Source organism: Acidiluteibacter sp. (assembly GCF_055129545.1).
This window is the reverse complement of sequence record NZ_JBSRUB010000024.1, coordinates 1-57,671: the sequence shown is the minus strand read 5'-3', so window position 1 is coordinate 57,671 and position 57,671 is coordinate 1. Positions and strand designations below refer to the sequence as shown.

The following is a 57,671-nucleotide window of genomic DNA, read 5'->3' as shown; positions in this document are numbered from 1 at the left end:
AGTGTATACGAACATTGCTTAATCAAATAGTTAATTGATTAATGAGTCAATCAGTGAATCTTTGTTTTTCGAGGACTTTTGTTAAGGGAAGATGCTAGAAGTCGGAAGCAAGAGGCTAGAAGTTAGATGCTATGTATTTATAAAAGTAGCTTAGTATTTCTAATGTGCATTTAGATTGCTATTCCTTTGTGATCTTTGTGGTTAGATATTTAATGAAAGATGTTAGAAGTTAGAAGCAAGAGGCTAGATGCTATGTATTTATAAAAGTAGCTTAGTATTTCTAATGTACATTTAGATTGCTATTCCTTTGTGACCTTTGTGGAATCTTTGCGTGATTTGTGGTTAGATATTTAAAGGGAGATGCTAGAAGTTAGAATCAAGAGGTTAGATGCTATGTATTTATAAAAGTAGCTTAGTATTTCTAATGTGCATTTAGATTGCTATTCCTTTGTGATCTTTGTGGAATCTTTGCGTGTTTGTGGTTAGATATTTAATGGAAGATGCTAGAAGTTAGAAGCAAGGGGCTAGATGCTATGTATTTATAAAATTAACTTTGTGTTCCTCACTTTTGGCTTTCAGTCCATGAGTACTCTTCTTCCGCTTCAAAAATCTGTTTCACGGCCTTGTCATACGCTTCAATGGTATTTGCTTTTTTAATCATTTTTACTACCTTTTTAGGATTGTAAAATGTTTCGGCGAAGTATTCCCAATAATGCAGCATTTTTAAAGTGATGTGCTTGGCACCTGATAATGTTTGCTCAAATTCAGAGAATAGGGTGTCGTGAAATTTGCTGAAGGTTTCAATTCGATTATCGGGATAAACTAACGTATCACTTTTAATCATATTGGGTAAAAATGGATCAGCAATTAATCCTCTTCCGATCATCCAATTGTTGATGGAAGGAAAGCGTTCTTTCATGGCTCGGTAGCTTTCAACAGTAGTAATGTCACCATTGTAGTAAATGGTGTGGTTGGCCTGATCCAAACAACGCTGAAATCCGTCTAAATCCACTCCGCCTTTATACAGTTGCTTACCAATACGTGCATGAATCGCCACATTTTTAATGGGGTATTTATCTAAAATAGGCAATACATCTAGAATCTCTCGATTGTGTTCGTATCCCATTCGCATCTTCATGGAAACGATGATGTCCGTTTCATTGTGCACTCTTTCTAGAATTCCGTCAATTCGGTTCGCATCGCTAATTAATCCTGATCCCATGCAGCGATTGATCACCATCGGATAGGGACAGCCTAAATTCCAATTAAGCTCTTTGTATCCCAACGATTGAACGTATTTAGCAACGAAAATAAATTCATCGGCATCATTGGTCATAATCTGTGGAATAACGGTCAGGGTGTCGTTATTTTTAGGAAGAATGTCACGTTCATAAGCTGGTTTAATTTCCATTTTCCCGTTTAATCGGATATAGGGCGAAAAAAAGATATCAATGCCCCCAAAGTATTTTTGAAAAGCATTTCGAAAACGAAAATCAGTAAAACCTTGTAAAGGCGACGATAGGAGGGTTGGAATCATTGTGGTCCAAAATTAGGAAAAGCGACTGATTTGGTGGCACAGAAATAGGATCAACATTACTTTTCTAAATAGTCCAATGTATTAACCATTTCAAATTTGGGACTTCTTTTTATAAACTCTCTTAACATCGCAGTGTGCGCTGAACCCATCAAGATTAAAACTCGATCGTTTTTAGTCATTTTTATCCGATTCAAATTCGAATAGATTTTCATGTTCCTCAAATAGAATTGAGCTGCTTGTTCTGCACCTTGGAAACCACTATCAATTCCCACATACAATAGCTTGTCAGCATTGGTGTTGAGAGAATAATCTAACATAATTGGATCGTTGGTTAATCTTAGTTTTTCAATCAATGACAATTCATCAAAACGGTTATCTAAAGCAGCAATTTCTGGATAGTTTTTAAATGGTTCATTTGTTATTTCTAAGTAGGTCTCCCGATCTATCGAGTTTTCCAATTCAGGGCTATTTTCGATAAAATCTCCTAAGCTATAGTTGTATCCTAAGTGAAAGTCGATTCCATAAATCGTGTCTAAACCGTTCAATCTAGCCACATCAAATCCAACCATGCTCAGCTCACCAAATGTTGTGTTTAAGTGACTAGGATTGGACTTGAATGAGCGGTACAATTTATTCATCGTATCGTTGAGTTCAGGTAAATACTCTAGACAGATGATTGTTGGTTTGAAATGAGCAATCAGCTTTGATATTTCTTTAACTTCTAATTGTTTACTGGAATCATTTTCGTCAAAATTTACTGAATTAGCATCACTGGTGCTTCCAAAATGAAAACTTCCAAAATTCAGTACTTGTATTTTGTTGGTCGATAGTGAGTTATTTTCAGAAATAGGATTTTGAGGTAACTCAGACTTAGAATCGTTACAACCGATACTGGCAATGACTAAGAAGTAAAGTATTTTTTTCATTGAAATAGGCAAGGGATTACTTTTAGTTAAAATAAAAATACTCCTCGAAACGACTGTTTTCAAGGAGTATTAAAATTATGATTTTTCACTTGATGTAATTCTATTTTATCAAGGACAACTGATGATCTTTTTGTTGGTCAAATTCCCTTCTTTATCAACCACTGTTAGAATGTATGTTCCACTTTTCAAATCAGAAATCTTTATCTGAGAACGATTGAGTGTAGCTTGCTGTAGGATCAACTTTCCGGTCAGATCAGTAATGCGAATTTCTTGAGTACTGGCATTTTCAAAATCAATCGTAAAACTTCCTTTTGAAGGATTAGGGAATACTGTTAGGACATTTGAGTTATCATTATTTTCTGGTACAGATGAAATAACCGCGCAAGCCGTTAAAGAATCAGGATAGACACCTTGAATGGACGATTGAAAACAAGACAATGTAAAATCAGGCATATCCGTCATTGCGCCTGGAGATCGTTCGATTAGTCCATAAGTACTGCCAATTCCTTCAATGATGTAAATGTTGTAAGGGTTATTCGTTTTCCATCTTTTATGATAAGCATTTCCAACCATGACTGAATCGATTGACTGAACCACATCATTAGTAAATAAATATTCTTGAGTGTAACCTTGTAAGGTGTCTCCTAAATTTAGGTTGAAGTCATACAATAAATGTTCTAAAGTATCATTTGCAGGAATAAAGTACACTTTTTTGAGTGGAACGTCTTGTCTGATAGCTCCTTTATATCCTGCAATCGCATAGCCGCAAAGACCTATATTGACTGATTCAACAAATGAGATTTGTAATTGATGATAAGTAGTCCCATTGATAATTGTATCTCCAGCAAGAGTAATTGAGAAATTATTTTCTGTATTACCACCGTTAATACAGTTCGCTACCACATTATAGTTCCAAGTCGCATTACTTTCTGGAAAAGGAAAGTAGCCGCCTATTTGTGCAAAAGCAGCAGTGGTGATCAATGAAAGACAAAAAAGTAGACTTTTTTTCATAGGAGTTGGTTTAAGGTTTAAATATTTAGTTTCAATGCTCAAATACAATTGAGAAAACTAAAGATAATAAAAGTTGTTGGATTAGAGGGTATTGTAACGGGAAGTATTTTAAAATCACAAACTTCTTAGCACAATACTAAAGGGGTTTATTTTTCTAATTTGTGTTAATTCAATATCAAAAAAATCCCAAACTGTGAAAACAATTTGGGATTCTATTCTATTGTGACCTCGGAAGGATTCAAACCTTCAACCTCCACAGCCGTAATGTGGTGCACTATTCAGTTATGCTACGAGGCCATTTTCGAAATGCAAAACTACAAAAAATATTAAACCCAAACTATAATCTTTGATTTTAATCAATGATAAAAAATAGGTCTACCTATACCGGAAACTGACTTCGATTTAATTTTGGATTTAACTGCACTGCCGTATCAAAGCTATTCTTTGCTTTTTCAAGCTCTCCAATTTCAAAATAGTTCATTCCTAAATTCATGTAAAACTGATGATTATTTGGCGATCTATCGATGCTTTCCTTCAGAATACGAATGCTTTCTTCGAATTGTTTATTTAATGATAATGCAGTAGTGAGGTTAGTAATTACATCTACATTGTTTGGTTTTAGGGCATACGCCTGTTTTAAATTCTCAATCGCTTTCGGCAAATTATTTAATTGCTGTCCATAGGTATTGCCAAGTTTAAAATAGATGGTTGATGGATCATTTGAACGAGAAACATATTGTTCGTACCACCTTACACGTTCGGCTGGATCAGCAACTTTTTCAATCACAAATTGAATGTTTTGATGTGCATTTGCATGAGATGGATTGATGGCTAGAATGTCATAGTAATAGTTCAGTGCTTGGGTGGGATTTTTGTACAACTCATATTGAGTATTCCCCATCAATAATTTTGGATCGATGTAGTTGGGATAAATCGCTATCGCTTGCTTTAAATGCGAAATAGATTGCATCAGCAATTGTTGCTTTTCGGCAGGATTGGCGGTTGCTTGCGCCTTTTCGAGCAATAGTCCTCCTGCCATTGTCTGACTTTTAGCTCCATTCACACTTGTTTGTGCATCTGTAGTAGACAAGGTTAAATTGCTCGCCCATGCCTTGTTTCTGCTGATTGTTTTTCCTGAATATCCTAGAATGAGAACTAATAATAAACCCCAACCAACTGATGTGTTTTTCAACCATTTTTTACTGTCGAATAGAAGAAAGTAACTTGCTATCATACAAAACCCCAAAGAGGAAACATAAACGAATCGTTCATTCATAAATACACCAATGGAGAAAAAAAGATTGGATGAAATACTCAAACTCAATCCAAATAGGATAACTCCAAAAGCGTAAATGTTTCTTTTAATCAAACCATAAATAGAGAATGCAATTAATCCTGTGTAAACAATTAAGCTCCAAATTACTATTGGATTTGTGAGGCCTAGGATGGGAATGTGCTTCGGGTAATAATCATAAGTTAAAGGGTGCGGAAAAAACAGCAATGCGATGTATTTCCACAAGGTGTATATCACTGTGGCATATTTATCAGACAGAGATGCTTCTAAAAATGGATCATTCATCAAGTTGTCAGCTACTGAGTCGATGGTCATACTGCCAATAATTTGACCTCTGATAAAGTACCAAATCCCAGCTGTTACTAATAACCCAGCAGAAGTGATGGCGATTGCTTTCCATTGGTCTTTTCGAAAGAAATAAATGGTAATTGGGATGATGGCTAAAAAGGTAATGGCCGTTTCTTTGCTCAAAAGCGCTAAAAAATAACAACCGATTGCCCATACAAAATGACTAATTTTTTGATGGTCGATGTATTTCAAAAAGAAAAATAAACTTGCCAAGACACCAATAAATGATAGGATTTCATCGCTGCCTTTAATGTTGGCCACTACTTCGGTGTGGATAGGATGAGCAATGAACAATAGGGTAATGACAGCAGCAAATATTTTTTGAGATTCGATGGGAATTCGTTCTTTGAAAAGCAACATCAACACCTTAAATAAAAGCAGTGCATTGGCAAGGTAAAATAAAACGGTAAACAGGTGAAAAGCCTTTGGATTCATTCCAAAAAACTGTTGAATTACTGCAAAAACAGCAATGGAAAAAGGACGGTATCGACCACCAGAAACTAAATTCTTTTGTTGCCCATAAAAACCAACCATAGATTCTGTGGTAAAAATGTCGGAAATGCCCGATATCCCTTGTTTTACAAAACTATTTTCGGTGATTACGATGGAGTCATCCAATACGAAATCGTGACTTAAGGTATTGCCATACAAAATAAAAGTAAAGACAACGAAAATGCCGTAGTAGAATGGTTTGGAAAGTTGATCTAATTTCATTGAATCAAAGAAACAAAAAAACAATTGGATGAGAAACCACAGATTGAAAAAACTAAAAAGAGTGATTCCAATCTAGGTTGTTTACCGTATTTTTCAATGAAATATTCAGATTACGTCTTTGAAACCCCTTTGAATTTTTTATTTTCGACAGATGAAACGATTATTCCCAATTTTATTATTCCTACTTCCGGTAGTTGTTAGCAGCAACAATGAAAGTGTGCGCGATAGTATTCGACAATTGATGCGTAAATCAACAACTGACTTCCAACTTATTGATCAGCAGGTCGCGTTGTCTAAAGCCTTTATTGATGTCAATGTTGACTCTACTAGTCGATACATCAATTTGGCGTATGAGAATGCAAAGGAAATTGGATACAAAAAAGGAATTGTAGAAGCCCTCAATATTAAAGGAAATGTATTGCAGCGAAAAGGCAAATTGGATGAATCCATGGAGATGTATGAGGCCGCAAAGAAAATCGCCTTAAAGGAAAAGAACGATACCTTATTGGCTAAAATTATAAATAATATAGGTATTATATACAATAGTAAAGGTCAGTTTGACAAAGCTTTGGTCGTTTATTTTGAGTCGCTTGATTATGAAAAGCGATTGAATAATCAACGAGGTATTGCAGAGGCATATAACAATATAGGAGTGGTGCATTACTATTTGTCTGACATGGAGAATACCTTATTGTATTTGAAAAAATCTTCTGAGATTTCAAAGGAAATCGACGATTTGGACATTCTAAAAAAGGGGTTGATTAATATTGGTGCAATTCATCTTTACAGAGAAGAATATGAAGAAGCCCTAACTTATTATTTTGAAGCACTAGAAATTAGTGAAAAATTGGGGAATCATGCTGAAATAAATACTTGTTGGCACAATATTGCAGGTGTTTATTCTGCACAACATAGGTATCAAGAAGCAGAAGTTTACTATCGCAAAGCACTGGTTTTTAACAAGAAGTTTGATAATATGAATGGGTTGGCTTTAGAATACAATAACTTGGGAAGTTTGTATTTAAAGCAGAATCGATTTAAAGAAGCTAAAGAAAATTATGAATTAGCCTTAGCAATTTGTAATTCCTCTGGCTTCCGAAAATTAAAGGAAGATGTATTGGAAGGGCTTTCTAATATGTATGCTAAACAGAATAATTATGCGAAAGCCTTCGAGTATTCTCAATTGTATTTGAATCTGAAAGATAGTATCTTAAATGAAGATAATGCGAAGAATATTGCAGAGCTAAGAACTAAATATGAAACTGTCGAAAAAGAGAAATTATTGGCAGAAGAAAGAGAAACCACTGCAATTTTAAAGTCTGAGAATGCTGAAGCAGAATTAAAGACTGCCAACCGCAACAAATGGATTATAGTGTTGGGGCTTATTATAATCGCAGCGAGTATGGTGTTTTTGGCTGTTGTTCAGTCTAATAAGCGAAAATCTCAAGCGGAGAAAGATGCTGCAATCATTGAAGAAAGAGATCAGGGTGTAGATGCTGTAATTCAAGCCCAAGAGGAAGAACGTAAGCGAATTTCTAAAGAATTGCACGATGGAATTGGGCAACAATTGAGTGGATTGAAAATGGCTTTTCAGCGATTGGAAGGGAAGTTGAACGAAGAAATTCCACATCGAAAAGATGAGATTAAGCGATTGGTTTCCATCATTAGTGATTCAGCGGATGAAGTGCGAACCATTTCCCACCAAATGATGCCGCGCGCATTGACAGAAGAAGGATTAATTCCTGCCGTAGGTGATTTATTAGCAAAAAGTTTAGAACCAATAGATGTCCAATTTGAGTATGAACATTATGGAATAAATGAGCGTCTAGAAGAGCGAATAGAGTTGAGCTTGTACCGAATTCTTCAGGAATTAATCAATAATATTATCAAGCATTCAGAAGCCAAACATGTAAGTGTTCAATTGTTTAAAAATGGAGATAAGATTATTTTAATGGTAGAAGATAATGGTAAAGGATTTTCTGCCAATGCAAAAAGAGATGGACATGGCCTATTGAATATAAAAAGTAGGCTGAACACATTGAATGGAGAAGTTGATTATTCACCAAGTCCGGGAAGCGGAACTGTTGCTACTATTAGAATTCCTTTGTCGAAATAGTTAACTTTAGGACAATGAAAAAAAATATTTTAATCTTCTGTCTCTGTTCTATTTCGGTTTTTAGTCAGTCCAATCATACAGCTAATTTAGACAGTGTTTTATTTTCCATAAAGGATTTGCCGGACAGTATTCAGGTGGATAGCATGGTGAAAATATCACGGCAAATAGTAAGGGAAAACGGAAATGGGGAAGGTTTGCAATATGCTATTTGGGCACTCGATAAAGCGAAGTCAAACAATTATTTAGATTTAGTACCTAAAGCACGGTTTTATATTGCCAATAATTATGAGCATAAGAATTTATTAGACAGCACAGTAAGGCATTATAAACTAGCACTAAAGGAGATAAAAAATACCGAACATGAAGATTGGTATGGTTATATCTACAACAATTTGATTGTCGCCCTTCAAAAACGAGGAAAGTATGATGAGGCATTAGCATTTGCTATTGAAGGATTAGAATTAGCTAAAGTATATAAGGATACTTATAACATCGCTAAAAGCTATTCAGATATCGGCTACATTCATGATCGCTTAAATAATTTTCGAGAATCGATCAAATGGCAAAAAAAGGCTATTGATTTGATGCAAAGTATAAACGATCAGACCAAAAAGAGTTTTGCCATTTCACGTGTCGGAATTGCTTATGATGATTTGGGTATTTATGATTCAGCGCACTATTACAATCAATTGGCTTTGAGTTTCTTCATTGAACAAAATTCTATAAAGGATATAGGGATGGTGAAATCCAATATTGGAAACACCTATTTGAAACAGAAGGATTGGAAAAACGCACTTGTTTATTTAAAAGAAGCGTATTTATTGAATCAAGAGACAGGTGATAATTTAGCATTAAGTATCACGGCGATTAATTTAGGGAAAGCAAATGAAAAAGTAGGGGATATTGAGCAGGCCAAAAAGTATTATGCTGAAGGAATTCGTTTGTCTAAAGCATTGGATGATTTAAAGTTTCAAATTGAAGGAAATTATTCATTTTATGAATTGTTTGAATCTCAAAATCAATACGATTCAGCATTGGTTTATTTCAAACGTTACAAAATGCTAGAAGACAGTTTGTATACTTTAAAAAAAGCGGAGCAAATTGCTGAATTAGGAACGCAATATGAAACAAAAGAGAAAGAACAACAAATAGCGTTACAGCAATTGACTTTAAAACGACAAGAAGCAGAGATACAGTCCAATCGTTGGTTGAATTTCTTATTGATTGTGATAATTTTAATGGTGTTGGTAATTTCAGTTGGAACCTATTTCCGATACAAAGGCAAGAAGAATGCAGAGCTTCAAAAGTTGTTGATCCAAGAGCAGGAGAGAGGTTTGGAAGCCGTAATTTTTGCTCAAGAAGAAGAACGAAAACGAATTTCTAAGGATCTACATGATGGCATAGGTCAGCAACTAAGTGGGCTTAAAATGGCTTTTCAGCGAATAGAAAAGGAACTAAGTATAGAATCTCCAGGGCACAAGCAGGAATTGAATCGACTTACAGAAATCCTAAGTGAATCGGCTGATGAAGTGCGTTCATTGTCGCACCAAATGATGCCAAGAGCGCTTACTGAGCTTGGAATCATTGCCGCATTAGAAGATTTATTTTCCAAGAGCTTAGGTTTAACTGGGATTCAGTATGAATTTGAACATTTTGAAATTACTGGTAGGTTGGAAGAGCGCGTAGAAGTTGCTATTTATCGCATTGTTCAGGAATTGATCAATAACATTATAAAACATTCTAATGCCAAAATGGTGCAGATTCAATTATTCAAGAATGCCGGAAAGATTATACTAATTGTTGAAGACAATGGAACCGGATTTTCAAAAGACTCAGCTACTTCAGGGCATGGATTATTGAACATCAAAAGTAGACTGAATACCATTCATGGGGAAGTAGATTATTCCCCAAGCCCAGGTAGCGGAACTGTTGCTACCATTCGGATTCCCTTAGCTTAAACCCTCATTATTTTTAATTCTTAGAAAATCTACGTGAAAAGTCGTAGTGAAAATCAGTTGATTCCTCTATTTAGTTCAACCTAGAAAGTGGGGTACTTCGTGTAGAATAAAATTTAATCTCATGAAGAAAGCAGAACTTAAAGAAATGGAAGTGCTAACCAATAGAGAAACAGAGGTTTTGAGGCACATTGCGAACGGACATTCCAATACTCAAATTGGACGGTTATTAGAAATTAGTCACCGAACGGTAGATTCTCATCGAACTAATATTCGGAACAAACTGGGCGTTCACAACTTGGCTCAAATGATTAAGTATGCTTTGAAGGAAGGAATTGTAGATTAATACAATCGTTTCTAACTTTTAATGAAACCACTAAATCAGATGAAAAATTATTTATTTTTAATAGTCATTCTTGTTTATCCATTGTTGGCTAATAGCCAAAATATCAATGAACAGTATGATAAATGGCAAGTGACAGATGATGCCATCAACATCACTGGAATTGACTTGTCTCCGGATGGGAAGGAAGTCGCATTAGTAGGTGGGAAAATGAATGCCGTTTTTATTTATGATTATAACGCTAGATCCATTCTAAGAAAAATTTCAATGGATCGGGATTATTCTGGATATACCGTTCAATATTCTGCAAAAGGAAATTACCTGTTGCTTCAGGAACGGGTGGCAGAATACTATTCCACCAAGACCTCTCGAAAGGGAGGGTATGCTGTAATCGATTTAAAAACAGATAAGGTCATTCATCAATACAAGATGATTAATGATTTAAAGATTTCATTTGATGAGCAATACCTGATATTGTTGGACAATGGAAATTTAGAAGTAATTGATCTTGTAAATGGAAAATCCATTCGAAAATTTAAACCGGAAGGTGCTACAAATGCGATGGCGATTAGTCCTGATGGAAAAGACTTTGCAATTGTTCAAAAACCGACTAAGGCAGACATTAAAATGTTGGTGGACCGAAAAGTCAATAAAAAAACTATAAAGTCAGCTGCAAAGTATAAGTTTTTGATTTCAATATATGATGCAAAAACGCAAGAACTAAAAAGTGTCGTTCCTGAATTTTACGACAACATAAGCATGTTGAAATACACGCCTGATGGTAAAAAGTTATTGAGTTTCAATATTGCTCAAAACTCATATGTAAACGTAGCATTGCCACAATCAAATTACCAACCTATCCGAGAATCTTATTTAGGAAGAAGCACCATGCAGCCAGACTTTATGTACAGTCCTAATGGAGATTATTTTGGGATTTCAACCGTTGAACGTTTTCCGGCTATCAATATTTACAATGTAGAAAGTGGATCTATTTCAGATCAATACGATACTCAGAATAAGGTTTGGAAGAATGCTAAAAATAACATTTATGCTGGAAGTAACGCAAGTTTTATTTTTACTCCAGATGATGAATATGTATTGATTGCTTATGGTAATTCACTGATAAAGTGGAAATACAATAAATACACACCTGATTATTAATCGCAAAAAAATAAAACATGAAAAATCATTTAAAGATTGTTTTAAGTCTACTGTTTGTGGTGTTGATGAGTACTTCATATGCTCAGAAAAAGCCATTCTATAATGAACAAAATCAAGTAATAGAAGCTGCAACTAAAGCGCTAGATAATGCGATGCAAGCAGGAGATTTTAAAGAATGGTCGGACAATTATGGAATGAAAGGAAGCTATACTTTCAACATTACCATTGGAGGAACTAAGGGGGAGGTTTATACGATTCATGCTTTGGAAAGAACTGGTGAAGTAAAACAACAGAATGCACTTAAAGATTACGTAAAGTCCATGCGGTTTCCTTTTAAAATGCCCAAGGATCGCAGTTATCAATTTCAATACGAATTCAAATTTTAAACAATTCAACTATACACTAAAAATCACATTATGAAAAAGCAATTATTAGCCATTACAGGTTTCGCTTTCTTGAGTTTAGGTTTATTTGCTCAAGAAGATATGAATGAAGCTTGGTCAGTAAAATACGATCATCAAACCGAACGAGTGGGAACTGGATTGGAAGGAGATGGAGAGGTGAGTTACATCGCAACTGACAAAGAAATAACCGTCTTTAAAACTTCAAATGGAGAAGTAGTTTGGTCCAATAAATTCAAAGAAATAACTCCAAACTTGCGAAAAATTGATGAATTGATTCCATTTTGGGAATCAGATGCGATGTTTTTGTTCGACAAAAAAATAGGAAAAGATAAATTGGCAGTGATCAATTTAACCAATGGAAAAGTACTTTGGGAAAGTGAAAAATACCAAGGTTTAACTGATGGTACAATTAGTTATTTGGCTGAAAAGAAAGGCTTTTTGTTATCGTTAACAGACGGATTGGTTTTCGTAGATGCACAAACTGGTGAAGAGAAGTGGGAGACCAAGCAGTTTATTGGAGCTATTGGTCAATATTTATATGAAGATGGGGACATCGTTGTTCTAAATGTAGCACCTTCACATTTGCTGTCATTGTTTAAAGCTTTTAGAAATCAGATGGCTAGAATTGATTTGAGCAATGGTAACATAAAGTGGAATACAAAATACAGTGGAATCGCAGAAAGTAAAGTAATCACTAAAGAGAGAATTTATGATTTGAATAGAAAAGGAGATAAATTATTCTTAGAATTGAATGGACTTCAAGTGTTTGACTTTAATACTGGTGCTACCTTATGGACGGCTACATATGATGCAACCCCTGATGTAAAAAGACCTGGAACTGTTTCTTCTCGAGGTAGTATATCTGGATTTACTAAGATCGGAGTCTATGAAACGACAGCAAAACCTGTAAGAGTTGGAAATGATGTTTATATCGTAGAAACGACAAGGAAAAGAGATCAAAAGATTAAAAAATACGATGCCAATACCGGAAAACTGATTTGGGAGAGTGCTGAAATAAAAGGGGCTAAGTGTATTCCGAACTTATTTGTAAAGGATGATAAAGTAGTGATTCAAATTGGTGGGGTAGTAGAATATCAAGGCAGATATATGAATGTATCTAAGGATGTAAACTCTGGCACTACTACTTGGACATATACGGATAAAGTGTATTATGAAAATGTAAAACCAAATGGATTGCAAGCTTTTAATACAAGTGATGGGACTCTAGCTTGGGATACAGAGCGATTTAAGAAAGGGATTACCAATTCATTTTCTGAAGGTGAAAATATTTACGTAAGTAGCGGAAAAGCATTGTACTCAATAAAGAGTGCTGACGGCTCAGTAAACTATGAAGTGGATGTAAAAAATGGTGGAGTAGGGAATGCGACTCAAATCAGAAAGCACAATGATAAAATTATCGTAATCGGTGAAAAAGGTGTTTCTGCGTTCAGTCAAGCTGATGGTTCGTTTAAATATGGTAACAAATACAAGCGATCTGAGCCAATGAAGCAAATTGATAATATTTTATTAATGGTAACAGCAAGCAATGATTTCGCTGCTTTTAATTTAGATGATTGCACTTATGTGAAATACAATGCGAAGAAGGATTCTCAGCAAACATTAAGTATGGACGGAAATTTCGTTTGGGCTTATGAGAAGAAAGTAGTCACTAAGTTGAAGACGCGCTAGATTTAGACTTTTTAGGGGCGAGGTAGTTGGGGACACCTCGTCCTTTTTTATAAATACTTGTGTGATCCATCACATGTTGGCATTCGCTTAGAATGACCACAAACACAATCGTGAAAACCGATTCCATCTAAAATTCGTTGGCGATATTTCTCTATTCTTTCCAATCTGGTTTTGGATTGTTTAGCAGCGGAAAAGTATAAATGATATCCCCGTTGTCGCCCCGGAGTTAGCGCATTAAATGCTTTTTTGAATTCAGGACTTTTTTTCATTTCACCGATTAATTCATCAGTTAAATTCAAGTTCTTACTTTTCTTCATTTCAACTTTTATTCCTGCCTTTTCTATTTCAATGGCTTCAAAAATATAAGCTTTCAAGGTATCATGAATGGATTCTATTTCCTTTACATTGGTAAATTTTGCCATTCGAACAGTTTGAGAATTCTCCCCTGGGGATTCCAATAGCTGAGCGGAATCATTCAGTAAAACTCCTTTAAAGAAACTAAGGGTGCAATAGTCTTTAAATCCACCAATCATTACAATGTTTGAATTTTCGAATGTATAACACGGATTTTTCCATTTTAATTCTTCTGTTAAGCCGCACTCTAAAAGGATGCTTCTCAAGCGTTTAAATTCAGTTGACCACTGTTTTACATTGGCGATTAAATCATCAATTTTAGGATTCATATTACTCATCTTTATCCAAATAGTAATTCACTATTCGTTGGGTTTCTTGGTCTTCGGTAAGCTCCAATAGTGCTCTATTGACATCATAAACAAGTGTACTATTCGGTGGAAAAGCAAATCCATATCCTTGTTTATAATACTCAGCTTTTGCAAGGTATAAATTTTGACTATTATTTTTTTTAAGGTAATGCAATAATTGCGGACGATCGTAAACCACGGCATCTACCTCTTTGTTGTTTAGTAAGGTAAATGCTTCATTTAAATCAAGAGCTCTAGTAATTTTAGATTTATATTCTTTTAAAAAGACCTCGGAAGGAGAATTGACAATAGTGGATACTTTTCTTCTTGATAATTGTTCAATATTAGTAACAGAAGTTGTTCCCAAGGATGAAATCGTTAATGTACTCGCAATTCCTGCCACCATTGAAGTGGCAAAGATAATGGAGATAATCATCCAGCTTCCAGCAATAATTCTTCCTTTTAAAGTGATGGGAGCTTTGTCGCCATAACCAGTGGTGCTCATGGTTACAATTGCCAACCACATTCCAGTGCCAATGCCATTAAGCGCATCATTTGGAAATTGATCCGGTGATTTTTTACGCTCTGCCAGCCACAATAAGGTGCCCACAAATGCGAGAATAACTAGGAAAATTCCAACGGCTCCTAATAGTTTAAAACTAAAAATGGGCTTTATTCTTTTCCATAAACTCATCTGTTCGGACCGAGAAACGATAGCCAAACTTGAATTGTAAAAAGGTTGTGAAAATCGCATGTGTTCCAATCGCTTAGAGGTAATGCTTATGGGGCCAACTACTAGATCTATTTCATTGTTATTTAAAGCATGCAACGCATTTTCTACCGTTGCGAACTCTTTGTAGCTGTATTTCCAGTCTTTTTTGAGGGCAATGTCTTGCCAAATTTCTATCGCTAACCCTTTAGGATCGCCATTCTTTATTAATACAAATGGCGCACTACCTGCTATTCCAACAACCAGCTTGGAATTCGCAGCGTCAATGCTTTTGGTTTGCGCATTTAAGTGGTTGATGTGTAGGAGTGTAATTGTAAAAAGGAAAACGACAGACAAATATTTTCTCAACATAAATCTAAATTTTGTAGAAGGCTAAAAAGTAAGAAAGATAATTAGCTTACACAAATAGAGTCGAAGGATTAGTGATTTTGTCAATCAAAAGTTAGCTTCAATAAATGTCATCAAGGATATAAGGTTAATCTCTCTGCTCGATGCAGGGTAATAAATCCTCCTGGTGGGTTTATTGCTACCTCAAACACAACATTCTTTGATGCATAGTCGATCTCAACTATTTTTCCACCCAATTTCCCACTATTGTTTGTACTAAAACCTGGGGAGAATAAAATGTTATTTTTAATTGGTAAGTAATCAACATCAGAAACATATAGAGCAAAAGTTTCATCACCTCTACTTTTTCCATAGCTCCAAATTTGTTTCACTGTTAGGTTGGATTCATCAATCTCATATTCTACTGCACGGCTATAGTGAGCGGTTCCTTCATAGTTCCGATTGTCACCGTTGTCAAATACTAATAAATTACCATTTGGCATCAACTTAGGGGCATGCTGATACCACGGCCATTCGAAATCTGGATGATTTTGATTTCCATACAATATGTTAGTGTCTAGAATTGGCGTACCACTGGCGTCTAAAGGCGTTAATAAATACTGTTTTAGGTTAGATTCATTTCTGCTGCTGTCCCAACCTTTGTGATTAGCTAATATCCACAACGGCTTATTTTGAGCATCCAATTTTACAACACCTTGTGTTCTGCCGGAAACTATTATAGTTTGATCAGTAGGATCTTCAACTACCCCATTTCCATGAAACCAGTCGACTTCATTAGCAGTATTATTTATTGGAGTGAGTGTACTTCTATTTTCATCCAACGAATTTTTTAAATCCCATACGTTTGAAATATTCCCTGAGCTTCTATTTACTTCAACTACGAAGTCTTCGACACAAAATTTACCGTTTGAATGTTGACTATCCGTTTTTGAAGTGGTGACTAAAAAATTACCATCTTTCTTTTCTTGCACATTGTGGTGAAACTCAAAATTAGCAAGTCCCCATGTATTTGTCACTTTGCCTAATGGAGAGACTTCATAAATGGAATGTGTACCCAAATCTCCAAAATAATAGTTTCCATTTTGAAGTCGCTCAATTCCATTTGCATAATTTAAAGTGGTTAATTGAGCATGTTCAGTAAAATCCAAGTACCACCTAATGTTACCGTAATGATCCATAATGAAAGGTTTATGTGGATTATCACTACCCCAATAACTCACTAAAGTGAAACCTGGTTCCATATTATTTAACTCGGCTTTTCGGATTATAATTTCAGGCATTCCATCAATCAATGGTTCTGTTTGAATGGTTTTAATTTGCTGATGAACGAGATCACCTGATGTATTGTAGTAATTGATATAAACAGTGTTTAAAAAATCAGGGTATAATCCTAAAATAGGAGTCTGATGCACTTGCTCGTAGTTATTGAAAGACTTAGTGAAGTTAGGTTCACCATCTGTTTTAGATTTAACGACTAACTCCACTTTGCATTGTTGGTCGGTTTGGTAATAATTGATAGCGCTCAAAGGGGCATTTCCATATGGATTTAATATCAAAGTATCAGTATGACTCACTGGTTGAATAGAAATGTCTTTAAATTCATCAACATCTTTCTTACACCCAAAAAATAGAGTAGAGATGGTCAAAATCAGGATTAAACGTTTTTTTGAATTCATGAGGAACAGTCGGTTGGGAATGGGTTTATAATTTAAGTTGGCTGATCTGTTAACTGAATTGCAATTTAAGTAAAAAGTTAGAATGGAGTAATTGGGATTTTGTTAAAGTCACTTAGGGTTTTACAACCCTTCGGCAAAAACTTCCCAAAAACACCCCTCATTCCCCCAAAAGGTCTTCACTATAAAATTCATTATTCCAGATAAGACCTTAACTTCGTGTAAAATTTATTTTAAAAAATAATAGACAATGGAAAAACGCTTTTCAATCGCCATACATGGAGGTGCAGGAACCCTTTTAAAAGGTCAGATGACTCCCGAAAAAGAAGCTGCTTACAAAGCTGTTTTATCAACGGCATTGAATTGTGGTTATGATTTGTTAGAAAATGGTGGAACCTCGCTTGAGGCTGTTGAATTGGCAGTTAAAGTGATGGAAGATTCACCACTTTTTAATGCAGGAAAAGGAAGTGTTTTTACCCACGAAGGAACGCATGAAATGGATGCGTCTATCATGGAAGGGAAAGAATTGAAAGCCGGTTCAGTGTCGTTGATTACCGGAATAAAGAATCCAATAGCATTGGCGAAAGACGTCATGGAAAAAAGCCAACATGTATTTTTGGCTGGAGAAGGAGCCATGCAATTTGCGAAAGAACAGAATTATAATTTAGAGTCACCGAGTTATTTCTACGACGAATTGCGCTACCAGCAATGGCATCAAATTAAAAATACCGAAGATTTTCAATTGGACCACAGTGTTAAAAAGGAAAGTAAGTTTGGTACTGTAGGCGCTGTAGCTTGCGATATTCATGGAAATTTGGCGGCTGCAACTTCCACAGGCGGAATGACCAATAAAAAATGGGGCAGAGTAGGAGATAGCCCAATGATTGGCGCCGGAACGTATGCCAATAATAAAACCTGTGCAATAAGTTGCACTGGAAGTGGAGAGTTTTTTATTCGAGCAGTGGTCGCTTATGATGTCTCTTGCCTGATGGAATACAAAGGAATGAGTTTAGAGGAAGCTGCGTCAGAAGTAATTCATAAAAAAGTGCTTGAAATTGGTGGCGATGGTGGTTTAATTGCAGTGGATGCAATGGGTAATATCGCCATGCCTTTCAATACTGAAGGGATGTACCGTGGAAAACGCACTTCTACAAGTGAAGCAGTTATCCAGATTTATAAAGACTAAGTGACTCATCGAACTCCTCCGTTCATGCGGTGCAGTTCGATGAGTGTTGTCCTTTTTAAGGCTAATTCTGACTACTAAATAGTATTAGACCGATTCTTTGCGAGCATGAATTGGGGAGATTTGCAATTTGCGTTTCTTCACCACAAACTGATCCCCACCCACTAAAATGTGTGTTACTAAATTGTTTAGCGTCATTGGAGAGTTTGGCGCCAATGATTTCTCATTGTTGTGCCTTAATTTTCTCGGATTAAAAAGGATAATCATTCCAGAACCAATCACTTCGCATTGATTGCTTTCTTTGATCACCAATCCAGTATCTTCTGCTAATCCAACACCCACTAATTTTGGAAATTTTGCAACAGCTTCTGCCAATCTTCCAAAGCGCCCTCGACGAATAAAATGTGAATCAATGATGAGGTTAGGTTGAAAACTCATTCCCTGACCCATATTTACGGCCCCTTTTACAAAGGCCTCTGTACTGCTACCACCAGTGATCATTTCATGGCTCATGCACATAGCTCCTGCACTGGTTCCTGCTATCACAAAGTGCTCATTTTGATAACGACTCAAAATAATGTCGTGAATTTCCGTCTTGCCAATGTATTTTACAATTTTAGATTGATCTCCACCTGAAAACATAATGCAATCTGCTTTCTTCATCAAATCGATGTACTCGCTTTTCTCAGCATCTTTTCGATTTCGGATGTCCATTACCTCAAGGTTTGTACAACCTAGTTTTTGAAAAGCAATCAGGTATGTTTCCATAACTTCATCAGGAATACTTGAAGCAGTAGGTACAATTACGATCAATTTATCGGTTCCACCAGCTTCTTTCACCACACGAGCAAGAATGCCATCTTCAATATACTCCAAGGTATATTTTTCATTCTTATCTAATCCTTTGTCTTCGTTCCCCCCGATTGGAATTAATGTTCCCTTTACCTTCATTTCGACATAAATTTAGGGTGCAAAAATACGACAATAGTTAAAAAATATATTATAACTTTAACGAATTCATTCTTATTATTAAATATCAATCCTTTATGAAAATTATAGAAATAAATGCCATGCGAGGTCCTAATTATTGGTCGGTTCGCCGCCATAAATTAATTGTAATGGTGTTGGATTTGGAAGAAATGGAAGAATATCCTTCCAACAAAATTGAAGGTTTTAATAAGCGATTGCAAGACATGTTTCCGAGTATGTACAGTCATCGATGCTCGGTAGGAACTGCAGGAGGATTTTTTGAACGCGTGGAGGAAGGAACTTGGATGGGGCACATTATCGAGCACATCGCATTAGAGATTCAAACGTTAGCAGGAATGGATACTGGTTTTGGGCGAACCAGAGATTATGGAGAAAAAGGCGTTTATAATGTGGTCTTTTCCTACCTAGAGGAGAATGTAGGCCGATTTGCGGCAAAATCTGCAGTCGCTATTTGTGAAGCGCTAATAGAAGGAAAAGAATATGATTTAGAAGCAGACATTCAAGAAATGCGAGAATTGCGGGAAGCCGAGCGATTAGGGCCAAGCACAGGTTCTATTGTGGAAGAAGCTGAAAGTAGAGGTATTCCTTGGATAAGATTGAATAAATATTCGCTTTGTCAGTTGGGTTATGGCGCCAATCAGAAAAGAATTCAGGCCACTGTAACCTCAGAAACAAGCAGTATTGGTGTAGAGTTAGCTTGCGACAAAGAAGACACCAAAGAATTACTAGAGCAAGCGGAAGTGGCGGTGCCTAAAGGAGACATTATCAGCCGTGAAAGTAGTGTTCAAGAAGCGTGTAATTACGTTGGGTTTCCGTTGGTGGTTAAACCAATCAATGGCAACCATGGAAGAGGCATTACGGTGAATGTCAACAATTATGAAGACGCTCTAGTGGCTTTTCGTGAAGCCAAAGAAGTATCAGCTAAAGTGATTATCGAGCGATACATTACTGGAGACGATTACCGATTGTTGGTGGTGAACCATGTATTTGTTGCGGTAGCTAAGCGAACGGCAGCTCATGTGATCGGAGATGGGGTTTCCACCATTGCAGAGTTGGTAAACAAAACAAATGAAGATCCTAGACGTGGTTTTGGGCATGAAAATATATTGACTAAAATAACAATCAATAGTTTGACAGAGAGTATTTTGTCAGCTATTGGATACACAGTAGACACAATCCCAAAAAAGGATGAGGTGGTGACTTTAAAAGACACAGCCAATCTAAGTACAGGTGGAACGGCAGAAGATGTGACAGACATTGTGCATCCGGCAAATGTTTCAATGGCCGAGCGGATTTCAAAAATTATCGACCTCGATATTTGTGGAATTGATATCATGACGACTAACATCAGTATTCCTTTGGATGAGACCGGAGGAGCAGTTTTAGAAGTAAATGCAGGACCTGGCTTTAGAATGCACTTAGCGCCAACTAAAGGGTTGCCTCGAAATGTGGCTGCGCCGGTGGTTGATAAATTATTTCCAAATCAAGGCGACACCGGACGAATTCCGATTGTTGCCATTACAGGAACCAATGGGAAAACAACGACTTCTCGATTGATTGCACACATGGCAAAAATGAGAGGGTTTAGAGTGGGATATACCACCAGTGATGGCGTTTACATTCAGAATAGAATGTTGATGAAAGGAGATTGCACCGGGCCAAGTAGTGCAGAATTTGTATTGAAAGATCCGACGGTCAACTTTGCGGTGTTGGAATGTGCTAGAGGCGGATTATTGAGAGCAGGATTGGGGTTTAAAAACTGTGATGTGGCTATTGTGACCAATGTCGATGCAGACCATTTAGGATTGAAAGGAATTCACACCATTGAGCAATTGGCAAAAGTGAAAGGCGTATTGCCAGAGACCGTTTTGCCAGATGGATATGCTATCTTAAATGCCGATGACGACTTGGTGTATGACATGCGAAAAACGATTAAAAGCAACCTCGCATTGTTTTCTATGAACGAAGAAAATCCTAGAATCAAGGCGTTACAAAAGTTGGGTGGAATCACTGCGATCTACGAAAACGGATTCATTACCATTTGCCGAGGCACATGGAAAATGCGGATTATGGAAGCCAAAGAGATTCCATTGACCTATGATGGAAAGGCGACCTTTATGATTCAGAATATTTTGCCAGCAGTGCTCGCGGCAAATGTGAGAGGAATCAGTATTGAAGACATGAAAGCGGCACTGACGACTTTTATACCTTCGGCCACTCAAACTCCAGGTAGGTTGAACTTCTTTAAGTTTAAAAATTTCACTGTATTGTTAGATTATGCGCACAATCCATCAGGAATGTTGGCATTGAAGAAATTTACTGACAGTATAGAAGCCACAGTTAAAGTGGGAATAATAGCTGGTGTGGGCGATAGAAGAGAAGAAGATACCAATCAAATTGGAAGCATTGCAGCAGATATGTTCGACGAAATTATTATTCGCCAAGATAAGCGATTGAGAGGAAGAACAGAGGAGGAGTTGATCAATATGTTGAACGACGGTATAAAAATGAAAGATCCCAACAAAAAGACCACCATCATTCCTTCGGAAAAAGAAGCCATTACGTATGCCATTAAAAATGCTCAAAAAGGTTCACTTATCGTGTTGTGCAGCGATGTGATACCAGAAGCATTGAATTTAGTGATGAAATTTAAAGAGGAAGAAGTATAGGAATTGAGTGGTTTGTAAAATAAAGCCATTTTGAAAACCAATTGAAAAAATGGTTTTCTTTTTAATCATTTTAGGATCGTTGCGCACAGCGATCTTAAAATGATTTTTTTGTTAAAGTTGATTTGAGATTATTAGTAATACTACTGTATTAGTGGGGATTAATAGAAGTTGTACTTCGTTTTCGTTCGTCCGTTTCAAGAATGGAATATTCAAAATTATCCGACCAACCTGATTTTAAGGGCAAGACTTGTCTTCCTCTGCCTTCTCTTATCATACCTGCCTTTTCAAGAACTTTGATCGAACCAATATTATCTACAGCGCATCCTGCCTGAATTCTATGCAGATTTAATTCATCAAATCCGTAATCTATCATTTTCGCTAAAACTTCTGTGGCTATTCCTTGATTCCAATAAGAAGGAAGTATTTTAAACCAAATTTCTCCGCGTCTATATTTTTCACTGCCTAGTTTTAGACCAAATAGACCAATGAAATCGTAATCCAACCTATTTTCAATTGCAAAGGTGTAGTTCTTAATATCCTTCTGTTCATTTTCCGCAACCCAAGGTGTAATAATGGATTTGGTTTCCTCCCTATTATTTGGAATTCCCAATGCATTGTATTTATCCGTTTCAGGCAACGTGTGGAGGTTATGAATGGAGATTAAATCAGATGATTCAATCAACCTTAACCTAGTTCTATTTGTGGAGATTTTTATTTCGGTCATTTTTTCAATTGTAACTAACACCAAATTAATTAGTAAATAATCAATATTAAATTAATTTTGTTCAATTTACAGCTAAAATTTCGGTGTTATTAATAAAGGTCAACGAATTCAAATTTTCTTGGGGAATTAACCACAATCACTTTGTATAAATACAATGGATTAAAAGATCAATTAATTCTTTATAATCTTTTTTCGAACTCCAAGCTCAGGGAAATCTATTATGTAAGCCCCTTTTTTTAATTGTTTTAAATTGATAGAATTATTAATGATTACCCCATCAAGAAATAAGCTCTTACCATCAACACTATATATTTTAAATTTTATATTGGTATTGCTCTCTCGGTCGATTTTTAAAAAGTCGTTAACAGGGTTAGGGTACACAACAATTTGATCATTTAATTGATTAGACTTCAATCCGATTGTTTGCTTAATAGATATTCTGGTTTCTGTTTTAAAACGCTCGGTGGTAATAAATGCTGCATTAGTTTTACCTTGACCTACCCGAAAGTAGAGTGTCGAATTCGAATCCATGGCGACCGTATCATTAATCACATAATTACTATAGAAAGGTGCTCCATACCCCGTGATATAACCACCATACAAATTCAAAGTATCTAAATCTATACCTATGGTAGCAGATCTATTATAATGAACAAACACTGTAAATGAATAGTAATACTCATTATAGGGCAGAGTGTTTCTAAGAGGACAGGTCATTCCTCCGCCATTATGTGCCTCGCAAAATGTTGTTTGAATGAAGCTATCAGTTTTAACTGTGTTGGTATCTATGGGTGTATATCCATGAGGAATATGGGTATATGAAGTGCCGATCTCATCAATATATACTGTGTCCTTAGAAGGCAAGTTTGAAGTGACACTAATTTTCACCAAAGAGTCATAAGACATACTAATTTTACCGTTATAATATTGATTGGAATCCGGATTTGTAATTCTAGTGGTAATGGTTGAACGATTTGATATCTGAAATACAGTGTCTATTTGAGGTTGAGTGGATTGATCAAACATTAAACTGTCAAATAAAACTCCATTGGTATCAACCATCAGTTTATTCACCCCCCTGATCCCACCGGTAAACGATAACCTAACTGGCACATTCTTATTATAGTATGGACTTGCTATATTTTCTTCACCCAGTAGTATGTTTTCTGTTGTTGAAAATTGATTTATTGGTCTAAGAGAAGAATGTTTTTCAATTTGATGGGGTGCACTGATTACAATTGTATCAATTGAATAGCTTCCATAAGGTTTATGTTCGAAAATTGCACCAAGCGCGTTTTCGTAACCTATAAAATATTGTGAGAAGCAAGTAGAATAACTGATGACACAGCAGGTAATTAGTAAAAATGTTTTCATTTCGGTTGGTTTAACTTCTTTAACGACAAAACCTTGTAGTTAGTATAGCTGTTAAAGAAACTTTTAAAAATTTCAATTTGATTATTGCTGTTTTCAACCCATAAATGCAACACATGTATTTTTTAATATTTCAATAGAACTCTTCCCGTCAAGCCACACTATCTCACAAGTGGTAAATACTTTTCTCTATTTTCAATAATTACCCATAAGTTGATGATAAACAATACTGCAGCTATTGGTAAACCGGATGGTTCATTTACAGTATTGGTTAATAAAATACCAACCATTATTGGAAAAATTACAATAGCACCTAAAGCTCTTGTCTTCGAAAAAATAAACAGGAATCCTCCTATCACTTCAAAGATGGCGACTAAAGGAATTAGCCATTTAATGGTATTGAATGCCTCCATCACATTAAGCAAACTCTCTGGCAAGTCGTCGGGGACTGGCATGTAATTAAAGAATTTGTTTAATCCTGCATTGATAAAGATTAGGCCAAATAGTAAGCTTAAAATAAATGTAATTTTATTTTTCATAGTTCATCGTTTTGATAGTTTATCATCCAATTAATTCCATATTTATCCGAAAATTCGCCAAAATAGGCTCCAAAAAATACATCGGCCATTGGCATTGTAATATTACCCTCAGCTGAGAGTGCGTTAAACAATCGGTCAGCTTCTGCTCTTGTTTCAGGTTCAATACAAATATGCATATTATTTCCTTTGGTCATTGTAAAGCCCATTTCTTTGGGAGCATCTGTTCCCATCAATAGATGTCCACCTGTAATTGGAAGCTCTACATGGAGTATCATTTGTTTAATTGAATCTGCAATTGGTGGGTTTCCTTCTTCAACAGGGATCTCTCCAAAACGCTGAATTCCTTTTCCTACAAATTCAGAATTGAATACCGATTTATAAAACAAAAATGCTTCTTCGGTTTTTCCATCAAAGTTTAAATAAGTGGTTACTCTACCTTTTTTATTGGGTTTATTCTCTTTCCTCAATCGGAATTGAGCTTCTAAATATTGGTCAAGATTTTTGAGTGCCATCGTAAATCCTTCCTTGAAACCAAAGGCTATAATTTTTTCTAAGTCTTCAAGACTATCATATTGGGCGGTAATGTTTACAAAAGTTGTTTCACCATTTTCATTGAACATATTTGTCCAAAGTGTGCGAGGCATCTCTTCATTAATAGTTCCATTTTCATCGCAAAAGGCATCCAAACCTGAAAACATAGATTGATGAATTATTTGATTGTAGTCGTTTTTGCACCAATGTTTTACATTTTCAGGACTTACCATCGCATACAACCACATGCCGCCTTCTTTAAATTCCATTGATTTGGTCTCGGTGCGGTAGGGTTTTGGTGCCCACCAAAGGTCAAGAATTTCGGGATTTGTCCAAGCCTCCCAAACCATTTTTAGCTCAGCTGCAAACTCACGCTCAACATGAACCGTGTTGTTTTCTTTGTTGACTTTAAAGTCAAATTTTAAATGACTATTCATATTTTTTTGGATTTTAATTGTTCTAAAACTGTATCAAGTTGGTCGAATCGTTTGGTAAGTGATTGTTTAAATTCTTCCAACCATTTCTCAACTTCTTTCACTTTGGCAGCATTTAAGTGGTAATTAATTTCTCTTCCTTGTTGCTCTTGATTGACAATTTCACATTCAGTCAGAATTTTCAAGTGTTTAGAAACCGCCTGTCTACTAGAGTCGAAGTGTTCGGCAATGGCATTTGGCGTCATTGAACCAACTGTTAAAAGCATAATGATTGCTCGTCGTGTTGGGTCTGCTATTGCCTGAAAAACATCTCGTCTAATTTCCATTGATTTTTTTATTTGCTACTATTTGGTTGCAAATATAAATGCAATTATTTGGTTGCGCAAATATTTTTTATTGAATTTTGGTGTTGATGAAGGTATTTTTTTAGAAAAAAATCAAAAAGAGTTGAGATGATTATAACTATTGGTCAATTACTAGTAGAGCTTAATTATCCTCACTACAACCTATTAATTTAGAGATGGTAATTCATCTGAAATAAGAAACCAGCCGAATTAATTCTTTCAACAAGAGGAGCAATACTCATGTCTACGATTCCTAAATTAAATCTTGGGCCAAAGTTAAACGCCAATCGATCATTGATATTAAATTCTAATCCTCCGCCCAATAAAACAGAAAGATCTATAGCTTTATAATTATCCGTCGTAGTTTTAGATTTAGTCGATTTATTTTTGAAGTTTTCTTTTACCAAAATACCTGTATTGAGCCCTGCATTTCCATATAGCTTTACTTTTCCCTCTGTTTTAAAAGTTGCAAATATGGGGATTTGAAGGTAGTTTAAGTTTACCTTAATGATGTCTTGACTCATAAAATTCCCGTTAATGTCAGGAAAAATGACTTCTGTTTTTGCTCCTTTTCTTTCGTATTCCAATCCAATGTTCAACTGAATAACCTCTGATAATTGGTACTCCAATTGCATACTTGGGGTAACAAAAAACACGGCATTATATTTAAATAATTCGTTCTGCAAAACAGAAAACATTGGCTTTACGCCAATTCCAATGCGGAATTTTGAATCTTGTCCTTTTAAAAGAAAACTACTGAATAATAAAAATAGTATTGGGATGATTGATTTTTTATACATTTTTTAGGATTTTAATTGGTGTATATCGTTGGCAACTTGTTTATATTGATTTTTTAAGAGTTTTCTTTCAAAATGATAGCGAAGGTCAAAATCAATACGAATAGAAACAAAGTGATGTGTTATAATGGAATCACAACACATACTTTTCAAAGATATCTAGCAGTGCTTTTTCAGGATCTGTATCGAACCCAGGATGTGTTTTAGAGCTTTGAATCGCAGTGCTTCGGCTAGCCGTCAACCATCTAAAACGATCGGACAATTCTAGTTGTCCTATTTTTCCACCTTTTGGATCACCTTCACAAACGAGTTTCCACGCATCTAAATAGGCTTTAAACTGATCCAATTCTATTTCAGAAGTGAATGCTTTTAGCTTGGTTTCATCAATTTCAACCTTGATGCCTAAAAACTTTTTCTGTTTAGAAAATAGAATAACTCCGACATTAAAAAATTCTTCTCGTTCCACTTTTGGAACAATCCGAATGATGGCGTATTCAAAAGTGCATTTATCTGGCATCGTTGGCTTCTTTAACTAATGAATCAATCTTAGACAGTCGGTTAGTAATAAATTCAATGTAGGCGGCTCTCATTTCGTTAGGAGTCAACTTTTCAGATTCTATGGTCAACCAATCCTCAGGAATGTTGGCCACAATGTCTTCAATTATATTTGGCGTTAGCAACTGCTTAATTTCTGCTGCTGCTTCAGGTAGTTTCTCGGCTTTTCTTAATAGCACGTGCTCTTTTATCAGTGGGAAAGTTCTGGTCAAATGGTTGGTCCAGTTGTCCCAGTTGTGGTGAAAATAAAAACTAGCCCCATTATCGATCACCCACAATTCATTGTTCCAATGCAGTAAGTTGGTGTTCTTATCTGTACGATCTATGTTGCTGATTATGCTATCGAGCATCACTACTTTAGAAGCCGTCATTGCATCTACTTTCGTCACCAAAGGATCGTAAGTAATAGCAGAGGATAAAAAATGCAACCCTAGGTTTAATCCGACACTGAACTTCAATAAATCTTGAATTTCCTCATCTGGTTCTGTCTTGCTGAAAGAATCATCTAAATTCATAAACACCAATTCAGGCACTTTTAACCCAATAGCTCGAGCGATTTCTCCACCTATAAATTCAGCGATTAATGCCATTTTCCCTTGTCCAGCCCCTCTAAATTTGAGGACGTACAAAAAACCATCGTCAGCTTTTACTATCGCAGGCATAGAGCCACCTTCTCGCAAAGGTTGCAAATATTGAGTGACATCAACAGTCCGAATATCGATTTTATTCATAACCACAAAAATGCTAAAATTATGGGGAGTAAATCTGACTATCCGATTATTTTATGGATGATTTCCATAATTACTTCAGGTATTCTGGACAGGCTTTCAATTGTTTCAGTTGGTTCTATAATCAACTGAGTGAAAATCTTCGGAAAAATGCCAACTATCTCAAGTGCAATAGCACACAATGGCAATAGCAAATACGCCCAATTAGAGAACCTAAATTTAGTATTGACATCTTGCCATACAGCGTTCCAAATTATTTTCATTTTCTCTTTATAATGCCAAAGGATTAGCATATCTAACAAAATGTAAAAACTTAGGCGCCAAGCAAAACCTTTAGCCATTGCTGCAGGCATAAATGTTAAGTCTATAATCAAGATGGTTGCAACTATTGGAAGAAATAGAAATGCTCCAATGATTGCAGTTCTGTTAATAAGCAATAAGAGGCCACAAATGATTTGAGAAATAGCAATAAAACTTTTGAAAGGTTCATGGTCAAATAAGTACCACGATAATTTAAATAGTGAAATATCTTTAAGTTGGGTGGTCATTTCTGCTTCGTTTATTCCAAACTGTCCACCTATTAGTTTGCTAAAACCATAACGCAGAAAAGTCCATGCAAGAAGAAATCTAGCTGTCAAAATAACGTAATCCCAAATTTGTTCTTTTGATATTTTCTTCATGATTTTTAATGGTAGTCTACATTCTTATCAAACAGAAGAAGTATTTATCTTCAGTCGGAATGTATTGGTTTTAGTTTATTTAGTTGTTTTTAAATTATTCCTAAAACGTTTTCTAAGATAATAAAAAAATACATTGAAAAGATTAGAAGAGTTTATAATTAGTAGGTTAGGAGAAGGAAAAAATATAATCTTCGGGAATTTAATTTTTCATTTATTATTGGGGAAAAAATGGAAGTTTTTAATTCAAATGATTATTAAAACTTAACGGCGAAATTTATATTTAAACATCCCCTAATTAATTTTAGTACAATAATTTTGACCACTAACTCTCTTTAAGTATGGAAGTTATTTTTGTTTGACGCTCTCTAAAATAAAAAGTGCCTTGAGCTGTCAGCCTTTGTGTTATATAAAGTAGTTATTTTTGAAATCTTTATTTGGGTTATATGAAAAAGTCGTTGAGAGCAGTTGGAGTTATTTTGTGTGTTATTTTTTCGGGTAATGTTTTGGCTCAGAATTTATTGAATCTAAGTAAAGTGTTTGTTGGATTTCAAGTAGAGGTAGGGTTTTTAAATAATGCAATTAAGAGTGAACCTGTAGCCCTAACTTCCACTGATTTTATTGTTCGAAATTCTTCGCTTAAAGGTAGATCAGGGGGCAATTTTAGTCATGTTCGGTTTATTCTAGGATATCGCATTAATAATTCTATGTCAGTCGATTTTAGGGCAGGGGTAGGTGGATTTGGAAGTACTGTTAATACAGCATATAGAAGCAGTCAAACCTATAATAATATTGGCACACACAGTGCAAGCGATATGTTTGCTACCCGATTTACCGGCTTAAGTTTTGAAACTTCTTTTAAACATAAAATTTTTCATTTAAATACAAGAAAACATCTTCGTTTTATTAATGGTCGCATAGGATTGGGGATGATAACTAATAATGATGGTAGAGGAATATCATATGAGGAACACTATTGGCCTTTCATAGGGATCACACATGAAAAGGATGATAGTCCAGTCGACTACAGGGGGACTAAATTACTTAAGATAAGTAATTTTCCTTTTACAAAGTTGGGTGTAGATTATGAAAGTAGGGGGAAAACTGGTTTTACATTTGCCTTTGACGTCTATATGTACCAACCTAATCTATTTTATGAAAATGAAGTTGAAGTAAAAGAGAATAAAAATGCGACTAGCGGGACTAAAATTTACCTCAATGATCAATTGGTTTCCTATTCAGTATCGATTAGCTTTTTCTTGAATCGCCTATTTGTAAAAAAAGAATAACGGTTTCAAAAAACAATACTTTTGCTCAAATATGAGCTACTTTATTTGGGTGCGTAGAAACAGCATATACCATTCTTTGTTCCATAATCCTTGTTTCATCCTAGGTGTAATGTTCTAAAATTACTTTTAAGTTAAAAAGTCTAAAGGATGTGCTTTATCGGACCTTCAGAAAGCACCCAAAAATCAAATAGAGTGGAAGAGTTTATAATTAGTGGGTTAGGGATTAAATTGTGTAGTATTTCTTCTACTTTATCAAACTCACCTTTTTAGTAATTCGGCTACCTTTCATTTGTATTTCCAAAAAATAAATTCCCTCAGATGAGTGGTTTAAATCGATGGAGTACAAGTTGTTTTGATTTGGGTATACACTGTTTTGTTGAATCAGTTTTCCACTCAAATCTCTCATTTTTATGGTTAATGGTTCATTTATAGCGCTCGATTTCAGGAAGAGTTGATTTCGTGCAGGGTTCGGAAATATCACGAAATCAGTGGAGCTCAATTCCTCTAATCCAATGAAAATATTAGGGTCGTAGGTGGCAGACTTCAAAATCCATTGATTTGGATCCAGCTCAATACTGCTGACTATTTTCGGCAGTGTAAATGCAAACTGCTGTGTTTGGCCATTGTTGTATACTTTAACTATTGTATCTGTAAAGTCGTTAAACGCTACTCGAATTTCAATCGGCATTTCAAAAACACTTCGCCAACCATTAGCTCCCTGCATTTGTTGGATGGCAATGTTCAATTGCAGCGCAGAAGTATCAAAGTTATAGTTGTAACCATAAACCGGGTAGCGCGCATCATAAATCCATTGGTCAAAAAAGTAATTGAGGTTTTGTCCACTTGTGTTTTCACAGATCAATTGAAAGTCTTCCGTGGTGGCATGTCCGTATTGGTGGTTGCTATCGGTAGCATAATTTTTAATTGCTTTGAAAAAAGTAGAATCGCCCAATACGCCTCTCAACATGTGTAAAACATAGGGACCTTTCTCGTATATCACCTCTTTAAACACTTGAAACGGATCGGATACATTGTTTCGATAAACACTGTCTGCTTTATAGTATTCAAAGGTTTGGACGTAGTTTTTATAAGCGTTAAACCCAAATTGATGTTCTATAAAAAGAGCTTCAGAATAACTCGCAAATCCCTCGTTCAACCATCCGTGATTCCAGGTGTCGCAGGTAATCATATCTGCAAACCATTGGTGAGCCAATTCGTGCACCGTTACATTTTTCCAGGCCAATCCCATATTGTTCACAATGGAATTGGTTTGGTTTTCTATTCCGCCATAATAGCCCAACTGCGTCATGGCGTATTTCTCTTTTAGAAAGGGATAAGGGCCAAAAGTAGCAGTAAAGAAATCCATCATGATGGGAACATCTGCCACTCCAGCTTGAGCTGCCGTCAGGTGAGAATTGAATACGTAATAGTCGATTGGAAAGGTATAAGTCGGCCCGACATACGTTTGCTGAAAATGATTAAAATTGGAAATGGCCACCATCACATAATAGGGCACAACGGGGTAGTAATGTTTCCATTGGTATTTCTTCGTTTTACCGATTGTTACCACCTGATCCAACAAACCATTTGAAATTGCCATCAATTGATTTCCACTAATGACTGTATCTTTAATGGTAATGTCAATAAAAGTAGAATCTGCTTTGTCGCTCAACCCATCTTTGCAAGGCCACCACGTATGCGCCAAATAGGGCGTAGATAAGGAGGCAATAATGGGCTCGTTTCCATTGTGAGTTTCGTAGCGCAATCCTTTAATTCCATTGATTAATTGCGGAATGCCTTGATAGTAAATAGTAAAAGAAAAAGTATCTCCTACATTGTAGCTATTTGAAAAGTTAATGTTGATTTGGTTGTTGACGAAAGTGTATGAGCTAGCGGCAGAAATACTATCTATGCGGTAAGCACGATCTAAATCTAGTTTAATACCCTGTAATCCGTTTTTAAGTGAAGTGAAAAGATAATTCACACTGCCTTTTAAATAGGCTGAATCAACCGATATTTCTAAATCCAAGTGATAAAAATTGACATCAAAAGTAGTATCGTTTGAAAGTGCCAATGGAGTAACTGCGCTTTTAGTAAAGCGGTGCTCCTGATTTTCTGTGTGCGGGTTGATTCTTATTTGCTGGCTTTTCAGATGGAGAATACTGCCGAAAAGTAAAGCGCTAAATAGTAGTAGATTTCTCATAGAAAGGGGAATTTCATTTAGAATGTGTTCTTTAAAGGTACGACTATTCTTTTTTGAGCGCATCAAGGTTTGATGACATTCTTCTCATTTTATGAAATCTATTGGTTCAATAGGATGTGACTTTTTTAAATGTGATGAACAAAAAAGAATTGCATGACTAACGGTAGTCCTCTATTTTTGCAAAAGAAATAATTGCATACGGGCTTGTTTTTTTCAATCATAGAAAAATACACTGTTGTTATTCTAGATTGATTTATGAGAGGTTTAAAAAGTATTTTTTCAATTGTTTTGTTACTTAGTATTCAGGTAATCGTTGCTCAATCATCAGATACAATAGCTCCTATTTTATGGAAAACGCAGTTGCCCACAATAGTTGCCAATCATCCTTTTGGGGTTTTTCTAACCCAAGCTCAAACTAATTTTACTCCTAAAACGAATCGTTCAAGCTTTCAATTTGAATACCAAGCAGGAAACATTTGGTTGCCCAAAGTGACGGCTTATATTCCTACAAACACCGCAGATGAGCAGGAAGCGGGACAGTATCCGTGGCATTATAGAGATCCTAAATCCATGACTGCACCTGATTCTCTGTCATTCCAAGGTGATGGTGTTTTAAGAACATACAACATTGGTTATGATTGGTCAATCAATGAAATCCACAGCATTCAGTTGACTGCAAAAATGTACTCTTTGGATGGCGGAAAACTTCCATTTTCCACGTTGAGCAGCGATGCCGCCATAGAGTGGTTTCACAGCAATGTGGCAGGTGGAGAAGACCCTTTTGCTAGAAAGGAGTATGAACTCAATCAAGCGCTGATCGACTACCAAGATGAAAATGGTCAAACACTACGGCTGAATAATGGTGATTTTGGACTATCAGGATTTGTCGTAAATTACAAATGCGCTGCTTTTTCAGATTACTTAGCGCAATTCAATACGGAATTGATGGGCAAAGTAGTGGCCGGAATTAACACCAATAAATATAATTCATCCATGGATTTTGGCTTGGGGATTTCAGGAGCCCGAAATTTTCAAATAAATGCAAACAATCATTTCAGAGCAGGATTGAGTTATGAAGCGATAAAGCACAATTTGATTGCGTCCCCTAATCAAGTTACTTTGATTGATCAGAATTTTTTAAAACAATTTGCACTTTTTCTTGGATGGGAAAGATCATTTAAGAATGATAAAGCATTTAGCATTAGCGGACTGTATCAGCATCAAAGCAGTTACCGAAACTCAGATCCTACCGATTATTATGCGCTAGAGGGCGCTAAAGATGTTTCCCATTGGCACTATGCCATTACTCATTTTTATGAATTGAGTGATAGAGTTAGCTTAATCTTAGCCTTTCAGAATAGAAAAATAACCTATGGTTTTTATTTAAACGAAGACATCGTTTCTGTGAATAATGCCCCAGACATTCAGACTGGTTTTAGTATTCAATATCGACCTTAATTTGTTTTAAGCTAGTTGTTCGAAGGACTAGTTAGAAATTAATAACTCTTCGTGAACTTCTTTTCTACAGAGAAATTAATCCGATTTATGAAGGTTTCATAGTCCTCAATAAAAAGATTAGATTTCAAAAAAAAACAGGCGATTTAGGTTGAATCCAAATCGCCTGTTAACCTTTTATTTACTTACAGTTTGTTGTACCATTCATTGAATCGCAGGCTCATCTGTTTTGGGTGACTTTCAGTTAAGAAATGCTTGCCTTTTCCCAAATAGACAAAGCTAGCAGTCTTGAAGTTTCCTTTGGCATATTCTACTGCTGCTTTTCGGTTCACCAAGCCTTTTTTTGCATAGAAATAGAGTAGCGGCACTTTGGTTTCTTTCATACCTGAAGAAATGTAATCCAATAAGCTTGCAAACTCACTTTCGCCTTTTCCTTTGGTGTATGAAAGTACAGCAGGATCTGGACCTCGAGTGATGGCATATCTTCTTTCTTCTTTGTCCCATGGAGAAGTATAAAACGGATAGGCTTCTTTGGGTAGTTTTCTTCCTGTAAAGAAATTAACTGCTAATTTTTTACCAGCAAAGTTTCTTTTGACCATCCATTTTTCATTTCCCTTTTGAGTTCTAGTAATTCGCATAAATGCTTTGAAACTAAATGGCAATTGAGCGTACATATAGTCTGCTGGCATAAATGGAGCCTCAAACAAGGCCAATCCTTTCACGTTCTGAGGTTCTCTAATGGTGTAGAGCATTCCTGCAATTGATCCAATGTCTTGAACAAAAAGCGTTACATTTTTCAATTGTTTCGCTTCAATAAAGTCCTTGAGCATTTGGTATTGAACTTCTACAGAAGTATTGCTATCGGCAGGAAAACTAGATTTACCAAAGCCTAAAAAATCAAGTGCGATTACTTTTTTATTGCTGTCGATATTTGGAATAATGTTTCTGTACAAATACAAATTGGCTGGTAAGCCGTGAAGTAAAAGTACTGGATCACCTTCTCCTGATTCCACATAATGAACTTTCTCCGTTCCTAATTCAATGAATTTAGATTCAAACGGAAAGGCTGCAGAAATGTCCTTTTCTACTTTGGTTGCTTTTCCAGGATAAATTTCTTGTGCTTGAACAGCCGAAGTGAGTAGAGCTGTAATTGCAAAAATGCTTGTTAATGTGCGTTTTAATAACATGTTATTTCTTTTTAAGGTTTTTGAATAGTCTGCTGAATATGTAAAAATGACTGATTACGTTGATCACTCCAATGGTTGTAAATGCCCACCACATGGTTCCTAAATCGTAGTTGTAAAATTCAATTTCAAACACTTGAGGAAAGGCTACAATAAGATCAGTAAAACCAAAGAGGTTAAAAATCCAAGCCAAAGGAATGGCAAATGACCATTTGTTTTTTAATGCTATTGCCGTGATGGTTGCAAGAATGGCAGTAGTATAATCCCAAATACCAACAGTAAAGGCTAAATCATCCGGAAAGGCGTCGTACACTTGAGTATCCACCATGAAGGCCATTCCGAGGTAACGAAGTCCGTGAATGAGCACCATAGGAACCAAGGCATCATAGATACTAAGTTTGGCCAATCTTGGAAAAACGTACCACTTAAAAGCCAAGTAAAAAGTGATTAAACCGGCCACGGTTTGCATGTTGAAAATAACGAAATTGTTCATGTTTATTGTTTTTTAGTTAGTTTGACTTAGAATTTGATAATTGAAAAGCTTTAATGGAAAATACAGCAGCAATCAGAACGATACCTGTTCTTAACCAATGCAATAACATCCAACCACTTAATTTGCTTGTAGCTTCTTCTGCTGTGTATTTCATTTCCATAAAACCAAAATTGGCCGGTAAATGATAAACACTTGTAATGGTACACGCAATCAAAAGGCCTGCTAATGCAATTGACCAATTTTTTCGAATCTCTTTCTGTCCTTTAGTATTTACCACCAATGCAACGGTTGCAATTAAGGCAGGTAAAAGGATTCCCATGGTAGGAGGGAGCAAATACGGAAATTGAAGAGCGAATTGCTCCATGAATGTCATTGGATCCAATGATTGCCAGTACAATCCGAATCCCAATCCGATAACGAGCATATTTCCAACAAAGGCAGCAATGCCAATTATTGAGATGTAAGGCAGTATTTTTTTCATATTATTTTGGTTAGTTAAGTCGTTGAATTTTTATTTATAGATTCCAAACAGCACCAGTTGTCTTGTTACAATAGTCCCACATTTTCGCTCTCAAAACAGGGTCAAGAGACAACTTGGGGTTATACACTTTTATCGGTTTTGGATAACCTGAAAAACCGGTTAATCCTTTTGGACCAATAAAACTTCCATTCGGTAAGGTTTCATCTATGGTTGCTCTTAAAGTGGATAATGCCCCTTGATTGACATCCATCATAAACAGGTTCCGCATACTTCTAAAAATGGAAGATAGAATGCCTTTTGAGGCATCAAATAAAGGAGTTGCTGTTAAACCTGGATGTGTTGCATGTAAAAAAATGCGGTCTTCTAAGTTGGCTTTTTTTACGATTTCAAGTAAGCCGTCTCTAAATTGAGTCGCGGCTATTTTTGAAATCCCATATACTTCCCAAGCATCATATTTATCTTCCGCGTTCAAGTCGTCCCAAATTCGTTTACTAGTCACTGTGCTACTTGCAGAGGAAGTTGTAGAAACAATAACAGCTCTAGGAGCTGCTTTAATTTTCGGAATTAATAAGGAGGTCAATAAATGATGTCCTAAGATGTTGGTTGCCATTTGTAATTCAAATCCATCTTTAGATACTTGTCTTTCTGGTAAAGCCATAATTCCGGCATTTAAAAGCAAACCATCAATCTGTTTAATCGAGTTATCTTCTTCAATGACTTTTGCAAATTCTCGAACAGAATCTAAGGATGAAACATCTAATTTTAAAATTTGCAAAGCGCTTAAATCATCCGTTTTTTGTTGAATTTCCTCAATGGCTGCTCTTGCTTTTTCAACATTTCTATTGCCAGCAATTACTCGTGCACCTCGCTTGGCTAACTCATAAGCTAAAACGGTTCCAATACCTGAGCTAGTTCCTGTAATTAGATATACCTTATCGCTTAAATCAGCAGGTATGTTCGTAGTTGTCCACTTTTTCATAATTTTTATTTTTTGTTTGGAATAGCTACCTTATTCAACTGTTTGAAAATGAACTTAGGAGCCAATCTGCTCATTAATTTGAGCTGTTTAGAAATTCCAGGGAAAATTTCTTCCTTTCCACTGATAAATTCTTTCCAAAAAATATCTGCCAATTTTTCGGGTGGCATAGGTTTCAAGTTATCGTCTTCGGCAATATCAGCTCCGTGTGCTAAAGGCGTATCTACTACAGGTGGTAAAAGTTCAACTACTCTTATATTATGTGGTTTTAGTTGCGGCCGAATGGCCTGTGTCCAAAAATGAACTGCTGCTTTTGTACCGGAATATACCGGAGCCTGTGAAAATGGAACATAGGCTAATCCTGAAGAAACATTAACCAAGACTGCATTTTTACTCTTCTTAAGCAATGGTAAAAAATAATGCAACATGCGAACTGGAGAATTAAAGTTGATTTCTATTTCCTGCATTTGTTGTTGCAATTCATTCTCTTCGGTTCCGGCATCCATTATGGTCATAATCCCTGCATTATTGATCAAGACATCCAAACCGCCAAATTGCTGTTCTACGTCGTCCACAAGCATTCTTACTTCAGCATCATCGGTTACATCACTTTGGAAAATTTGAATTTGAGGATTCTCTTGCTTTACTTTTTCGAGTTTGCTTTTGTTTCTTCCAGTTATGATTACTGTATTGTTGTTCTCCAAAAATTTATGAGCTAAAGCAAGCCCAATTCCGGAGCCACCGCCAGTTATTAATACTTTTTGATTTGATTGTTCCATTCTGATTAATTATTAATTTAAAGTGAACCTGAGTTGAGTAGTTTGGTGTGCATCCAGAATAGAAGTACCGTAGGAACCAATTCTAGGAAGATGCCGAAAATGAGAAATGGGGTAGGAGGATAATAACGCAGTGCATACGTCCTCACTAAGCCACCGATAAAAAGCGCCACCATTAAAAATCGAAAAAGGACAATTTCTGAAGGGTTCCACGCCACGTAGAAAAAGGCAATGGACATGGAAGCCCATATGGCGGAAACAAAACGGTGGTTGTTATCCACCATTGGTGTAATTTCTGCAGGGTTGAATTTTGCGCTTATTCCTAAGAAACCAGTTCCAAGGGCAATAATGCCATAAAGTGCCAAAAAAATACGAATGAATACAAGCATAAAAACCTCTTTTCTATTTAGACAAGAGGTTTTTTAATGTGTGACAACTTTAACGTAAAAAAATCAATTTAAATTTAAACGCCTTTGCCAGTCAGGGCTTTCGACGATTGCTTCTATGAAATTCTTTTTTTCAAACTGTGTTTTATAACTGTGATCTCGGTGCAATTCGGTGTACAAACGCTCCGATTCATCTACCAAGTAATTCATATCTGGTTCTAAGGTGTTCTGGAAAGTGGAGTATTCTTTTTGATTGAATAGTAATTTTTTGGAATCGACCATTCCATGCTCTAGGGCAACCGTCACTTTTTTGTGGCATCGGCAAGGATTCGATTCATTCACCAACCCACATTTGTTGCGCATAAAGTTGTGCAAGTCATTACGTGCTCTGCTTAGCTTTTTGCGGTAATTGTCTTTTGATAACTCCATCATTTCAGAACCGATGGTGTGGTCGGCACCAAAAATTTCACCAATCACATAAATCAATCGCTGCTCTTTACTCAAACAAAGCAACATGCCTGATAGACACTGCAAACGCACTTCACGAATTTCTTCTTTTTTACTTTCCTGTTCTTCCACCGAAATATCTACACTTCCGCTTGCATCGAGCATATTGCCTAAATCTTCAAAATTATCAGCAAATAAATTCGCCGGTTTTTTTTGATCGTTCAAAAAGTGGTTTCTAACGATTCGGTAGGCCCACGTTCGAAAGGCACTTTCTCCCTTAAACGCGCTTAGGTTGGTAATAATCTTTAACAACACTTCTTGTGTCAGATCTTGCGCTTTCGTCGGATCGCCAATCATTTTCCAAGCAATGTTGTAAATGAAGGGCTGGTGTTTAATGATCAGTTGATTCAGCGATTTTTTGTTGCCCTTTAAAATTTCATTCACCAGAATTAAGTCAGGAGTATCGTTGTTGTACGCTGCAGAAAATGGATTCATCGTTAAAATTTTTATTGGTGGTCAAATGGAAAGAACCGTGATGCAAAGATGTGGATAAAAACAATGCACTTTCCCTTTGATGAAGAGAATAAGTTGAAGAATGTATTTTATCTATTTAAATTTGAGTATTTTATATTTATTCTATCGAAAGATTCTATGTTACCTTACTGTATTAGATTTTCGCTTTCTGATTTCGTTTTATTTTTTTACTTTTTGTTCCGTTCAATATCCCAATTCATCAAATCATAATAAAAGTCAATGATTAATATTCTTTTATGAATGGGATTTTCTATATCAATACCTGTGGATAACTCTCCCCTGGCAAGAGACTCATATGGGATATTCCCGATTTGTCTTGCAGAAAAATATTCATTTATTAATGCATCACTACCAGAAATACTATCAAGTGCTTGTAGAAATAAACCAAATTCATAGAAATGGGCTGAGCTATCGATAGAATCATCTATTTCAGAAAAGTCACCAATTATTATTTCTTCTATAATTAAACTATCATCCTCATAGCCAAATAATCGAAAACTTCTCCGAAGACCACTTGATTCAATTTTTTCAATTATTTTTCTGTTATTCTTAGTATCAAGAACCCAATTTGTATCTGGCAAATCCCCTCGTTGAATGAGTTTTAGAAACTCAACCATTCGTTCTTGGTCGTTTGAGTAAGCACTAAAGTTTCTTTTTAGGAATTTATCAAAAGAGGTTGCAGCATTATTCAAAGCCAAAGACTTTTCATTGCCTAAAATGGAATTAAAAACGTCAAGCTTGGAATCAGAATTATTATGCTTTTGATTCTTACAACTAACAACAAATAATAGCAATAGGGTTGTGATTATTAATCTCATATTTTTTTCTAAATGCCTAATTCATTAAGTGATATGTTTATTGATATTAACTTAATAGTAGAATATTCACGAGTAGTTTTTCAAATGTTCTCCATTTTATCCAACCATACTTGACAATCGAGCTCTTTTCAGGGTAAGCATTACATTCAGGAGAGAAGTAGATTTGAATCCAAAATTCTCCATTGTTTTGAATCACATCTTGAACGGTCAATCGGTCAAATTCACAGCTGTTGGTTATTGTGTCGCTCTCATTATTCCATTCTTTTCTGATCGGATTATTTTTTGTCAGTCTTTCAACTGTTGATTGTAATAAAATAGCATCCCAAGTTTTAAAATAGTAGTTAGAGTCATTTGGCAAGTATCCGATTTCTGTATCGTTTACAAGTATTTTATAATAACTACTTGTTTTCTCTAAGCAGATAAAGTGGTAAAGGCCATAGTCCGGCTTCCTAAAGAAAGGGAACAACTTATCAGAGTTCCATTTTTGATTTAAATCCTTGTCTTTAAACAAATTTTTAGGTGCTGATAATTCATCAAATTTATAGGGGTCAGATGCAATTGCAAACCCAATTCCCAATTCGATTGGAGATTGATTTTGTCCTGTTGAATTTAGGGCAATTAGTGTCAGCAAAAGGATGAAACAATTTTTCATAAATGAACGTTCTTTAAGATAGATGGTTAACAAAGTTGGTTTCTGTCCGCCGGTGACGAACTAAACTACAAAGCTACCATCATTCCAAGCCGTTTTGTGCTAATACAATGTTGGTAAAAGGTTTTATTTATAATATAAATTAGCGTTCAAAAATGTCATCTATTTCACCTTCAGTCGAGTAAGTGGTGCTAGATATGCCTCTTTTTCCACGTTCATCGTCATAATCCAAGCTTTCTAAGTATGACATGGCCATACTTTCTATATCCACATTTGACACAACTTCTGACATATTTACACCAATTTTTTCTAAAACTGATTCATTAAAATCACCTAAGAAAGATTCGAAATTTTGAATTATTTCATTTTCAATAGCAGTTATATCAATATCAAGCTCATGAGTTCCATCTGGATAGTTTAAAGAATTGATATGATTTCTAAAATCAATATCCAAATCTCTATTCTTTACCATTTCTTCCAAATAATAATTTATGTATTCTTCAATTTTTGATAAAAGGTATGTGTCTTGAACATTAAAATTTTCAACGAAATTCATTAAGTCCTTTAAAGTTTCTTCATCTATATAATCTTCTGTAAACCTATACAAGAATATAAAATCATTATACAATATTTTGGGTTCAAATTCTGTTAAAATCATCAATAACTCTGATAAGTTATTCCCTCTAGGTTGAACCGAGTTTACTAGAGTCACAACAAATTGTTCTATTCTTTTATTTAATCTATTATTGAAAAGTTCTAAGTATACAAGCAGAATTAAAAAATCCCAATTTTCATTTTTAATTTCCCGCTCAAAGAAATAATCAAATAAATTTTCCTGAATCACCATAACACAACTTCTATTTATCTTATTGTTTGTTGAAAGAGTGTTAATAAATAACAAAGAATCTTCTGTATGTAAAGACTTTAAGATATTTGAAATTAGCTCACTTTCATTAGAATATGAGCTAATAATAAAATCTGCAATTGACGGGTTAAAAAGTGCATATTCGTACTTATTTTTATCTAATTGATTTCTGTTAAGTAATGACTTAGTAGCTAATTTTCTAACTGCTTCAAAACTTTTATCGGATTGGTCGCCCAAGTTTACCGGGTGGATTTTGAGAAACATATTGTAAGCGTGTCTCAGTAATTCTTCTGATATTTTACCATTATTGAAGACCGTTAAATAGACTAATACTCTGACTGAATCGTCAGTTTGGTTCTGAAAATAATCTGCCCAAATATCCTCAGGCTCTTCTAAATTTTTTTTAATATAATCCCAGTAACCATCTGGAGTAATTTTGCCAACTTTAATGTTATCTGTTACGAATTCGATTATTCTTGGATTAAAATTGCGATGTTTTATTATGTCCTTATATCTCTTGTTTGCATATATCTTGTCAATATAAACGGTGTCTAAATTTGAATGAAATATATGGTTGTATAATATTTGTGCTTTGTCAATGCTTGTTAAATTTTCAACTCTAAGTAAAAATTCATTATCTCTAATTTTTCCATTTTGGAACTTATGGCTCAAGCTGTAAGCTTTATTGAAAATATTTGTTCTAGAAGTAAGGATGAACTTTTTAGAATTATCCTTTGTAACCCTATTAATAAATTTAACAATATGAGAATCCTTCTTATTATTTATAGCGTCATATAAATTACTACCTAAAAAATCATCGCAATAAAAAAGAATTTTCTTTTTTTCATTTTCTCTAAATATGTTTTCAGCTTCACTAATACTTTCTTCAATATCACAAAACTCATATCCTTTTGCAGAATAATATAAAGCTAAGTTATCGGCAAGAGTAGTTTTTCCAATTCCTGGTTCTCCAGTCAATATAACGACATTGCTTTCTTCTAAAATTTGTAATCCCTTTTTATGATTTTCTGTAATGGCATATTTGTGTGCTTTTTCTTCAATATCACGAATTGTGCTTTTACTTCTTCCTTTTATAGCATTATTATAAATTAAATCTAAAACTGATGTGCTAGTAATCCATAATTTAAAATTTTCCTCAACAACGTCTTGATTTTCTCTTTTCGATAAAAAATGGTTTAAGTCTTCTTTCCCGAAAATGTCATCTTCACAAAGTATGTATGGATTAAATAAATCTTTAATTTCTTGTTTATTGGACCTTGATAATTTTTGAGAAGTAATAAAAATATATCGAGAAGGTTTAAGTGTTTCTAATTTAATCCTTTCCTCTGTCTTTAATCTTGAAATAAGTTTATTGTAAGGTGTTTCAATATAGTGCTTACACTGAATTATTCCTTCTTTGTCTTTACCGAGCCAAAATCTTCCATCAACACCACCATCTTTTCCTGATTTAAAAGTCTCAACACGTTTATTTAATGTTTTCTCAATAATAGACGCACCTAATAATTCAAACTCTCTGTCATTTAGTTTTGAATAATCGTATTCCATATTTTTACTTGTGTTTATTAAATTTAAATTGGAAAAATATTGTAAATGGTAAATGTAATTTCGTGTAGTCTTTAAATTTTTGTTAACAATAGATATGACGCACTAAGAGCATCTTATCCATTTTATAATTTATTATTTATTCAATTTTCCAAACCCGAAGATAAATGAAAAAATTCAATAAAAAGATTGGGAGCGATTAAAAATTAGAAACTTAAGGTGTTTGTTGGAAAGTGGGTTGTATAAATTCGAATAACTCTTTCTGAACTTCTTTTCAATAGAGAAATTAATCAGGTTCATGAAGTTCTGGTGAACGCCTGAGGTAATGTCTAGTTTTAATTGCTAGAAAAACTCAACGGATCTTATTTTCGAACCTTTGAGTCTAGGATAACTAGGTCTCCAATTAAAGAAGGAATTGTTTGTATTTTACCTCAGTGCTTTGTTGGCAGCTGGCTTTCTTTTTTTTTTTCTATGCGTTAATGAACGCATTTTAATGTCACCATTTTTTTTTTCATATTCCCAATATTTTTGAAGTCGTTCTTAAAAGTTCTATTGCGGATGAGTCTGAAAAACAGTCTTTACAATTAGAATACATCATCATACAGTCTATAAAATCTGTCAGTATATGGAATAAAAGTCCTATCCCAATTATGTTGAAAGGTTTGCGGAAAAAGAGCAGGATTACATACACTATCATTGCATAGTATGTATGCAAAATGTGAAAATTTATACTACATCTATTTGCTTGGAAAATTGGGTTGGTAACCAAATGGTCTAAATCAACCAACATTGTAGCAAGCAAAATCAAATAGACTTTTTTCCAATCTTTTCTAAAAAATCCGTACGCAATAAAAAATGGAAAGCCTAAATGTAAAAAGTAGTGTATAAATGTCTGCATAATCTGTTCTTGATCAAATCTCTATTTGGTTGTATTTTACATTTATACCTTGTTGTAGGTAGTATTTCTGCATCTATAATGTCAATTTTTTAATTGTTTCAATGCTGTAGCCCAGTCTTCTATGTGGTTAACTTTAACAATTTTCCCGTCTTTAATAGTGTGGATGTCAATAGACATAGTCTCAAAAGATTTAGTTCCATCTGTTGGTAAACCAAAAAATTGTCCTTCTGGTGAGTTCGGAGTTCCAGTTACTTTACTTCTGACAATAACTTGATTGCCACTTTCAATGATTTCTGTAGGTTCCCATTTCAAATCGGGAATCATTTTCCAGAAAAAACCTAATTGACCAATAAGTTGTTCTTTGTTTTTGTTGTCAACCGTTCCTTCTGATACAAAATCGTCTGCTAAAATCTTATTTAATACTTCTGCTGGATTTGTCTCCGTGTTTACGGTTAATGCCTTTTGATAAAACGGTAAAACGATTGATTTTAGATTTGTCATTTCTTTACTTTTTTGATTATTTAATTTGGTTGTAGTATTTTGAGCGCTTGTAGTTAATCCAACCATCATAATTAACGCAACACTTAATAATTTACTTTTCATTATGTCTAGGTTTAAATTGATAATACAAAGGTGAAACAATCAGAAGCGGCAAGGAAGATTAAAGCAGGCACAAAAATGGTTAAAATCGAACCATTATGGCTTCGAGGTAGATAATATGAATTCTTTTGGGGTTAAACCTGTATTTTTCTTAAAGTACTTAGTGAAGTTTGTAGGGTCTTCAAATCCTAATTTAAAAGCCAATTCGTTACTCCTTATTTGCGAGTTAATTAAACTTCTTTTGGCTTTAAGAATCACCCAATCGTCAATTACATTTTTCGCTGTTTTGTTTACTAGGTCTTTACAAATGGTGTTTAAATGTTTGTAAGTAATGGCTAATTCTTTAGCATAAAAATCGGCACTTCTGCTTCTTGATAAATACTGCTCTATAAGCGAAGTAAATTTTTGAAAAATCTTAATTTTTGGAGAATCTTTAATTTTAATGGTTTGTTGTCGCTTTATGTCTTCTGCTTTAGATATAAGGACTGAAAATAGCGATTCTATTATATTTTTTTGATTTAGCGTCTCAGTTCTGCTAAACTCATTCTTTAGCAACTTAAAATAAGTTATAAAATCAGAATCAACAGGAATCTCTACAATTGGAGAGAATAATTGTGGATTAAACAACCTAAATACAAATCCTTCGGACAGGTTCGAAAAGCATTTCATAAAAAACTCTTCAGTAAAAACCAAGCAGAATCCTTTTAGGTTTGTGGAAAAATCAAAAGCGTTAATTTGTTCTTTTATGAGATACACTAGTGTGTTTTGTTGCACCTTATGCCAATTGAAATCAATAAAATGTCTGCCGTGCCCTTCTGTAAAAAATATTAAGTTGTAAAACTTTAGTTGATGAGGTAGTTCTGAATTGTGTTTATTTTGATTTCTATTTTGAACAATTTTTTCAATAGGCACAATTTCAAAACCAAAATTATCAGTGGTTGCAGGGTTAAAATTGATATGTGGAATGTCTTTTGTCATATTACCCACAACATTAGATATGACGCACCGAGTGCGTCATATCCATATTCTAAATTGTTAATTAATCTCGAAGATAATCGAAAAAATCCAATAAATAGAGTGGGAGCGATTAAAAATTAGAAACTTAAGGTGTTTGTTGGAAAGTGGGTTGTATAAATTCGAATAACTCTTTTTGAACTTCTTTTCAATAGAGAAATTAATCAGGTTCATGAAGTTCTGGTGAACGCCTGAGGTAATGTCTAGTTTTAATTGCTAGAAAAACTCAACGGATCTTATTTTCGAGCCTATGATAACTATTTCTCCAATTAAAGAAGGAGTTGTTTGTTTACCTCAGTTCTTTGTTGGGTTTAGGTTTATTCTTAGTTAAAATGCATTTTCATTCCTTCGTGTGATTGTTTAAATCCCAATTCCTCATAAAATTTAATCGCTTTTGGTCGTTTTTTGTCTGTCGTTAATTGAAGCAAATGTGCTTTCCGTTCTTTAGCTCTATTAATTGCCCATTCAAACATGATTTTTCCAATTCCAAGTCCTCTTTTATCCTTTCTAATTCTTACCGCTTCAATTTGTGCTCTAATTCCACCGCGATAGGTCATGTATTGTAGAAATGATAACTGAAGAGTACCAATTATTTCCAAATCTTCATTTTCAACCACAATTAATTCTTGATTTTCATCAGAGTTTATTTTTTCAAAAGCATTTAGATATTCAGAAGGTAACGGAATTTGAAAATTTTCCCTTTTCTTTCCAAGTTCATCATCAGCAATCATTTCCACAATTAATGAAATATCATTTTCTGTTGCTTTTCTAAAGTTCATTTTACAGGTCAGGTTTTCGCTTGTTGCTAACGCCATGGCTATGCTGCGTATCCCGCAGGGTATGCAGTATAGGTGATGTTGTGCTTAGTGTTTTTTTATTATTTCTTTCATTTTATCTTGATAGTTAAACTTTTCAGTCTCATTAAAGACGGTATCAATTATGTTTTGAAAGCCTGGTTCAAATGAGATTAAATAATACCCATTCAGTCTTTTTTTGTCGAGAGTTGAGTCAGCCATGAAAAGAAAGGTTCTACCTGTTAAAGAGTCAACTAAACAGTGTTCAGACCAATCCATATTGTGGAAAGTGTGAAAACCTATAATTGAATCATTATCCTTAAAACTAACGTCATAAAATTCTCCTGCAAAGTCTCCATTGTATGTCTCGTTATATTCAAGTTTAATCTTTTCAGAAATCTGTATTTCTCCTGACGAATGAATTGGTCCAAATGCCAACCATATAGTCAAAGGAATTGAGACGATTATAAGTCCAAAAATTCCAAATACTATCAATAGGATTCTTTTTATCGTCTTCTTTTTCATTTTACATTAAGCACAACAACTGTATAAGTGCAATGGCACTTATATCTTTTATATAGTTATGATATTTTTTTTAGTTTAAAAAAATGTATCTATCTTAAAACTAGTTGTAAAAACATTTATTAGTCGTTTGTTGTCATTTAAAAACGGATAAATGTTCACCTGCAATTCGTCAGATTCTTTTTTCCAAACCCGAAGATAATCGAAAAAATCCAATACATAGAGTGGGAGCGCTTAAAAATTAGAAACTTAAGGTGTTTGATGGAAAGTGGGTGGTATAAATCCGAATAACTCTTTTTGAACTTTTTTTCTACAAAGCAATTAATCCTATTCATGAAGTTCTCGTGAACGCCTGAAGTAATGTCTAGTTTCAGTTGTTCAATCAGTTTTAGAATTTGGTCTGGCTGAAACTGTAAATCAGGAACAGAAACATACTTCTCAAAAAGGCCACCGATGCTTTTGTAGTACAATTGCTCGAAAATGTTCAAGTTCTCCGGCATTCAATACAAGTATCCCTAACACAAAATACAGAGAACCAATGCTAGCCTAGATAAATACGATTCTGAGTATTTATTAGTCAAAATAAGCTCTTCTTTCTAGATAAGTACTTCTATTTAGCTGTTAAGGAGTTAGAATAGTAGCGTCAAAGTTTAGGGAGCCATCTGTTAAAATCAATCCCCGGTCAGATATTGTTATTTTTAAATCTTGCATGCCTCCATTTTGAAAGCCATTGATGAAAAATTCATCTTCGCTTATGAGTATTAATTCTACAGTGTTGATATGGCTTGTTTTAACGTCATCATCCATAAACATTCCCTGTATTTTATATTCGGAGTTGATGTTCAAAGCTATGCCGATATCAATGGTTTCAAAATGAAATCTGATGTGAACATTTTTCGATTCATCGCCTTCAATTTTATAAATGTTGTACGATAAAAATTTACCGGCATGTTGTAGAAAATTTGCCCACATTCCTTTCAATTGTCCTAAACCTTCTTCGCTACCTAAAAAAACCTTCATTTCATCATTAGCATAGTTTATAAGTCCTTCAAAGTTTTGACTACTCATTGCATTTGCAAAAAACAATGCAGTTGCACTAGCGGCATCATTTTCATCTGCATTTCTCGAGAACGTGTATGTAAATACCGACCAAGGTTCTTTGCCTGCAGTTTCCAATGAGTAGGTGTTTCCTTCCTTTTTCAGAAGAAGCGAGTGTCCGTTGTCCAATTGATAGGTTTTGGTTCCATCAACAATGCTACTGGATACAATATTTGATGGTATTGATAAATTCTCAACTGCCTTCCCTTGAAACAGAGAAATAATTTTGTCGGTAATTTCTGGAATAAAAGTTACCTCTCCTTGAAAATCATCAATTACCGGATTTACAGATGTTGCATTGGATAGAATGATGATTTTGATGTTTTGTTTTATCAACGAACCCATCATGGACGCATAACCAGGAAGCAAGCCATTATTGTATATCCATCTTTCATCTCCTTTATGATCAATTACCCAGCCCAATCCTGATGCCATTTCGTTCACTCCGATTGCTTGTGTGCAGGTATAAATTTTATGTACAGAAGCAGGTTTTAGTAGTATCCCATTGTCTATAGCTTCCATGAATTTAAGTAAATCAATCGCAGTTGAATTTATATCAGCAGCGCCCATCAACCAAGAAGGATGGAAGGGTGCATTGAATTCTTCAAAACTATTCATCCCCAAACCTAAATATGGTTGCGCTTTTTGGTTTATCGATTTGAAGAAGGCAATGGTGGTATTTTTCAATCCAGCAGGTTTAAATATAGCTTGCTCCATAAAATCAGCATAGGCCTGTCCACTTACTTTTTCAATGATTTTTGCTAAAAGAAAGTATCCAAAATTGTTGTAGTCATAACCTGTTCCTGGTTCAAATTTTAATTTTGAATTGTTGAATTTTTCTAAAACTTCATCAAAAGTAATCGCCGTTTCCTCCGGCATCAATCCATTTACATTGTCATCTTTTCTTCCAATATTGGCCTCCATCCCGGAGCTGTTATTCAGCAAATGTTGAATGGTAATGTCTTTTGAATCGTCAGTAATAAAACCTGGGAAAAAAAATGAGATTGGCGTCTCCAATTCCAATTTCCCGTCTTCAACTAATTTCAAAATTGCAACAGCTGTCATCGATTTTGTAAGCGAAGCAATTCCGAATACTGTCTTTTTAGTGTTTTTTTTACGCTCTTCTATATTGGCAGAACCAACGCTTTTTTGATAGAATACTTTACCGTCCTTGCTAATTAAAACACTTCCAACAAAACGATTGTAGTAGGAATAGCTTTCGAGCAAGGCATCAATATTACTTTTTAAAACTTTGTCGGAGTTAGCTTGTCCAAAGGATTTAATCCCTGAGAATAAAACGAGTATGATTATGAGTATTTTTTTCATCTTTTTAGAATTATAAACCATTAACAAATTGACGGAATGCAGCAACAAATAGATCTTGCTCTTCTAAATGCGCCAAATGCGCACTGTTTTCTAAGATGACCATTTCTTTGTCTGCGAATCCGGGGCCACCAATGCTGTTGAATGCATCAAATCCCATTTCAATGGTATTAACCCCGTCATGTCTTCCCCAAATAACTAGAGTGGGTATTTTAATTTTTGCCATTTGAGGGCTAAGGTTTAACTCCAAGATATTGAAATGCTTTGATAAATATGAACCATTGAAGAATATGGAAAGCGACAGGTACGAATTCATCACACCGAAGGCGTTCACTTCTGGCCCTTTTAATTCTTGATCGGGATTATATTGATACGCATTTGTATTTGTTAGGTAGGCATCGTATTTAAAGTAATTTTCTTTAATAGTCATATCAGGAACACTTGCGCACCAATTGCGCGCTTCTGCCCAGTATGCGACATCTATTCCATGATTAATTTGTGTCTGGGCATATTCTTTTACAAACACAACCGATTTTGGAATTCCTTCAAGTAGATTATGGCCACTATTCATGCAGATGAATCCGGTTATTTTATTTTGGTATTTATCTGTACTTAAATAGGCACTTCCCAATGCACCACCCCAACTCACACCATAAATAACAATTCTGGGATTGTGATGTCGCACTTTTATGGCTTCAATAACTAAATCAAGATCTTCTACGAATTGCTCTACGGTAAAGGTACTGGGATCAGGATTACCCATAGAAAGTCCAGATCCGCGCTGATCCCAATAAATAAATGCGTAATCGTTTTCTAATTCTTTTGCCACAGGGAGAAATGAAACCAATGATGCATTGCTGCCAGGTCCACCATGGACAAAAAGGATAAATGTCTTGGATGTAGTATTTCCCTTTACATATACGGGCATTTCGGCTCCTGCATTTTTGATGAAGAAGTGATCTCCTTCGTAAAAACTTTCTTTTTGGCAAGAACTCATTGCAAATAATACAGACAGTGCTGCAACTAAAGCTAAACTTTTCATTGTAATTATTTTTTGAATTTATACGTGAACCCTACCTTTAAAGCGGCATGAGGAAGGAATATGTGGTTGAATGATGATTGTAAATATGTTTCGGCCCCAATATAAAAGGTCCATGGAAGTTTTATATTTCGAGTTCCATCCCAACCAATTAAAAATGAACTATTAGGCATAAAGTGTGGATGCCCCCAGTTATGTGCAATTTCAACGCCTCCATCTGAAGATTTTTGGTAAACGGTGCCGGCAGCAAAGGTGTGCATGTATCCAACTCCAAGGTTAAAATCAACAAACATTGATTTGATTGGGAGCCGTGCGCCAATACTTGAGCTGAGAAATAATGATGTATTGTTCCAACGGTGCCAATAACCGCCCAATTCTGTGTCCCAATGAACGGTAACCCATTTTTTCTTTGTTAGCGTATAATCAACACCCAACGTAAGTCCTGGGTGCATCACCAATTCTCCAAAGTAGGCAACCTTAAATGCTACTCGGTCATTATAGACAAATCGGGAGAAGGCACTTCGCTTTTCTTTTGGCTTCTCAGCGTTTTGACCGTAACTTTTGCACATTGTCAAGAGCACAATCGAAAGTGTAATAAATGGAATTTTGGATTTCATTACTAGTTTGTTTTTAAGCATTAGTTTTTTCGGTGATAAGAACAGTACAAAGGTGAAGTTTTGCCTAGCAGAAAACGTTTTGGATTGCAGACAAGTGGTTCGGAATTACATTTCCGAACTAGTTTGTGTGAAGGCAATAAGAATTTGTGGGTTTGCAGAAGGTCACGTCTGTTTCCTTGTGGACAGCTAGAGTTGGTATCCGATATTGACTCGGAAATCGAGGTTCATGCCGAATGTATCAAATAGATTTTGAGTGCCGATATAGTCGTTGTAAGGATTCTCAGTCCGTTTGCTATGGGTGAACGTTTCAAAGTTTACACTTGTTCCGAGATACGCACCTTTAAATAAACTGATCTGCATACCGTAGCCTCCGCTTAAAAATAAGTACTGATAGGTTGCAGGATAATATAATTTTTTCAATTGATTGACATAGGAACAAGATAGAATCAGAAACAGATTGTATTTGTTAGTCCTTCCGTTTGGAAAATATTTATAGTTGAATTCCCCGCTTATTATTCGTTGGTTTTTTAATCTAAATGGATAATAGCCAACACCCATTTCAAATTGACTTTTTCCGCCGAAGTAAGACGCACTTGGTGCAAAACCAATTGCGTTTATTTCAGTGTTAAAGCTTGAATTCAAAACGAAACCCCAACTATTGCTCGTGGTATCGATTTTTTGAGCGCTACCCTGGTAAGGAATCAGACTGATTAGTATGATGAAAAGTGAATATTTCATAGGATTTATTTTTAATTATTGGAATACTCTTCTTCTAAAACTCTAACAATTCTGTTGTATGCCCTTTCAAATTCAAACCAATACCAGAAACCATCGGCACTGGTATTTACGAATTGAACAACAACAGCGTCTATATCTTCATGATAGCGGGCAATACTTTGATATCCGGGTAGCAAACCGGTATGTTCGTATTCGTAAACGGAGGAATAAATTGCCTGCTCTTCTTCAATAAATAATGTGCCGTCAATTAATGCACGCAAGAAAACTCCAACGTCCTCTGCAGTGGCTACCATTGATCCACCCGGGTGGATGAAATCGGTGTATTTAATATCGTTTTCATATCCAACATAATACCCACTCATTATATCCTCTATGTCAACTTCACTAAGCAAATTGTAGGTGTTGTATAGTCCAAGCGGTTCGAGAATTTCATCCTTTATATATTGGTGATGACTGTATCCGAGTGTTCGATCCAGTATCTCACCAATCAACAAATAGTTGGTATTTGAATACCTGTATTTTTTACCGGGTTTAAAGTCGGCAGGCTGATCTAGAACTAGGTCGTAGACTTCACTGTTGACCTTGAACGGATTGTTCCATGGATAATCGGGGTGATCAGCGAAATCAGATATGCCACTGCGATGTTGTAGCAACATTCGTAAGGTAATCTCATCAGAATATTCGATGCTTTCAGCAAGATCAGGTAAAAGATCCGTCAGCGTATTATCTAAATACAAAGAATGATTGGCAATTAGTTTGCTAGTTGCAGCGGCAATGTATAATTTACTAATGCTTGCAATTTTAAATAAGGAGTGCGGGTTAGCAGGAATCAAGTTTTCTCTATTCTTCCATCCAGCACTGTAAAACGAAGATTTTTCAGCTTGATTGACAAATACAATGGTGCCGTCAAATCCACTTTCAATGCCTTTATCAAGCACTTTCTGAATCGTAGAGGGGATGAAAATCAAATCCTTCGCACAGCCTGTTAAGACCATGAGAGACAGGATTCCGCCAATGGTTAAATTGCCAAATACTTTACTTTTAATTCGATTTTTCATACTCGATACATGTAATGTTGATTATAAAACCAAGATCCAGGGTTGTTTAGGAGTTGGGATCCAGTTGATTTACGGGAACAAAAGTAGGGAGAGGAAATTCCTGGGAGGTTCGGATTTCGATGAAGCTTGTTCGGAATTATAAATCGGAACTGAATGAGGTTTTGGAAGCGGGAAGTTACTCTCCTTTAAGAAACTCTTTGGGTGTTAACCCTGTCTCTCTTTTGAAGTAGGTATTGAATACTGTTTTGGAGTTGAAACCACTGTTGTACGCCAAGCCTAAAACCGTGATATTATAGTTGGCCGGATCTTTCGCCAAAGCTTTAAAGGTTTCAACGCGATACCGATTAATAAATTCGTTGAAGTTTTTGCCAAGGCTTACATTGAGCAACCACGAAAGTTGATTCGGCTGTAGGTCTATCATCCCAGCCAAGGAGCGCAGCGATACATCTGGACTTAAGTAAGGCGCCTCGTCAGTCATAAATTGAAGCAATTTTTTGCGATAGCTCTCAACATTGCCTTCTTCGAGTAATGCCTTTTTTTTGCTCATCCCCGACAAGCGTTCAGTTTTACTTACTTGCTCTCTTTCCTGTTTAGTTCCTTTTGTTTTGAATACCTTATCAAAGATTTTATATCTAGGGTCATTTAAAAGTAGATTGAAAGCCGGATTTTCTTTGTAGAAGTTAAGATAGTACTTGTTTGCTTTCAGGTCGTTCGAAATATCTTCAAATGCCAAATCAATATTGCCCAAATAGATGTTGATGATTACTTCAGCATTTTCTTCTGATGCCAAATGAAAATTTTGAGCGGCCTGTTTAGTTTTTAACAGAAACGCTTCTGCATTGGCAAAATCTCCTTTGGTGGCGTAGACAATGCCCATACCAGCAGAATACATTTCAGTTTTTTCTGGTGAAATGGGAACCATTTTATAATGCTCAATCGCCTCATTGTATTTTTTAAGACGGGTTAAAATGTTGCCCTTCAAACAATAGCCATTGGTGTGATGCGGCAGTTGCGCCAACATCGCGTTTATCTCAACTAATGCCTCCTTATACCTCCCCAGTCGAAGCAAAGCAGCCGCATGATAATAGATGTTAGTAGGAGATAGGGGATCTATTTCAATCGCCTTTTTTACTCGAGCAATGGCCCTTTTCGGACTGTTTGTTAAAACATCTATTACAGATCCACCCAAAAGTGCGTTAACATAATTCGGTCGATATTTTAACGCCAAGTCGAGAAAAGTTTGCGCTTTATCTAAATCTTTCTCAAAAAAATAGCTAACCATGCCCATGGAGTAATTTGCCTCAGCGTCCGTTGCGTCAAGGAGAATTGCTTTTTCTGCTGCGGCTTTTGAAATGGCAAAAGCCTCGTGTGATGGAATCGCATTAATCAACCCTAAATACCCATAATAGATGGCTTCGGAAGCATGGTAAAAGGGGCAAGAAGCACCACGTTCTATGGCTTCCTTTATTTGATCAATGGCTATGAGAATATCATGCTTTTGAAATTTGTAGAAATTGGATTTGCTTTTCAAATACAGCTCATATGCACTGATGGTTGTTTGTTTTTTCTTAGAAACTTCTTCAATTTTAAAATGGCCGATATGCTCGCGTGTCTTTTCAGCAACCGCCATGGCCACTTCATCTTGTATTTCAAAGATGTCATCCAGCTGTCTATCCCATGTCTCGGACCAAAAGTGGAAATCCTCAGCGGCATCAATCAACTGCGCGGTAATGCGAATTGCTTTGCCCGACAAGCGCACACTGCCTTCCAAAACCGTAGAAACATTCAGTTGCTTTCCTATTTCCGTGATGGGAATATTCTTGCCTTTGAAATAGAATACAGACGTTCGAGACGTAACCTTGAGCCCACCAATCTTAGCCAAGGCATTGATAATCTCTTCTGTGATGCCATCACTGAAGTACTCATTCTCCAAATCAGAACTCATGTTCACAAATGGAAGAACAGCAATTGTTTTATCAGAGATGTAAGGAGTGAAATTCATTTTTCGTCAATTGAGATTCTTATATCAAATTCTTACAAACGTCATTTTTTTGTTTCTAATATCCACTCAAAACTTTCACGTTAGCTAAAGAAATTAATCTCATTTCGTGATATGGGGAGATATAATTGGTAACGCCTCAGGCTAATAAACGTGTCTCCAAGGGCATGTTTTCTTGGGTGTTGTGTGTGGCTTGAATGGTAAATTTAAATAAGTTCTTTTTAAAAATTGAATTTAATGCTACGGCAGGCTCAGAAACCATTCAAAGGGTAGCCTGTCCGCCCTTTTGGCGGATAAGTTTCTTATGCGCTAGAGTTCCCGATTTGCTCGGGCCAGGATGTGATTGGAAGTAAAGCAAATTGCAAGGTTGCTAACTGTGAGGTTTAGTCGAAGGGTAAAGCGGTGTGAGAGGCGTTTACTGTGCCTGCTTTAGTATGAACTCCGGCTTCCTGATAGCTATCGGGATTAGTCAGAGCCATCTACTCGATTGGCGAGCGTTATTGGTAATGAGACTTTTCCCTCATCTATTAACCTCGATTTAGGTTGTCAATCAGACTGATAGGCGAGTTGGGTATTGTAAGTTGCCAAGTTGAAAAGCTGATCTTGGCTGCTCAAAATCTACTATGATAAATTAGAAAAAGTCAGTAAGTCATGTGCTCGAGTTATGTAATAAATCATTCTAAGTAGCCAAGATTGAGTCTTGTAATTGGTCAATTCATTAATTAGAAGCTAAATAAGTTTGGAAATAATTTTGTTAAACCACTTACAGAAACAAGGAAGATAAAGATGTACAGGATTAAAAACCCTGTCTTTTTAGTTTTAATCTGAAATGAGGTAAAAAATGCTAAGATTGCTCCCATAATTGGAACTCCTATTACTCCAATAGAAATATAATATAAACTCTCTTTAAAGTCATAGTTGTGAAAACAAGTAAGCCTCATTATCTGGAATATGGCTTCAGCGAATAGGCAGCTTAAATAGCTAAAAAATACAAGTTTTAATATGCTAAAATTATTAGTTTTTAGTAAGGCTTTTTGAAATAAAATGAAGACACAAATTAATGTAAGAAAAAGGAAAAAGCCACTGAAAGGGAAATTAGAATTACTTAAATCTATTGAATATTTTGGTAGTGTAATCTGAATTATTAAAAACTGAATAGAGAGCAGCGAAAATAAAAGGATAGTGTATTTAATAAGTAAGCTTCTCATGGATTTCTGGAATGCACGCTAACGTTTAGCTATGGTTAGTGCAGGATTTGAAAAGCGGAGTTTTCAAATTTGCACGTAGCTAAAGCTTTGTGTTTTGTTTTTATCTTTTCATTTTTAAAAGCTAAACCAAAGGTTTAGCGGTTTTCATTAATTGCTCTGAACTTTCAATTTACTTCCAAAACCTGCATTAACTATAGGTGTTGTTGTGTGGCGTATTTTTCTTTTATTATCCGTTCTATTAAGTCTCTAAAAGTTTCTATTTCTGGAATTGTCATCATTCCGTCTTTTGAATTAAATTCTTTATTGCTAAAATATCCTGTAGTAAAGGCTACCATAAAAGAGACAACTGGTATAAGCCAAATAGAATTCCATATGAAAAAAGCAATTAATGTGATAGCAAAAAGAAGCCAAGAATATCCATTAACCTTGTCGAGTTTTGTTTTCCCCATTTTTATTTCAGGAATTACACCAGTAAAATTCTTGTTAATCTGTTCTACAAATTCTCCGAAATTTGATTTTAGAAAAGGTTCAATTTTAGAAGAAGGTTTCAAGTTGCTTGTGTCAACACCTCTATTTGATAAGTTCTTTTCAATTGACCTGAAAAGAGATGCCGAAAGACAGTCCTTTCCAAATAGTTTGATTGGTTTTACTACTTCAAGTTTTGCGTGTTGTGAAATCAGTTCGCAGACATTCCTAATGGTTTTTTCATTTTCTGGACAAAAAGCATTCATCCAATCTTCCTTATTTGGACTGATTTCAAATTCTTTATTTAAATACTGACTAAGTTTTTCCCAATTTAATAAATCCATAGAGTCCCGCCAATCTTCAATAGAGGAATCCATTGTTAAAATAGCTTCAGGATCAGCTTCAGGGTCAAGAGGACTACAAATCCTATGTTCTTCTTTAAAGATAAAGAAAACTTCTTCAGCTGTAATATTTCGATATTCTTTGGTCAATTAATTTCGTTTTTGTTTACTCGATTTACTTTTATTTTCCCCTCTTCAAATTCTTTTTTCAAATGATTGATTAGGTCTTCTTGCTCTATTTCACTACTTAATGCTTTAAAAGAAATATAATAGTATTCACTTAACGAGATTTTAAATAGAATGCCTGTTTCAGAAATTAGACATTTTCGAATTTGTGCAAAGCTATATGTTTTAGGTGCCTTGTCGTAAGTGATTTTTAAGGTGTCATTTACTATTTCAAATTGAATATCCTTGTTGAATATTTTTTCCTTTTCTTTTTTTCTTACCCATCTTTTTTCTCCAGTTGGATATTTGATTATCTCGAATATTCCAATTGCTATAAATGGTAATCCTATAAATCTATTCGATTCATTCAGTATTGATATAAAAACACCAATAAGAAGAAAGGAAACAGCAATATATAATTCACTTTTTCCTATCAGTCCAAAATTAAAAGAAGACTTAGCGTGCTCTTCCAATAACTCTCGGTTTTGCCTCTGATTAATTTCTAAGTTCATAATTCTCTAATGACACACAACGACAACTCTATGTTTTCGTTTTGTTTTTGGCTTTAGTCAAAAATAAGAAAACTAAAACATAATGAAATATAGAGATTGTTAGCCCTTGTTGTTTTTTAATCTATCGGTATTCCTAGTTCTTCAGCCTTTTCCAAATCTTTTTTTGAGCCAACCTTGTCGTCTAATTGTTCACGTTTCAGATAGCCTCTGTTAACATATGCAAATGCATTTTCAGGATTAATTTCAATTGCTTTGTTAAAGTCACTTAGTGATTTTTTTGTGTCTTTATTGTCTTTGTAAATCAATGCTCTGGTTAAATAGTAATCACTTTTTCCGTCCAGTTTAATAGCAGTATTAATGTCCGAAAGTGCGTTTTCTGATAAGTCTAATTCACTATTTATTTTTGCTCGATTATAATATGCAAAAGCATACTTTGGGTTTATTTCTATTGCTTTAGAAAAATCATCAATAGCTCCTTTTGTGTCAAGTATTATTGTCGAATTGTTAGAAAACGATACTCGGAAATATTTTAAAAAAGAAACTGAACCTATTGAGTCTGAATAAAGTTTGTAAACATTATTTTTAGATTTCGCTATACCTCTGGAAGTATATGCAGACTCATTTAAACTGTCTAATTCGATTATTCTATTGAAGTCTTCTATTGATTTT

54 protein-coding genes and 1 tRNA gene (1 of these 55 running past the window's edge) are annotated in these 57,671 nt (G+C 35.2%); 11 read left to right on the top strand and 44 right to left on the bottom strand.

Annotated elements, in window-relative coordinates; genetic code table 11:
* Positions 1-22, top strand: the 3' end of a protein-coding gene (locus ACTB0X_RS11995; RefSeq protein ID WP_463025268.1) for a YebC/PmpR family DNA-binding transcriptional regulator. 689 nt of this gene lie to the left of the window's left edge; only the last 22 of its 711 coding nucleotides appear in the window; its start codon lies off the left edge, out of view; it ends in the stop codon at positions 20-22.
* Positions 23-562: 540 nt separating this feature from the next.
* On the opposite strand, the gene ACTB0X_RS11990 is transcribed toward ACTB0X_RS11995, so the two are convergent.
* From ACTB0X_RS11990 to ACTB0X_RS11970, 5 genes are all read right to left on the bottom strand, one after another.
* The gene (locus ACTB0X_RS11990) at positions 563-1,537 is read right to left on the bottom strand and encodes a tRNA dihydrouridine synthase (RefSeq protein WP_463025267.1); all 975 of its coding nucleotides are present in this window, start codon (positions 1,535-1,537) and stop codon (positions 563-565) included.
* A 56-nt stretch (positions 1,538-1,593) separates the two neighbouring features.
* Positions 1,594-2,463 (bottom strand): DUF5694 domain-containing protein, encoded by an 870-nt coding sequence (locus ACTB0X_RS11985; protein ID WP_463025266.1) that lies wholly within the window; start codon positions 2,461-2,463, stop codon positions 1,594-1,596.
* Positions 2,464-2,571: 108 nt separating this feature from the next.
* A complete protein-coding gene (locus ACTB0X_RS11980) occupies positions 2,572-3,474 on the bottom strand; it encodes a T9SS type A sorting domain-containing protein (RefSeq protein ID WP_463025265.1) in 903 nt (300 codons plus the stop codon).
* A gap of 223 nt (positions 3,475-3,697) precedes the next feature.
* Positions 3,698-3,771 (bottom strand) — tRNA-Arg (locus ACTB0X_RS11975).
* Positions 3,772-3,853: 82 nt separating this feature from the next.
* Complete coding sequence (locus tag ACTB0X_RS11970) at positions 3,854-5,830, bottom strand: tetratricopeptide repeat protein (RefSeq protein ID WP_463025264.1); 1,977 nt, start codon at positions 5,828-5,830, stop codon at positions 3,854-3,856.
* A gap of 151 nt (positions 5,831-5,981) precedes the next feature.
* Here ACTB0X_RS11970 and ACTB0X_RS11965 point away from each other — a divergent pair, with 151 nt between their 5' ends.
* From ACTB0X_RS11965 to ACTB0X_RS11940, 6 genes are all read left to right on the top strand, one after another.
* Positions 5,982-7,946: a tetratricopeptide repeat-containing sensor histidine kinase gene (locus tag ACTB0X_RS11965; RefSeq protein ID WP_463025263.1), complete on the top strand. Its 1,965-nt coding sequence runs from the start codon at positions 5,982-5,984 to the stop codon at positions 7,944-7,946.
* Positions 7,947-7,960: 14 nt separating this feature from the next.
* Positions 7,961-9,904, top strand: coding sequence for a tetratricopeptide repeat-containing sensor histidine kinase (locus tag ACTB0X_RS11960; RefSeq protein WP_463025262.1), 1,944 nt, complete (start codon positions 7,961-7,963; stop codon positions 9,902-9,904).
* Between the two features lie 121 nt (positions 9,905-10,025).
* Positions 10,026-10,247, top strand: a complete 222-nt coding sequence (locus ACTB0X_RS11955; RefSeq protein WP_463025261.1) for a response regulator transcription factor — start codon at positions 10,026-10,028, stop codon at positions 10,245-10,247.
* Positions 10,248-10,286: 39 nt separating this feature from the next.
* Positions 10,287-11,405: a WD40 repeat domain-containing protein gene (locus ACTB0X_RS11950; protein ID WP_463025260.1), complete on the top strand. Its 1,119-nt coding sequence runs from the start codon at positions 10,287-10,289 to the stop codon at positions 11,403-11,405.
* A gap of 17 nt (positions 11,406-11,422) precedes the next feature.
* Positions 11,423-11,791 carry a hypothetical protein gene (locus ACTB0X_RS11945; protein ID WP_463025259.1) on the top strand — a complete coding sequence of 123 codons (369 nt, stop codon included), beginning with the start codon at positions 11,423-11,425 and terminating at the stop codon, positions 11,789-11,791.
* Between the two features lie 30 nt (positions 11,792-11,821).
* Complete coding sequence (locus ACTB0X_RS11940) at positions 11,822-13,498, top strand: outer membrane protein assembly factor BamB family protein (protein WP_463025258.1); 1,677 nt, start codon at positions 11,822-11,824, stop codon at positions 13,496-13,498.
* A 47-nt stretch (positions 13,499-13,545) separates the two neighbouring features.
* Here ACTB0X_RS11940 and ACTB0X_RS11935 read toward each other — a convergent pair whose 3' ends face one another.
* The 3 genes from ACTB0X_RS11935 to ACTB0X_RS11925 all read right to left on the bottom strand — a co-directional run bounded on the left by ACTB0X_RS11935 (position 13,546) and on the right by ACTB0X_RS11925 (position 16,953).
* Positions 13,546-14,181 (bottom strand): DUF1801 domain-containing protein, encoded by a 636-nt coding sequence (locus ACTB0X_RS11935; protein WP_463025257.1) that lies wholly within the window; start codon positions 14,179-14,181, stop codon positions 13,546-13,548.
* A 1-nt stretch (position 14,182) separates the two neighbouring features.
* Complete coding sequence (locus ACTB0X_RS11930; protein WP_463025256.1) at positions 14,183-15,280, bottom strand: transporter substrate-binding domain-containing protein; 1,098 nt, start codon at positions 15,278-15,280, stop codon at positions 14,183-14,185.
* 110 nt (positions 15,281-15,390) lie between these two features.
* Positions 15,391-16,953 (bottom strand): aryl-sulfate sulfotransferase, encoded by a 1,563-nt coding sequence (locus tag ACTB0X_RS11925; protein WP_463025255.1) that lies wholly within the window; start codon positions 16,951-16,953, stop codon positions 15,391-15,393.
* Positions 16,954-17,200: 247 nt separating this feature from the next.
* On the opposite strand from ACTB0X_RS11925, the gene ACTB0X_RS11920 reads away from it, so the two are divergent.
* Complete coding sequence (locus ACTB0X_RS11920; RefSeq protein ID WP_463025254.1) at positions 17,201-18,136, top strand: isoaspartyl peptidase/L-asparaginase family protein; 936 nt, start codon at positions 17,201-17,203, stop codon at positions 18,134-18,136.
* Positions 18,137-18,220: 84 nt separating this feature from the next.
* On the opposite strand, the gene ACTB0X_RS11915 is transcribed toward ACTB0X_RS11920, so the two are convergent.
* The gene (locus ACTB0X_RS11915; protein ID WP_463025253.1) at positions 18,221-19,084 is read right to left on the bottom strand and encodes a cyanophycinase; all 864 of its coding nucleotides are present in this window, start codon (positions 19,082-19,084) and stop codon (positions 18,221-18,223) included.
* A 95-nt stretch (positions 19,085-19,179) separates the two neighbouring features.
* Between ACTB0X_RS11915 and cphA the strand changes: the two genes are divergently transcribed.
* Entirely contained in the window at positions 19,180-21,792 is a 2,613-nt protein-coding gene (gene cphA, locus ACTB0X_RS11910) for a cyanophycin synthetase (RefSeq protein ID WP_463025252.1), read from the top strand.
* A gap of 148 nt (positions 21,793-21,940) precedes the next feature.
* Here cphA and ACTB0X_RS11905 read toward each other — a convergent pair whose 3' ends face one another.
* The 9 genes from ACTB0X_RS11905 to ACTB0X_RS11865 form a co-directional block, all read right to left on the bottom strand.
* Positions 21,941-22,516 (bottom strand): GNAT family N-acetyltransferase, encoded by a 576-nt coding sequence (locus ACTB0X_RS11905; protein ID WP_463025251.1) that lies wholly within the window; start codon positions 22,514-22,516, stop codon positions 21,941-21,943.
* Between the two features lie 171 nt (positions 22,517-22,687).
* Positions 22,688-23,890, bottom strand: coding sequence for a T9SS type A sorting domain-containing protein (locus ACTB0X_RS11900; protein ID WP_463025250.1), 1,203 nt, complete (start codon positions 23,888-23,890; stop codon positions 22,688-22,690).
* Positions 23,891-24,048: 158 nt separating this feature from the next.
* A complete protein-coding gene (locus ACTB0X_RS11895) occupies positions 24,049-24,426 on the bottom strand; it encodes a DoxX family membrane protein (protein WP_463025249.1) in 378 nt (125 codons plus the stop codon).
* A complete protein-coding gene (locus ACTB0X_RS11890) occupies positions 24,423-25,394 on the bottom strand; it encodes an SRPBCC domain-containing protein (protein ID WP_463025248.1) in 972 nt (323 codons plus the stop codon). Before ACTB0X_RS11890 ends, ACTB0X_RS11895 begins: the two co-directional genes overlap by 4 nt.
* Positions 25,391-25,711, bottom strand: a complete 321-nt coding sequence (locus ACTB0X_RS11885) for an ArsR/SmtB family transcription factor (RefSeq protein WP_463025289.1) — start codon at positions 25,709-25,711, stop codon at positions 25,391-25,393. The genes ACTB0X_RS11890 and ACTB0X_RS11885 overlap by 4 nt, the downstream gene beginning before the upstream one ends.
* A gap of 194 nt (positions 25,712-25,905) precedes the next feature.
* A complete protein-coding gene (locus ACTB0X_RS11880; RefSeq protein ID WP_463025247.1) occupies positions 25,906-26,535 on the bottom strand; it encodes a porin family protein in 630 nt (209 codons plus the stop codon).
* A gap of 130 nt (positions 26,536-26,665) precedes the next feature.
* Positions 26,666-27,049 (bottom strand): DUF3037 domain-containing protein, encoded by a 384-nt coding sequence (locus tag ACTB0X_RS11875; protein ID WP_463025246.1) that lies wholly within the window; start codon positions 27,047-27,049, stop codon positions 26,666-26,668.
* Complete coding sequence (locus tag ACTB0X_RS11870; RefSeq protein ID WP_463025245.1) at positions 27,039-27,818, bottom strand: HipA family kinase; 780 nt, start codon at positions 27,816-27,818, stop codon at positions 27,039-27,041. Before ACTB0X_RS11870 ends, ACTB0X_RS11875 begins: the two co-directional genes overlap by 11 nt.
* Before the next feature lie 38 nt (positions 27,819-27,856).
* Positions 27,857-28,495, bottom strand: coding sequence for a DoxX family membrane protein (locus ACTB0X_RS11865; RefSeq protein ID WP_463025244.1), 639 nt, complete (start codon positions 28,493-28,495; stop codon positions 27,857-27,859).
* A gap of 443 nt (positions 28,496-28,938) precedes the next feature.
* Between ACTB0X_RS11865 and ACTB0X_RS11860 the strand changes: the two genes are divergently transcribed.
* A complete protein-coding gene (locus ACTB0X_RS11860; RefSeq protein WP_463025243.1) occupies positions 28,939-29,781 on the top strand; it encodes a hypothetical protein in 843 nt (280 codons plus the stop codon).
* A 244-nt stretch (positions 29,782-30,025) separates the two neighbouring features.
* Here the strand turns inward: ACTB0X_RS11860 and ACTB0X_RS11855 are convergent, their stop codons facing one another.
* Complete coding sequence (locus ACTB0X_RS11855; RefSeq protein ID WP_463025242.1) at positions 30,026-31,984, bottom strand: M1 family aminopeptidase; 1,959 nt, start codon at positions 31,982-31,984, stop codon at positions 30,026-30,028.
* Positions 31,985-32,239: 255 nt separating this feature from the next.
* On the opposite strand from ACTB0X_RS11855, the gene ACTB0X_RS11850 reads away from it, so the two are divergent.
* Positions 32,240-33,442, top strand: coding sequence for a hypothetical protein (locus tag ACTB0X_RS11850; RefSeq protein ID WP_463025241.1), 1,203 nt, complete (start codon positions 32,240-32,242; stop codon positions 33,440-33,442).
* A gap of 182 nt (positions 33,443-33,624) precedes the next feature.
* On the opposite strand, the gene ACTB0X_RS11845 is transcribed toward ACTB0X_RS11850, so the two are convergent.
* The 25 genes from ACTB0X_RS11845 to ACTB0X_RS11725 form a co-directional block, all read right to left on the bottom strand.
* On the bottom strand, positions 33,625-34,626 hold the full coding sequence (locus tag ACTB0X_RS11845) for an alpha/beta fold hydrolase (protein ID WP_463025240.1): 1,002 nt from the start codon (positions 34,624-34,626) through the stop codon (positions 33,625-33,627).
* Between the two features lies 1 nt (position 34,627).
* A complete protein-coding gene (locus ACTB0X_RS11840; protein WP_463025239.1) occupies positions 34,628-35,116 on the bottom strand; it encodes a hypothetical protein in 489 nt (162 codons plus the stop codon).
* A 16-nt stretch (positions 35,117-35,132) separates the two neighbouring features.
* Positions 35,133-35,597 carry an anthrone oxygenase family protein gene (locus ACTB0X_RS11835; RefSeq protein WP_463025238.1) on the bottom strand — a complete coding sequence of 155 codons (465 nt, stop codon included), beginning with the start codon at positions 35,595-35,597 and terminating at the stop codon, positions 35,133-35,135.
* A 34-nt stretch (positions 35,598-35,631) separates the two neighbouring features.
* Entirely contained in the window at positions 35,632-36,576 is a 945-nt protein-coding gene (locus tag ACTB0X_RS11830; RefSeq protein ID WP_463025237.1) for an SDR family NAD(P)-dependent oxidoreductase, read from the bottom strand.
* Between the two features lie 5 nt (positions 36,577-36,581).
* Positions 36,582-37,352, bottom strand: a complete 771-nt coding sequence (locus ACTB0X_RS11825) for an SDR family oxidoreductase (protein ID WP_463025236.1) — start codon at positions 37,350-37,352, stop codon at positions 36,582-36,584.
* Positions 37,353-37,369: 17 nt separating this feature from the next.
* The gene (locus ACTB0X_RS11820) at positions 37,370-37,738 is read right to left on the bottom strand and encodes a DUF4345 family protein (protein ID WP_463025235.1); all 369 of its coding nucleotides are present in this window, start codon (positions 37,736-37,738) and stop codon (positions 37,370-37,372) included.
* Positions 37,739-37,801: 63 nt separating this feature from the next.
* Positions 37,802-38,677: an RNA polymerase sigma factor gene (locus tag ACTB0X_RS11815; RefSeq protein WP_463025234.1), complete on the bottom strand. Its 876-nt coding sequence runs from the start codon at positions 38,675-38,677 to the stop codon at positions 37,802-37,804.
* Between the two features lie 206 nt (positions 38,678-38,883).
* Complete coding sequence (locus tag ACTB0X_RS11810; RefSeq protein WP_463025233.1) at positions 38,884-39,534, bottom strand: hypothetical protein; 651 nt, start codon at positions 39,532-39,534, stop codon at positions 38,884-38,886.
* A 46-nt stretch (positions 39,535-39,580) separates the two neighbouring features.
* On the bottom strand, positions 39,581-40,186 hold the full coding sequence (locus ACTB0X_RS11805) for a hypothetical protein (protein WP_463025232.1): 606 nt from the start codon (positions 40,184-40,186) through the stop codon (positions 39,581-39,583).
* A gap of 139 nt (positions 40,187-40,325) precedes the next feature.
* Complete coding sequence (locus ACTB0X_RS11800) at positions 40,326-42,614, bottom strand: nSTAND3 domain-containing NTPase (RefSeq protein ID WP_463025231.1); 2,289 nt, start codon at positions 42,612-42,614, stop codon at positions 40,326-40,328.
* Between the two features lie 508 nt (positions 42,615-43,122).
* On the bottom strand, positions 43,123-43,509 hold the full coding sequence (locus tag ACTB0X_RS11795; RefSeq protein ID WP_463025230.1) for a DUF6122 family protein: 387 nt from the start codon (positions 43,507-43,509) through the stop codon (positions 43,123-43,125).
* A gap of 81 nt (positions 43,510-43,590) precedes the next feature.
* On the bottom strand, positions 43,591-44,112 hold the full coding sequence (locus ACTB0X_RS11790; RefSeq protein WP_463025229.1) for an ester cyclase: 522 nt from the start codon (positions 44,110-44,112) through the stop codon (positions 43,591-43,593).
* 93 nt (positions 44,113-44,205) lie between these two features.
* Positions 44,206-45,087: a helix-turn-helix domain-containing protein gene (locus ACTB0X_RS11785; protein ID WP_463025228.1), complete on the bottom strand. Its 882-nt coding sequence runs from the start codon at positions 45,085-45,087 to the stop codon at positions 44,206-44,208.
* 359 nt (positions 45,088-45,446) lie between these two features.
* Positions 45,447-45,902: an N-acetyltransferase family protein gene (locus tag ACTB0X_RS11780; RefSeq protein WP_463025227.1), complete on the bottom strand. Its 456-nt coding sequence runs from the start codon at positions 45,900-45,902 to the stop codon at positions 45,447-45,449.
* 84 nt (positions 45,903-45,986) lie between these two features.
* Positions 45,987-46,442 carry a hypothetical protein gene (locus ACTB0X_RS11775; RefSeq protein WP_463025226.1) on the bottom strand — a complete coding sequence of 152 codons (456 nt, stop codon included), beginning with the start codon at positions 46,440-46,442 and terminating at the stop codon, positions 45,987-45,989.
* Positions 46,443-46,597: 155 nt separating this feature from the next.
* Positions 46,598-46,927 carry a hypothetical protein gene (locus ACTB0X_RS11770; protein ID WP_463025225.1) on the bottom strand — a complete coding sequence of 110 codons (330 nt, stop codon included), beginning with the start codon at positions 46,925-46,927 and terminating at the stop codon, positions 46,598-46,600.
* Between the two features lie 133 nt (positions 46,928-47,060).
* Positions 47,061-48,863 carry a serine hydrolase domain-containing protein gene (locus tag ACTB0X_RS11765; protein WP_463025224.1) on the bottom strand — a complete coding sequence of 601 codons (1,803 nt, stop codon included), beginning with the start codon at positions 48,861-48,863 and terminating at the stop codon, positions 47,061-47,063.
* 10 nt (positions 48,864-48,873) lie between these two features.
* The gene (locus tag ACTB0X_RS11760) at positions 48,874-49,902 is read right to left on the bottom strand and encodes an alpha/beta fold hydrolase (RefSeq protein WP_463025223.1); all 1,029 of its coding nucleotides are present in this window, start codon (positions 49,900-49,902) and stop codon (positions 48,874-48,876) included.
* Between the two features lie 5 nt (positions 49,903-49,907).
* Positions 49,908-50,516, bottom strand: a complete 609-nt coding sequence (locus tag ACTB0X_RS11755) for a hypothetical protein (protein ID WP_463025222.1) — start codon at positions 50,514-50,516, stop codon at positions 49,908-49,910.
* A 186-nt stretch (positions 50,517-50,702) separates the two neighbouring features.
* Positions 50,703-51,254: a hypothetical protein gene (locus ACTB0X_RS11750; RefSeq protein ID WP_463025221.1), complete on the bottom strand. Its 552-nt coding sequence runs from the start codon at positions 51,252-51,254 to the stop codon at positions 50,703-50,705.
* A gap of 11 nt (positions 51,255-51,265) precedes the next feature.
* Entirely contained in the window at positions 51,266-52,312 is a 1,047-nt protein-coding gene (locus ACTB0X_RS11745) for a serine hydrolase domain-containing protein (protein WP_463025220.1), read from the bottom strand.
* Between the two features lie 175 nt (positions 52,313-52,487).
* Positions 52,488-54,314: a helix-turn-helix domain-containing protein gene (locus tag ACTB0X_RS11740; RefSeq protein WP_463025219.1), complete on the bottom strand. Its 1,827-nt coding sequence runs from the start codon at positions 54,312-54,314 to the stop codon at positions 52,488-52,490.
* 1,396 nt (positions 54,315-55,710) lie between these two features.
* Positions 55,711-56,475, bottom strand: a complete 765-nt coding sequence (locus tag ACTB0X_RS11735; RefSeq protein ID WP_463025218.1) for a hypothetical protein — start codon at positions 56,473-56,475, stop codon at positions 55,711-55,713.
* Positions 56,472-57,002 carry a hypothetical protein gene (locus ACTB0X_RS11730; RefSeq protein ID WP_463025217.1) on the bottom strand — a complete coding sequence of 177 codons (531 nt, stop codon included), beginning with the start codon at positions 57,000-57,002 and terminating at the stop codon, positions 56,472-56,474. Before ACTB0X_RS11730 ends, ACTB0X_RS11735 begins: the two co-directional genes overlap by 4 nt.
* Before the next feature lie 116 nt (positions 57,003-57,118).
* Positions 57,119-57,671 (bottom strand): tetratricopeptide repeat protein (locus ACTB0X_RS11725; RefSeq protein ID WP_463025216.1); only part of this gene is annotated, 553 nt, incomplete at its 5' end.

Bases quoted from the DNA above. Each gene is read 5' to 3' on its own strand.
- ACTB0X_RS11990 (WP_463025267.1), bottom strand. From the start codon at position 1,537: ATGATTCCAACCCTCCTATCGTCGCCTTTACAAGGTTTTACTGATTTT.
- ACTB0X_RS11985 (WP_463025266.1), bottom strand. From the start codon at position 2,463: ATGAAAAAAATACTTTACTTCTTAGTCATTGCCAGTATCGGTTGTAAC.
- ACTB0X_RS11980 (WP_463025265.1), bottom strand. From the start codon at position 3,474: ATGAAAAAAAGTCTACTTTTTTGTCTTTCATTGATCACCACTGCTGCT.
- ACTB0X_RS11970 (WP_463025264.1), bottom strand. From the start codon at position 5,830: ATGAAATTAGATCAACTTTCCAAACCATTCTACTACGGCATTTTCGTT.
- ACTB0X_RS11965 (WP_463025263.1), top strand. From the start codon at position 5,982: ATGAAACGATTATTCCCAATTTTATTATTCCTACTTCCGGTAGTTGTT.
- ACTB0X_RS11960 (WP_463025262.1), top strand. From the start codon at position 7,961: ATGAAAAAAAATATTTTAATCTTCTGTCTCTGTTCTATTTCGGTTTTT.
- ACTB0X_RS11955 (WP_463025261.1), top strand. From the start codon at position 10,026: ATGAAGAAAGCAGAACTTAAAGAAATGGAAGTGCTAACCAATAGAGAA.
- ACTB0X_RS11950 (WP_463025260.1), top strand. From the start codon at position 10,287: ATGAAAAATTATTTATTTTTAATAGTCATTCTTGTTTATCCATTGTTG.
- ACTB0X_RS11945 (WP_463025259.1), top strand. From the start codon at position 11,423: ATGAAAAATCATTTAAAGATTGTTTTAAGTCTACTGTTTGTGGTGTTG.
- ACTB0X_RS11940 (WP_463025258.1), top strand. From the start codon at position 11,822: ATGAAAAAGCAATTATTAGCCATTACAGGTTTCGCTTTCTTGAGTTTA.
- ACTB0X_RS11935 (WP_463025257.1), bottom strand. From the start codon at position 14,181: ATGAATCCTAAAATTGATGATTTAATCGCCAATGTAAAACAGTGGTCA.
- ACTB0X_RS11930 (WP_463025256.1), bottom strand. From the start codon at position 15,280: ATGTTGAGAAAATATTTGTCTGTCGTTTTCCTTTTTACAATTACACTC.
- ACTB0X_RS11925 (WP_463025255.1), bottom strand. From the start codon at position 16,953: ATGAATTCAAAAAAACGTTTAATCCTGATTTTGACCATCTCTACTCTA.
- ACTB0X_RS11920 (WP_463025254.1), top strand. From the start codon at position 17,201: ATGGAAAAACGCTTTTCAATCGCCATACATGGAGGTGCAGGAACCCTT.
- ACTB0X_RS11915 (WP_463025253.1), bottom strand. From the start codon at position 19,084: ATGAAGGTAAAGGGAACATTAATTCCAATCGGGGGGAACGAAGACAAA.
- cphA (WP_463025252.1), top strand. From the start codon at position 19,180: ATGAAAATTATAGAAATAAATGCCATGCGAGGTCCTAATTATTGGTCG.
- ACTB0X_RS11905 (WP_463025251.1), bottom strand. From the start codon at position 22,516: ATGACCGAAATAAAAATCTCCACAAATAGAACTAGGTTAAGGTTGATT.
- ACTB0X_RS11900 (WP_463025250.1), bottom strand. From the start codon at position 23,890: ATGAAAACATTTTTACTAATTACCTGCTGTGTCATCAGTTATTCTACT.
- ACTB0X_RS11895 (WP_463025249.1), bottom strand. From the start codon at position 24,426: ATGAAAAATAAAATTACATTTATTTTAAGCTTACTATTTGGCCTAATC.
- ACTB0X_RS11890 (WP_463025248.1), bottom strand. From the start codon at position 25,394: ATGAATAGTCATTTAAAATTTGACTTTAAAGTCAACAAAGAAAACAAC.
- ACTB0X_RS11880 (WP_463025247.1), bottom strand. From the start codon at position 26,535: ATGTATAAAAAATCAATCATCCCAATACTATTTTTATTATTCAGTAGT.
- ACTB0X_RS11875 (WP_463025246.1), bottom strand. From the start codon at position 27,049: ATGCCAGATAAATGCACTTTTGAATACGCCATCATTCGGATTGTTCCA.
- ACTB0X_RS11870 (WP_463025245.1), bottom strand. From the start codon at position 27,818: ATGAATAAAATCGATATTCGGACTGTTGATGTCACTCAATATTTGCAA.
- ACTB0X_RS11865 (WP_463025244.1), bottom strand. From the start codon at position 28,495: ATGAAGAAAATATCAAAAGAACAAATTTGGGATTACGTTATTTTGACA.
- ACTB0X_RS11860 (WP_463025243.1), top strand. From the start codon at position 28,939: ATGAAAAAGTCGTTGAGAGCAGTTGGAGTTATTTTGTGTGTTATTTTT.
- ACTB0X_RS11855 (WP_463025242.1), bottom strand. From the start codon at position 31,984: ATGAGAAATCTACTACTATTTAGCGCTTTACTTTTCGGCAGTATTCTC.
- ACTB0X_RS11850 (WP_463025241.1), top strand. From the start codon at position 32,240: ATGAGAGGTTTAAAAAGTATTTTTTCAATTGTTTTGTTACTTAGTATT.
- ACTB0X_RS11845 (WP_463025240.1), bottom strand. From the start codon at position 34,626: ATGTTATTAAAACGCACATTAACAAGCATTTTTGCAATTACAGCTCTA.
- ACTB0X_RS11840 (WP_463025239.1), bottom strand. From the start codon at position 35,116: ATGAACAATTTCGTTATTTTCAACATGCAAACCGTGGCCGGTTTAATC.
- ACTB0X_RS11835 (WP_463025238.1), bottom strand. From the start codon at position 35,597: ATGAAAAAAATACTGCCTTACATCTCAATAATTGGCATTGCTGCCTTT.
- ACTB0X_RS11830 (WP_463025237.1), bottom strand. From the start codon at position 36,576: ATGAAAAAGTGGACAACTACGAACATACCTGCTGATTTAAGCGATAAG.
- ACTB0X_RS11825 (WP_463025236.1), bottom strand. From the start codon at position 37,352: ATGGAACAATCAAATCAAAAAGTATTAATAACTGGCGGTGGCTCCGGA.
- ACTB0X_RS11820 (WP_463025235.1), bottom strand. From the start codon at position 37,738: ATGCTTGTATTCATTCGTATTTTTTTGGCACTTTATGGCATTATTGCC.
- ACTB0X_RS11815 (WP_463025234.1), bottom strand. From the start codon at position 38,677: ATGAATCCATTTTCTGCAGCGTACAACAACGATACTCCTGACTTAATT.
- ACTB0X_RS11810 (WP_463025233.1), bottom strand. From the start codon at position 39,534: ATGAGATTAATAATCACAACCCTATTGCTATTATTTGTTGTTAGTTGT.
- ACTB0X_RS11805 (WP_463025232.1), bottom strand. From the start codon at position 40,186: ATGAAAAATTGTTTCATCCTTTTGCTGACACTAATTGCCCTAAATTCA.
- ACTB0X_RS11800 (WP_463025231.1), bottom strand. From the start codon at position 42,614: ATGGAATACGATTATTCAAAACTAAATGACAGAGAGTTTGAATTATTA.
- ACTB0X_RS11795 (WP_463025230.1), bottom strand. From the start codon at position 43,509: ATGCAGACATTTATACACTACTTTTTACATTTAGGCTTTCCATTTTTT.
- ACTB0X_RS11790 (WP_463025229.1), bottom strand. From the start codon at position 44,112: ATGAAAAGTAAATTATTAAGTGTTGCGTTAATTATGATGGTTGGATTA.
- ACTB0X_RS11785 (WP_463025228.1), bottom strand. From the start codon at position 45,087: ATGACAAAAGACATTCCACATATCAATTTTAACCCTGCAACCACTGAT.
- ACTB0X_RS11780 (WP_463025227.1), bottom strand. From the start codon at position 45,902: ATGAACTTTAGAAAAGCAACAGAAAATGATATTTCATTAATTGTGGAA.
- ACTB0X_RS11775 (WP_463025226.1), bottom strand. From the start codon at position 46,442: ATGAAAAAGAAGACGATAAAAAGAATCCTATTGATAGTATTTGGAATT.
- ACTB0X_RS11765 (WP_463025224.1), bottom strand. From the start codon at position 48,863: ATGAAAAAAATACTCATAATCATACTCGTTTTATTCTCAGGGATTAAA.
- ACTB0X_RS11760 (WP_463025223.1), bottom strand. From the start codon at position 49,902: ATGAAAAGTTTAGCTTTAGTTGCAGCACTGTCTGTATTATTTGCAATG.
- ACTB0X_RS11755 (WP_463025222.1), bottom strand. From the start codon at position 50,516: ATGAAATCCAAAATTCCATTTATTACACTTTCGATTGTGCTCTTGACA.
- ACTB0X_RS11750 (WP_463025221.1), bottom strand. From the start codon at position 51,254: ATGAAATATTCACTTTTCATCATACTAATCAGTCTGATTCCTTACCAG.
- ACTB0X_RS11745 (WP_463025220.1), bottom strand. From the start codon at position 52,312: ATGAAAAATCGAATTAAAAGTAAAGTATTTGGCAATTTAACCATTGGC.
- ACTB0X_RS11740 (WP_463025219.1), bottom strand. From the start codon at position 54,314: ATGAATTTCACTCCTTACATCTCTGATAAAACAATTGCTGTTCTTCCA.
- ACTB0X_RS11730 (WP_463025217.1), bottom strand. From the start codon at position 57,002: ATGAACTTAGAAATTAATCAGAGGCAAAACCGAGAGTTATTGGAAGAG.